General features: G+C 68.3%; 51 protein-coding genes (2 of these 51 only partly in view). 25 read left to right on the plus strand and 26 right to left on the minus strand.

What is annotated here, in order from left to right; translation table 11 throughout:
* The 4 genes from AC07OC_RS22890 to apaG form a co-directional block, all read right to left on the minus strand.
* Nucleotides 1-914 carry the 5' portion of a YbdK family carboxylate-amine ligase gene (locus tag AC07OC_RS22890; protein WP_218341212.1) on the minus strand. Its footprint begins 211 nt before the window's first position, so 914 of the gene's 1,125 nt are visible here — the first part of the coding sequence; its start codon is at nucleotides 912-914; its stop codon lies off the left edge, out of view.
* Entirely contained in the window at nucleotides 911-2,167 is a 1,257-nt protein-coding gene (locus AC07OC_RS22895) for a cation:proton antiporter (protein ID WP_218296779.1), read from the minus strand. The genes AC07OC_RS22890 and AC07OC_RS22895 overlap by 4 nt, the downstream gene beginning before the upstream one ends.
* Nucleotides 2,168-2,333: 166 nt before the next feature.
* Entirely contained in the window at nucleotides 2,334-4,331 is a 1,998-nt protein-coding gene (gene tlpB / locus AC07OC_RS22900; protein WP_218341213.1) for a transporter-like protein TlpB, read from the minus strand.
* A complete protein-coding gene (gene apaG / locus AC07OC_RS22905) occupies nucleotides 4,328-4,735 on the minus strand; it encodes a Co2+/Mg2+ efflux facilitator ApaG/CorD (protein ID WP_218296781.1) in 408 nt (135 codons plus the stop codon). The genes tlpB and apaG overlap by 4 nt, the downstream gene beginning before the upstream one ends.
* A 147-nt stretch (nucleotides 4,736-4,882) precedes the next feature.
* Here apaG and rpe point away from each other — a divergent pair, with 147 nt between their 5' ends.
* Nucleotides 4,883-5,563: a ribulose-phosphate 3-epimerase gene (gene rpe, locus AC07OC_RS22910; protein ID WP_218341214.1), complete on the plus strand. Its 681-nt coding sequence runs from the start codon at nucleotides 4,883-4,885 to the stop codon at nucleotides 5,561-5,563.
* A gap of 74 nt (nucleotides 5,564-5,637) precedes the next feature.
* On the opposite strand, the gene AC07OC_RS22915 is transcribed toward rpe, so the two are convergent.
* The 7 genes from AC07OC_RS22915 to AC07OC_RS22945 all read right to left on the minus strand — a co-directional run bounded on the left by AC07OC_RS22915 (nucleotide 5,638) and on the right by AC07OC_RS22945 (nucleotide 12,442).
* A complete protein-coding gene (locus AC07OC_RS22915) occupies nucleotides 5,638-6,021 on the minus strand; it encodes a hypothetical protein (protein WP_218341215.1) in 384 nt (127 codons plus the stop codon).
* Between the two features lie 261 nt (nucleotides 6,022-6,282).
* Entirely contained in the window at nucleotides 6,283-9,288 is a 3,006-nt protein-coding gene (locus AC07OC_RS22920) for a pilus assembly protein (RefSeq protein WP_369643594.1), read from the minus strand.
* 16 nt (nucleotides 9,289-9,304) lie between these two features.
* On the minus strand, nucleotides 9,305-9,883 hold the full coding sequence (locus tag AC07OC_RS22925; RefSeq protein WP_218341217.1) for a pilus assembly PilX family protein: 579 nt from the start codon (nucleotides 9,881-9,883) through the stop codon (nucleotides 9,305-9,307).
* Nucleotides 9,880-10,986, minus strand: a complete 1,107-nt coding sequence (locus AC07OC_RS22930) for a PilW family protein (RefSeq protein ID WP_494602326.1) — start codon at nucleotides 10,984-10,986, stop codon at nucleotides 9,880-9,882. The genes AC07OC_RS22925 and AC07OC_RS22930 overlap by 4 nt, the downstream gene beginning before the upstream one ends.
* 7 nt (nucleotides 10,987-10,993) lie before the next feature.
* Nucleotides 10,994-11,536 (minus strand): type IV pilus modification protein PilV, encoded by a 543-nt coding sequence (pilV, locus tag AC07OC_RS22935; RefSeq protein ID WP_494602426.1) that lies wholly within the window; start codon nucleotides 11,534-11,536, stop codon nucleotides 10,994-10,996.
* Entirely contained in the window at nucleotides 11,533-12,021 is a 489-nt protein-coding gene (locus AC07OC_RS22940; protein WP_218341220.1) for a GspH/FimT family pseudopilin, read from the minus strand. The genes pilV and AC07OC_RS22940 overlap by 4 nt, the downstream gene beginning before the upstream one ends.
* Nucleotides 12,022-12,034: 13 nt before the next feature.
* Nucleotides 12,035-12,442 (minus strand): type IV pilin protein, encoded by a 408-nt coding sequence (locus AC07OC_RS22945; RefSeq protein ID WP_218341221.1) that lies wholly within the window; start codon nucleotides 12,440-12,442, stop codon nucleotides 12,035-12,037.
* Between the two features lie 216 nt (nucleotides 12,443-12,658).
* Here AC07OC_RS22945 and AC07OC_RS22950 point away from each other — a divergent pair, with 216 nt between their 5' ends.
* Together AC07OC_RS22950 and AC07OC_RS22955 are read left to right on the plus strand one after the other, a co-directional pair.
* Nucleotides 12,659-13,531, plus strand: a complete 873-nt coding sequence (locus AC07OC_RS22950; RefSeq protein WP_255591589.1) for a DUF6502 family protein — start codon at nucleotides 12,659-12,661, stop codon at nucleotides 13,529-13,531.
* Nucleotides 13,532-13,845: 314 nt separating this feature from the next.
* The gene (locus AC07OC_RS22955; RefSeq protein WP_218296784.1) at nucleotides 13,846-14,913 is read left to right on the plus strand and encodes a DUF5666 domain-containing protein; all 1,068 of its coding nucleotides are present in this window, start codon (nucleotides 13,846-13,848) and stop codon (nucleotides 14,911-14,913) included.
* 128 nt (nucleotides 14,914-15,041) lie between these two features.
* On the opposite strand, the gene AC07OC_RS22960 is transcribed toward AC07OC_RS22955, so the two are convergent.
* Nucleotides 15,042-17,183, minus strand: coding sequence for a sensor histidine kinase (locus tag AC07OC_RS22960; RefSeq protein ID WP_494602330.1), 2,142 nt, complete (start codon nucleotides 17,181-17,183; stop codon nucleotides 15,042-15,044).
* A gap of 168 nt (nucleotides 17,184-17,351) precedes the next feature.
* Nucleotides 17,352-18,053 (minus strand): response regulator transcription factor, encoded by a 702-nt coding sequence (locus AC07OC_RS22965; RefSeq protein ID WP_218296786.1) that lies wholly within the window; start codon nucleotides 18,051-18,053, stop codon nucleotides 17,352-17,354.
* A gap of 229 nt (nucleotides 18,054-18,282) precedes the next feature.
* On the opposite strand from AC07OC_RS22965, the gene AC07OC_RS22970 reads away from it, so the two are divergent.
* From AC07OC_RS22970 to gph, 3 genes are all read left to right on the plus strand, one after another.
* Nucleotides 18,283-19,635 carry an SPFH domain-containing protein gene (locus tag AC07OC_RS22970; protein WP_218296787.1) on the plus strand — a complete coding sequence of 451 codons (1,353 nt, stop codon included), beginning with the start codon at nucleotides 18,283-18,285 and terminating at the stop codon, nucleotides 19,633-19,635.
* A 53-nt stretch (nucleotides 19,636-19,688) separates the two neighbouring features.
* Nucleotides 19,689-21,155 (plus strand): hypothetical protein, encoded by a 1,467-nt coding sequence (locus AC07OC_RS22975; protein WP_218296991.1) that lies wholly within the window; start codon nucleotides 19,689-19,691, stop codon nucleotides 21,153-21,155.
* 241 nt (nucleotides 21,156-21,396) lie between these two features.
* Nucleotides 21,397-22,104 carry a phosphoglycolate phosphatase gene (gene gph / locus AC07OC_RS22980; protein ID WP_218296788.1) on the plus strand — a complete coding sequence of 236 codons (708 nt, stop codon included), beginning with the start codon at nucleotides 21,397-21,399 and terminating at the stop codon, nucleotides 22,102-22,104.
* Here the strand turns inward: gph and AC07OC_RS22985 are convergent, their stop codons facing one another.
* Both AC07OC_RS22985 and AC07OC_RS22990 read right to left on the minus strand, forming a co-directional pair.
* Nucleotides 22,105-23,757: a methyl-accepting chemotaxis protein gene (locus AC07OC_RS22985; RefSeq protein WP_218341222.1), complete on the minus strand. Its 1,653-nt coding sequence runs from the start codon at nucleotides 23,755-23,757 to the stop codon at nucleotides 22,105-22,107.
* 299 nt (nucleotides 23,758-24,056) lie between these two features.
* A complete protein-coding gene (locus AC07OC_RS22990; protein WP_218341223.1) occupies nucleotides 24,057-24,644 on the minus strand; it encodes a chalcone isomerase family protein in 588 nt (195 codons plus the stop codon).
* Between the two features lie 352 nt (nucleotides 24,645-24,996).
* Between AC07OC_RS22990 and trpE the strand changes: the two genes are divergently transcribed.
* From trpE to AC07OC_RS23030, 8 genes are all read left to right on the plus strand, one after another.
* Entirely contained in the window at nucleotides 24,997-26,496 is a 1,500-nt protein-coding gene (gene trpE / locus AC07OC_RS22995) for an anthranilate synthase component I (RefSeq protein ID WP_218296791.1), read from the plus strand.
* A complete protein-coding gene (locus tag AC07OC_RS23000) occupies nucleotides 26,493-26,828 on the plus strand; it encodes a chorismate mutase (RefSeq protein ID WP_218341224.1) in 336 nt (111 codons plus the stop codon). The genes trpE and AC07OC_RS23000 overlap by 4 nt, the downstream gene beginning before the upstream one ends.
* Nucleotides 26,825-27,397, plus strand: a complete 573-nt coding sequence (locus AC07OC_RS23005; RefSeq protein ID WP_218296793.1) for an aminodeoxychorismate/anthranilate synthase component II — start codon at nucleotides 26,825-26,827, stop codon at nucleotides 27,395-27,397. Before AC07OC_RS23000 ends, AC07OC_RS23005 begins: the two co-directional genes overlap by 4 nt.
* On the plus strand, nucleotides 27,394-27,927 hold the full coding sequence (locus tag AC07OC_RS23010; RefSeq protein WP_218341225.1) for a DinB family protein: 534 nt from the start codon (nucleotides 27,394-27,396) through the stop codon (nucleotides 27,925-27,927). Before AC07OC_RS23005 ends, AC07OC_RS23010 begins: the two co-directional genes overlap by 4 nt.
* A gap of 4 nt (nucleotides 27,928-27,931) precedes the next feature.
* A complete protein-coding gene (locus AC07OC_RS23015) occupies nucleotides 27,932-28,603 on the plus strand; it encodes a LysE family translocator (RefSeq protein ID WP_218341226.1) in 672 nt (223 codons plus the stop codon).
* Between the two features lie 37 nt (nucleotides 28,604-28,640).
* The gene (trpD, locus tag AC07OC_RS23020; RefSeq protein ID WP_218296796.1) at nucleotides 28,641-29,672 is read left to right on the plus strand and encodes an anthranilate phosphoribosyltransferase; all 1,032 of its coding nucleotides are present in this window, start codon (nucleotides 28,641-28,643) and stop codon (nucleotides 29,670-29,672) included.
* A 181-nt stretch (nucleotides 29,673-29,853) separates the two neighbouring features.
* Nucleotides 29,854-30,654, plus strand: a complete 801-nt coding sequence (gene trpC, locus AC07OC_RS23025) for an indole-3-glycerol phosphate synthase TrpC (protein WP_218341227.1) — start codon at nucleotides 29,854-29,856, stop codon at nucleotides 30,652-30,654.
* Between the two features lie 68 nt (nucleotides 30,655-30,722).
* Nucleotides 30,723-31,439, plus strand: coding sequence for a uracil-DNA glycosylase (locus AC07OC_RS23030; protein WP_218341228.1), 717 nt, complete (start codon nucleotides 30,723-30,725; stop codon nucleotides 31,437-31,439).
* 33 nt (nucleotides 31,440-31,472) lie between these two features.
* On the opposite strand, the gene AC07OC_RS23035 is transcribed toward AC07OC_RS23030, so the two are convergent.
* A complete protein-coding gene (locus AC07OC_RS23035) occupies nucleotides 31,473-32,384 on the minus strand; it encodes a LysR family transcriptional regulator (protein ID WP_218341229.1) in 912 nt (303 codons plus the stop codon).
* A gap of 229 nt (nucleotides 32,385-32,613) precedes the next feature.
* Between AC07OC_RS23035 and AC07OC_RS23040 the strand changes: the two genes are divergently transcribed.
* Nucleotides 32,614-33,597 carry a Bug family tripartite tricarboxylate transporter substrate binding protein gene (locus tag AC07OC_RS23040; RefSeq protein WP_218296800.1) on the plus strand — a complete coding sequence of 328 codons (984 nt, stop codon included), beginning with the start codon at nucleotides 32,614-32,616 and terminating at the stop codon, nucleotides 33,595-33,597.
* Nucleotides 33,598-33,739: 142 nt separating this feature from the next.
* Nucleotides 33,740-35,341: a gamma-glutamyltransferase family protein gene (locus AC07OC_RS23045; protein WP_218341230.1), complete on the plus strand. Its 1,602-nt coding sequence runs from the start codon at nucleotides 33,740-33,742 to the stop codon at nucleotides 35,339-35,341.
* Here AC07OC_RS23045 and AC07OC_RS23050 read toward each other — a convergent pair.
* Entirely contained in the window at nucleotides 35,290-35,991 is a 702-nt protein-coding gene (locus tag AC07OC_RS23050; protein ID WP_494602336.1) for a hypothetical protein, read from the minus strand. The two genes, AC07OC_RS23045 and AC07OC_RS23050, sit on opposite strands and share 52 nt — an antisense overlap.
* A 179-nt stretch (nucleotides 35,992-36,170) precedes the next feature.
* On the opposite strand from AC07OC_RS23050, the gene AC07OC_RS23055 reads away from it, so the two are divergent.
* The 3 genes from AC07OC_RS23055 to AC07OC_RS23065 are packed head-to-tail and all read left to right on the plus strand — an operon-like array spanning nucleotide 36,171 to nucleotide 37,807.
* On the plus strand, nucleotides 36,171-36,770 hold the full coding sequence (locus tag AC07OC_RS23055) for a DUF2975 domain-containing protein (protein WP_255591593.1): 600 nt from the start codon (nucleotides 36,171-36,173) through the stop codon (nucleotides 36,768-36,770).
* A 29-nt stretch (nucleotides 36,771-36,799) separates the two neighbouring features.
* Nucleotides 36,800-37,048 (plus strand): helix-turn-helix domain-containing protein, encoded by a 249-nt coding sequence (locus AC07OC_RS23060; RefSeq protein WP_218341232.1) that lies wholly within the window; start codon nucleotides 36,800-36,802, stop codon nucleotides 37,046-37,048.
* A gap of 48 nt (nucleotides 37,049-37,096) precedes the next feature.
* Nucleotides 37,097-37,807 (plus strand): hypothetical protein, encoded by a 711-nt coding sequence (locus AC07OC_RS23065; protein WP_218341233.1) that lies wholly within the window; start codon nucleotides 37,097-37,099, stop codon nucleotides 37,805-37,807.
* 40 nt (nucleotides 37,808-37,847) lie between these two features.
* Here the strand turns inward: AC07OC_RS23065 and queA are convergent, their stop codons facing one another.
* Nucleotides 37,848-38,972, minus strand: a complete 1,125-nt coding sequence (gene queA / locus AC07OC_RS23070) for a tRNA preQ1(34) S-adenosylmethionine ribosyltransferase-isomerase QueA (protein ID WP_218341234.1) — start codon at nucleotides 38,970-38,972, stop codon at nucleotides 37,848-37,850.
* 82 nt (nucleotides 38,973-39,054) lie between these two features.
* A complete protein-coding gene (locus AC07OC_RS23075; protein WP_218296806.1) occupies nucleotides 39,055-40,335 on the minus strand; it encodes a cyclic di-GMP phosphodiesterase in 1,281 nt (426 codons plus the stop codon).
* A gap of 145 nt (nucleotides 40,336-40,480) precedes the next feature.
* On the opposite strand from AC07OC_RS23075, the gene recG reads away from it, so the two are divergent.
* The 5 genes from recG to AC07OC_RS23100 all read left to right on the plus strand — a co-directional run bounded on the left by recG (nucleotide 40,481) and on the right by AC07OC_RS23100 (nucleotide 46,800).
* Entirely contained in the window at nucleotides 40,481-42,709 is a 2,229-nt protein-coding gene (recG, locus tag AC07OC_RS23080; protein WP_218341235.1) for an ATP-dependent DNA helicase RecG, read from the plus strand.
* Nucleotides 42,710-42,797: 88 nt separating this feature from the next.
* Entirely contained in the window at nucleotides 42,798-43,763 is a 966-nt protein-coding gene (locus tag AC07OC_RS23085) for a LysR substrate-binding domain-containing protein (RefSeq protein ID WP_218296808.1), read from the plus strand.
* 131 nt (nucleotides 43,764-43,894) lie between these two features.
* Nucleotides 43,895-45,634: a dipeptidase gene (locus AC07OC_RS23090; protein WP_218341236.1), complete on the plus strand. Its 1,740-nt coding sequence runs from the start codon at nucleotides 43,895-43,897 to the stop codon at nucleotides 45,632-45,634.
* Nucleotides 45,635-45,756: 122 nt separating this feature from the next.
* The gene (locus tag AC07OC_RS23095) at nucleotides 45,757-46,260 is read left to right on the plus strand and encodes a Dps family protein (protein ID WP_218296810.1); all 504 of its coding nucleotides are present in this window, start codon (nucleotides 45,757-45,759) and stop codon (nucleotides 46,258-46,260) included.
* 171 nt (nucleotides 46,261-46,431) lie between these two features.
* Complete coding sequence (locus tag AC07OC_RS23100; RefSeq protein ID WP_218296811.1) at nucleotides 46,432-46,800, plus strand: response regulator; 369 nt, start codon at nucleotides 46,432-46,434, stop codon at nucleotides 46,798-46,800.
* A 20-nt stretch (nucleotides 46,801-46,820) separates the two neighbouring features.
* Here the strand turns inward: AC07OC_RS23100 and AC07OC_RS23105 are convergent, their stop codons facing one another.
* From AC07OC_RS23105 to AC07OC_RS23120, 4 genes are read right to left on the minus strand one after another with little or no spacing between them, the layout of a single operon-like run.
* On the minus strand, nucleotides 46,821-47,957 hold the full coding sequence (locus AC07OC_RS23105) for a hybrid sensor histidine kinase/response regulator (protein WP_494602428.1): 1,137 nt from the start codon (nucleotides 47,955-47,957) through the stop codon (nucleotides 46,821-46,823).
* A 56-nt stretch (nucleotides 47,958-48,013) separates the two neighbouring features.
* Nucleotides 48,014-48,625 carry a chemotaxis protein CheB gene (locus AC07OC_RS23110; protein ID WP_494602339.1) on the minus strand — a complete coding sequence of 204 codons (612 nt, stop codon included), beginning with the start codon at nucleotides 48,623-48,625 and terminating at the stop codon, nucleotides 48,014-48,016.
* On the minus strand, nucleotides 48,622-49,461 hold the full coding sequence (locus AC07OC_RS23115) for a CheR family methyltransferase (protein WP_494602341.1): 840 nt from the start codon (nucleotides 49,459-49,461) through the stop codon (nucleotides 48,622-48,624). The genes AC07OC_RS23110 and AC07OC_RS23115 overlap by 4 nt, the downstream gene beginning before the upstream one ends.
* Before the next feature lie 14 nt (nucleotides 49,462-49,475).
* Nucleotides 49,476-52,928, minus strand: a complete 3,453-nt coding sequence (locus tag AC07OC_RS23120; protein WP_494602343.1) for a response regulator — start codon at nucleotides 52,926-52,928, stop codon at nucleotides 49,476-49,478.
* A gap of 129 nt (nucleotides 52,929-53,057) precedes the next feature.
* Between AC07OC_RS23120 and ubiA the strand changes: the two genes are divergently transcribed.
* Nucleotides 53,058-53,945, plus strand: coding sequence for a 4-hydroxybenzoate octaprenyltransferase (ubiA, locus tag AC07OC_RS23125; RefSeq protein ID WP_492245053.1), 888 nt, complete (start codon nucleotides 53,058-53,060; stop codon nucleotides 53,943-53,945).
* Between the two features lie 94 nt (nucleotides 53,946-54,039).
* Here the strand turns inward: ubiA and proC are convergent, their stop codons facing one another.
* The 3 genes in view from proC to AC07OC_RS23140 are tightly spaced (at most 34 nt apart) and all read right to left on the minus strand, a layout consistent with a single transcriptional unit that may run on beyond the window.
* Nucleotides 54,040-54,876: a pyrroline-5-carboxylate reductase gene (gene proC, locus AC07OC_RS23130; protein ID WP_218341239.1), complete on the minus strand. Its 837-nt coding sequence runs from the start codon at nucleotides 54,874-54,876 to the stop codon at nucleotides 54,040-54,042.
* Between the two features lie 34 nt (nucleotides 54,877-54,910).
* Nucleotides 54,911-55,735, minus strand: a complete 825-nt coding sequence (locus AC07OC_RS23135) for a VOC family protein (protein WP_494602345.1) — start codon at nucleotides 55,733-55,735, stop codon at nucleotides 54,911-54,913.
* A 17-nt stretch (nucleotides 55,736-55,752) separates the two neighbouring features.
* Nucleotides 55,753-56,125, minus strand: the end of a protein-coding gene (locus tag AC07OC_RS23140; RefSeq protein ID WP_492807920.1) for a tripartite tricarboxylate transporter substrate binding protein. It continues 605 nt past the right edge of the window; 373 of the gene's 978 nt are visible here — the last part of the coding sequence; its start codon lies beyond the right edge, outside the window; the stop codon is at nucleotides 55,753-55,755.

A 56,125-nucleotide genomic window follows, 5' to 3' on the forward strand; every position in this document is an offset into this window, starting at 1 on the left:
ATGTGGTCGCCCGTGGCCGGGTCCACGTACACCGCGTCCATGCCGAAGCGGCAGGCCTGGAAGCGGTTGTAGGTGTAGACCAGGTAGTCGTCCTCGTTGGGCATGAAGGGCTGCTCGGCCAGAAACCAGGCGCCCAGCGACTGCACGTAGCCCGCCAGCGCGGCGGCGCGCTCGATGGTGAGCGGGGTGTCGAACACGCGGATCTCGATGGTGCCGAACTCGGGCTTGGGGCGGATGTCCCAGTAGAAGTCCTTCATGCTCTTGACCACGCCGGTGCGCGTCATCTTGTCGAAGTAGGCGGTGAAGTCCTCCCACGTGAGCGCCAGCGGGGCGCGGCCCGAGAGCGGAAACGCGAACACCGAGTTCAGGCGCGCCGAGTCGAACGCCGTGTCCTGTCCCTGCACGTAGGGGCTCGATGCCGACAGCGCGATGAAGTGCGGGATGTAGCGCGACATGCGGTGCAGCATGAGCAGCGCGGCGTTGGCATCGGGGCAGCCGATGTGCACGTGCTGGCCGAAGATGGTGAACTGCTTGGACAGGTAGCCGTACAGCTCCGACAGCTCGCGAAAGCGCGGCTTGTCGTAGATGCGCCGCTCGTGCCATTGCTGGAACGGGTGCGTGCCGCCGCCCACCACGGCGATGTTGAGCTTGTCGGCGCTCTTGACCAGCGCGTCGCGGATGGGCGTGAGCTGGCCCAGCACCTCGCTGCTGGAATGGCAGATGCCCGTGGAGATCTCGATCATGCTGTTCGTCATCTCGGGCACCACGCTGCCGGGCAGCGGGGTTTTCTTCATGAGGCGCAGCATGTCCTCGGCATAGGGGGCCAGGTCGTAGTCGTTGGTGTTGACGAGCTGCAGCTCCAGCTCGACGCCCAGCGTCAGCGGTTCGGAATGGTTGAAGGCTTCAAGACTCACGATGGGGTGTCTCCGTTGTGGCCACGGGTCGTCAGTGGCGCCCAGGGTTTAGAGCTCTCGCCCGCGCGGTAGATGGCCACGGTGGCGATCACGGCGCCCAGCACTTCCATGAGCAGGATGGCGGGCAGCGCCACGCCGGCGATCACGTGGCCCGTGGAGGGCGAGGCGAGCACGAACTGCGAGGCAATCAGCAGCGCGATGGACGACATCGGCGTCATGGCGCAGCCCACCCACAGGGCCTGCTTCCAGCTGGCGCCGCTGCCCACGTTGCCCAGGGCGACACCCGTGGCCTTGGCCAGCAGGCGCACGGCGATCAGTGCCAGCACGACGCCCGCCACCGGCGCGCTCCAGTCCGCCTGGGCGGCCACGGTGGACACCAGCACGAACATCAGCATGGTCAGCAGCGAGGACGCATTGCCCAGCTGGCGCGGCCACGCCCAGGGGCGCGGGTTGAGCTGCTTGAGCAGCATGCCACCCAGCAGCGCCGCCAGCGGCGCCGAACCGCCCATGTGCGCCGCCACGGCGGTGCCCGCCGCCACCAGTGCGAGGAACAGCATCGAGGTGTTCTCGCTCGTGGGGCTCATGAAGCGCAGCGCCATGCGCAAGACCAGCGCCAGCACGGCCGCCACCACGATGGAAACGCCCAGCACCACGATCACCGGGTACACGGTTTCCACCACGGTGAGGCTCTGGCGGTTGATCAGCTCGGCCTTCGCGCTGCCCAGCGTCAGCGCATACAGGGTGGACAGGGTGGTGAGAACGATGGCGCGCTCCGTCACCGGGCCGGCCGCGCGGGTGTCCGCCACCACGCGCGTGAGCACGGCGGGCGATGCCGCCAGGGCCACCAGCGCCAGCGGGCCGGCCACCTGCGGGGGCAGGTTCAGCCACACCAGCACCCAGTACACGGCAAAGTAGGTCAGCACGGATTCAGCAATGCTCTGCACCAGCACCATGGGGTTGTGGCGGAACCAGCGCAGCGGGATGCGGCCACCGCATTCAAAGAGCACCAGGGCGATCCCCAGCTCCAGCAGGAACAGGCCGATACCCTGCAGCGGCCACACGGCGCCGCTGAAGCCTGCGAGCCCGGCGGCGGTGCCCACCAGCGAGTAGCCCAGCACCTTGGGCAGGCCGGTGTGGCGCTGCGTGAGATAGCCCACCATGGCCGCCACCGCGAGCAGCAGCGACCATTGCACCGTGGGCAACCCGGCCGAGGGGCGCAGCCATTGCGCCCAGAAGCTCAGGATTTCATTCATGTTTCGGGACCTCTGCGTCAGACGGGCTGGCCCGTCGGTGTGAAGGAGCGGGCGCACACCGCCTCCGCGGGGGAAGGGGTGCGCCTGGCGTGGCCTGAATTTACAGGCGGAAACAAAACGTCTCTGTAGGACAGGGGCGGCGCTTGGTTCCACCCGCCGCTGCGCCTCAGGGCGCGGTGCGGCGTTCGGGCATGAAAAAACTCAGGGGCGCCGAACGCATGCGCGCGCGGATCGCCGCGTAGATGCGCGACCGGTCCACGCCGCTCACGTTCTGCGCGCGCAGCGCGAGGCTGAAGGCCAGGTAGAAACTGACGGTGACATTCAGCGCGCCCAGCAAGGGAAGCGACGCCACGGCCCACCAGAAGGCGGGCAGGTGCAGCACTCCCAGGCCCAGCGCGGCGCTGGCCGCGCCCACCTGGCCCGTGGACAGTGTGACATGGCGCACATCCAGGGCCAGTCCGAAAAACCCTGCAAAGGCCGGGACGAGCCCCAGCATGAAGCCCAGCGAGATGTTGGCCGCGAAGCCCGAGAGGTTCTCGCGCAGGAAACGCGCCCAGCGGGCGGCCCGCTCCGTGCCCAGCATGCGGGTGATGCGCGGGTTGTAGTGCATGGCCGAGTCCAGGCGGTTGAGCACGAACCAGTTCTCGGTCCAGCCCGCGATGATGCTGGAGGCGAACAGCAGCACCCCGGTGAATGCCGCGAAGAGCAGCGACGGGCCCAGCAGGTGCAGGGACTCGAACACGTGCGCTGCCTCGCGCTCGCTGATGGCCGGGCTGCCGGTGGCCAGCGCGATCAGCATGGCCAGCCCGAGCACCGCCGGGAACACCACGAACACATTGCCCAGCACGGCGGCCACCTGGGAGCGCACCAGGTGCGTGATCTCGTCCACGAACGACTCGATGGCGTCGCTGGCGCCCAGCTCCTTGAGCTTTGCGGCCATGGCGGGCGCCGTCATCGCGGGCTGCTTGGTCGCCACGGTCAGGTGCAGCAGCTGGATCAGCACGAACGTGACGGCGTAGTTCACGCCCGCCCAGAAGCCGCCCCAGAAGGCCGACAGCGCCAGTGCATAGAGGCCGAACTTGGCCAGCGTGGTGAAGGCCATGACCGCGCCGCCCCCTGCCGCCTTGCGGACCATGGCCCGGTACTCGGCCGCGGTGCGCGTGATGTAGTGTTCGCCGGTTTCCGCGCTGCGCTCGACCACCTTGGCCGCCAGCAGCGAGGAGTTGGACGCCAGCAGGGCGCGCAGGCTGCGCCGTTCCTGGCCCACCATCACCAGGCGCGCCATGAGCCGGGCGGCGGTGACGGACGGCTTGGGCGACAGCAGGCAGTCCAGCAGCTCGCGCACGCGCAGGATGCGCTCGCGCAGTTGCCGCAGGCGGAAGACCAGGCCCACGGAGATGCCGTTGTCCTCGAAATGGGTGTAGACCGTGGCGGCCGCGGCGCGGCAGGCCTCCAGCCGCTCGCGCAGGCGCTGCGCGGCCTCGTTGAGCCGGTCTGGAGTGCGCAGCGCATGCAGCACCTCCACGCGCAGGCTTTCCACGTCGCGGATCAGGGCATGAAAGGGCTGGGCTTCGCGGGCGGATTCGCTCATGCGCAGGCGCAGCTCGGGTGCGAAGCCCGTGGAGAGAATCTGTCCGGCGCAGTAGGTGATGGCATCCAGCAGGGCCCGTTGCCAGCGCGAGGGGCCTGGGTTGCCTTCGGTGCTGGGGGGCGCCAGCAGCGCCACAAGGCGGGTGAGCTGTGTCTCTTCCAGGGCCGACAGCCATTGCGCGTCGAACTCCCCGGGCAGGGCCAGCATGAACAGCTCGGACGCGTCGATGGTTTCAGGGCTGCCCGGCAGCAGCTTGGTGCGCAGGCGTTCGGCCAGCTCGCTGACCAGCGCGGTGCGGGGCGCGAAGCCGAAATCCGCCAGCAGGGTGGTGATGTCCACCTGGTCGACCAGCGTGGCCCACCACGCTTGAAGCCGCAGCTGGATGTCGGGCCGTGCCTGCACCGCATCCAGGAAGAGCTGCACGCGGCCCACGGCGGAGGCCACGGAGTCGCGCTCGCCCCGCACCCAGTCCAGCAGGTGGATGAGCCACAGGTGGCGGTGCGCGAGGTCGGCTGCCGGATCCAGCGCCGACAGCAGGCTGGCCAGGTCCGGGGTGGTCTTGCCACGCTTCAATGCAGCACCCGACCGCTCAGCGGCTCACCCGACGGGCCGTGGTTGATCGCTTCCAGCACGAAGAGCGGCACGGGCGTGTTGAAAGGCTCCCCGTCCTCCGCCACGCAGTGGAACGTCCCGTGCATGGTGCCGCTGGCGGTGCGCAGCCGGCATCCGCTAGTGTACTGAAACGATTCACCGGGCTTGAGCAGCGGCTGGTGGCCCACCACGCCCAGGCCCTTGACCTCCTCGGTGTGGCCGCGGGAATCGCTGATGATCCAGTGGCGCGAAATCAGCTGTGCTGGCGCTTCCCCCGCATTGGTGATGGTGATCGTGTAGGCGAAGCTGAACACGCCGGTGTCCGGGGCGGACTGCTCGGGCAGGTATTCGGGGCGCACCTCCACGGCGAACTGGTACTTTGGCATGGGGCGAATGGTAAGCCAATGGTGCAAAAACCCCGCGTGCCCGGGGCCTGAGTGCGCGGCGGCGCCCGGGCGGAGGCACGTCGCGTGCACGCAGCGCAATAGGCGAGGCTTGCCCTGTGGAACCGCTGAACTGCGACAATTGCCCCCATGAGCCGTTCTTTCCGCATCGCCCCCTCCATCCTCTCCGCCGACTTCGCCCGCCTGGGTGAAGAGGTGCGCAATGTCATCGCCGCTGGCGCGGACTGGATTCACTTCGACGTGATGGACAACCATTACGTACCCAACCTGACCTTCGGCCCCATGGTCTGCCAGGCACTCAAGCCGCATGCCCGGACCGCCGCCGGCGTGCCCGTTCCGGTGGACGTGCACCTGATGATCGAGCCCGTGGATGCGTTGGCCGCCGCGTTCGCCGACGCCGGGGCCGACTACATCAGCTTCCATCCGGACGCTTCGGCCCATGTGCACCGCAGCATCCAGGCCATCCGCGCCAAGGGCGTGAAGCCCGGGCTGGTGTTCAACCCGGCCGCGCCGCTGGATGTGCTCGACTGGGTGATCGACGACATCGATCTGATCCTCATCATGAGCGTGAACCCAGGGTTTGGTGGCCAGAGCTTCATCGACTCGGCGCTGCGCAAGATCGAGGAGGTGCGCCGCCGCATCGATGCCACGGGCAAGGACATCCGCCTCGAGGTGGACGGCGGCATCAAGACGGACAACATCCGCCGTGTGGCGGATGCGGGCGCCGATACGTTCGTGGCGGGCAGCGCCATCTTCGGCAAGCCAGACTACCAGGGCGTTATCGACGCCATGCGCGTGCAGCTGGCCTGACGTCCACGGCGGCTGGCCAGGCCGCGCCGCTGCGGCCTGCTGCGGCACGATTACCAATACGGGGCTGCCACTGCCTATTGCGGCACGACGGTGGTCGTGGTGGATTCACGCAGCACCCCGCCACCGGGCACCGAGCCGCTGGCCGGGCTGTTCTGGATGCGGCGCACGCATTCCGTCTGCTCCGCCGCCGTCGGGAACGCCGCGCAGCGCTGCGTGGCGTTGTCCGTGGCGGCGGCGCCCGGGTTGCTCAGCTGCCCCTTGCGGGACGCGTCCAGCGCGTTGTTCGCCTCGCGCAGGCAGGTCGCGAGGCTGTCCTGGGTGTTGTTGGTCATGCACTTCTCGCGCTCCTGCTCGTAGCGCGCACGGGCATCCGGGGGCGGCGTCTGGGCGAGGGCGCCTGCGCAGGCTGCGAACAGGGTCGCAGTGAGGACGGGGGCAAAAAATGCGGTGCGGGTCATGTAAGGGCTCCTGGCAATCTCGGTAATCACAAACGGGCTGGCTTCAGCGTAGCCCCGAGCGCCTTGCGACCCTGTCAGACACCGCCTCCCCCCTCCGTGCGCCCTCGCGCCTTCCTTCTTTCATGGAGCATGCTGCCGCTTCGTTCGTGCGGAGCGTTCACGTGTCCGCGCGAATGCCTTGGCGCGCCCGGCGGATGGGCACGGCGCCAAACCAAAAAAGGCCGACTTCATGTCAGCCTTTTTGGCCTGGAGCACCGTGGCTCAACGTGCGTTCTCTTGGTACCAGAAGCGGCGCTTGCGAGGAATGCCCAAGGTGGCCGTGGATTTCCCTGCTTCAATCCCTGATTCCTTGGGGTTCGGTGCCCCGATCACGAATTCCTTCTGCTTGGTCACTTCCGACGTTGTGCCATCTGCGTTGGTCTGGGTGTAGGTGATGGTCACGAATCCCGCCACGGGGCTGGGGGGCAGGCCGCCGCCATTGAGCTTCTGGCTTGCCGGAGCTCGGCAAAAGAGCGGCGCAGCGTAGGTGCGTGCCTCTCCCAGGTTGGCCGAGCATGTATTGCCCGGCGGTGTCGGCTTGTTGGTGCCGAAGTAAGTCTGGCCACGGAAGGTCGTCGCCGCATTCACCACCTTTTCGCCCGCCGTCATGGGAAAGTAGCAGCCATTGGTCATGTTGTCGGTGGTGCTGCCGGACAAACCGAGAGAGCCCGGCAAGATCGGGGTGAAGGATGTCGCCGTACCCTTGGCGGTCCGGTCATCAAACACGGTGAAAAAGCGGTCGGTGCCGGCTGTTGTGCCCTTCAAAGGCTTTTCCCGGTCGCCAGATCCCACTTGCACAGCGGTAAATGTTTTTGTCGGTACCACGTCAGGCGCGTAGAAGAACTTTCGGGTGTCCGTTCCTGCCAGCGCCGCCAGCTTGTAGATGCCCCAATCCGAGACGGCCGAGGAGGAGGGGGTCTCCAGATCGATGCGGTAGATGTTGCCACCGGTGTCCACCGCGTAGGCGCGGTCGGTGTAGCCGTCATAGTCTGAGTCGACAAGGGTGACGTCCGCGGGGACGCTGCGCGCGGTGTCAAACCTCTTGAGAACCGATCCCGTGAATGCGTCGAGCACGTAGACCGCATTGCCCATCGTGGTGCTACCGGGTGTGGCCGCGTCTTCCGCAGCGGCATCGTAGCCCCCGCCCATCACCAGCACGGGGTCGGCATGCCCCTTGATCTTTGCCACTCTGGGTTCGGACCACGTCTGCCCCAGCACGCTCAAGCGAGAGTCCGTGTCGGTATTGGATTTTCTCCAGAGGAACTTCGGTTGTGTTGGGTCCGTGACGTCCAGCGCATAGATGAAGCGTCCGCCACGACGCATGCCCACATACAGGTACACCTTGGCATTGGAGCCGTCCGCGTTCACTTTTTGATAGACGCTGATCGGCCCATCAACGAAGTAGTCGCGGGGCTGGGGCTTGCTGGCGGAGGTCTCGTCAATCACGAGCGTCGTGGACAAGCGGATATCCGGCGTGTTGTCGTGCAGCCGTTGGAGCTTGCCGAAATGCTCTTGCGGGATGAATCCCCAGAGTTCCGCGCCTGCATCATTGCCGCTCTGGTTGCCGTTGATGGCTCGCAGCATGCCGTCGTTCGAGCCATAGAACACCACGACACCCGTATTCCCTCCATAGTTCACAACGGCTGGACGTGAATGCAGGATATCGCCGTGCACGCTCGGTCGGATCGTCGTTGCCGGCGTGGTGGTGGGGCCCACTTCCGCCGCGTTGTTGGTGCCACGCACCCAGTTGATGGTGCTGGTGTCCAGTGTGGAAGTGAGTGACGAGTTGGAAGTGCTGAACCGGGCGGAAGTGCTGGTTGCAAGGTTGGTTCCTGTGGCACATCCGATACAGGTATACAGGTTCCGTGTAGCCTGGTTGGTGGCATAGGCGCTCCGGATCAGTTGTGCGACGCCGCCTTTTTCGACAACCTCTCCATCCGGTGAGTCCGATGCGCTGGGAGGCGTGCCCATGGGATCCTTGGCCCAGAAAGTGCTGGGTGATGTCCAGAAGGAAATCGCTGTGGGCGAGATGAAGCCGGACGCACCGCTGACCGCCGCCTTTCCATCCGCCCCCGCCAGGAAGAGGGTGTCCGTGGGCACGTCGTATCCGAACTGGTACTGCTTGAGGTTGCCGCGCCAGCGGGGACGAGAGTCAGGGTCAGGTCGGAACATGCCCATGAACACCTGGTTCTGGTAGGTGCCTCGGGCATTCACGCTGACGGGCAGGCTGGCGGACGAAAACACGCTGTCACTCGCCTGGAGCTGGTTGAATATGGATACCAGCTTCTCAGCGATATCAGTACCCGCGGAGCTGACGGCGAAGTATTCCCCACCGCTGTTGACCGCCATGCTTCCAAGCAAGGCGCTCCATCCCGGGCCCTGGCCGGTCGTGACACGGTCCACATCCATGGTGTAGGTTGTGATGTTGCTGGGCGACTTCTTCATGAAGCGCGCCCACTCATCGGCAAAATTGCTTTGTGAACCGTTCGGCGACAGGTCCGTGATATCGGCTGGACGGGCAAGGCCGGCTGCTGCGTAGGCTGCAGACAGGCGGGTGGATGCATCGGTGTTGTCGCTGTTGTTGTCTTGCGCTGCGCCGTTGCTGATGTAGATGATGTAGTTGCGCGCGCAGGCGTCAACGAGCGGGCTGCGATAGGGGGATCCCGCGAAAGACGGCAGGGCATTGTTGGGCTGTGCGTAGATGGCATTGGAAAATGCCGTGCCTGAAGCATTGCCTGCGTAGTCCGCCTTGACCTTGTTGTTCCCAGAGTTGGGCGCAGCACCCGTGAAGTAGTAGTAGGCCTCGGCCATCGTCTTGCCGGCCTTCCCGCCATTGGATTTGTCCCCCAGCTTGTCCAGGCTGCCGAGCATGTTGGTGAACGTGGTCTTGTAGGCAGCGTCCAATGGCCTGATGGCCGCGCGCAGATAGCCGCCATCGACGTTGTTGTTGGGGTTGCCGGTTTCCGTGAACAGCATCAGGCCTACGCGAAACTTGCCAGCCGGCAAGGCATTGATGGTGCTCACCATGGCGGCAATTTCGTTGGTAAACGCATTGTTCCAGTTGGCCGTGTTGTCCAGCAGGATGAGTACGTTGGGGGGATCCGAGGTGGATGTGCCGCTGTAGATATCGATGTCGCTGGTGTACTGAGCGAGGCAGGGCAGGGTGGCTGCCAGCCCCATCGCCAGGACGGTCCACCGGCGCAGTTGACGGGTTGTGAAGCCTTGCATGGTGAAACTCCTGTGGCTACTTGCAGAAACTGGATACTTCGTTGCCGAAGACCACGACGGCGACGCCCTGGTTGACGGCGACCTTGGTTTGGGTCTGTGGATCGCTGACTTGCGCCCTGACATTCCACTCGCTGTTGGCGCAGCTTTCAGGGTCTGCGCCGGCGATCGGTGTTTCCAGGTCCACGAACGTTCCCCCCTGCTTGGGAGCGGCACGGCAGGGCGCGTAGACATCGATGGTGGTTGGCGTCTTCGGCGCCGGGGGAAGGTCGCCGGCAAGGATGGGTTTGGCGCGCGTGCACTGGGGTCTTGGCGAAAGCACCGCGGAGTAGTCCGTTGTCCCGTTGCCATCCATGTCGACCAGAACCGGCGAGGCAGCCACCCCGTCGGGGTTGGTATGGAAGGTGGACGCGCTGATGGTTTTCTCCACCGCCAGCTGTGCCGCGGAAAGCCCTTCCTGGCGCGCCTGCGTATTGCCGATGATGCGCAAATTTCCGGACGAACTGTTGAACGCGCTGATGGCAAACAGGCTCATCAGCACCAGGAAGATCAGGGCGACCACCAAGGTGGCGCCACGCTGGGTGGTATGGGTGTTCATGGTGATGACGCTGGCGTGGCGGGGGGAGAAACCTCGCGCAGACCTGCCACGTTGGTAAGGCGCACCGTGGTGGTGTACACGCGGCGCTTGAAGCCGCTGCCGTCTCCGGAGATGCTGGAGGGGCCCATGACATAGGTCTTGCCGCTGTCGCTGTAGCCCGGAGACTTTTCCGTGGTCCTGGAGAGCAGATGAAGACGCACGGCAACGACGTTGGCCCAGTCGTTGTCGCGGGCGCCCACGACCCCGCTCAGCCCGGGGCGAAACACATCAGGGCCGCCTTTGCTGGCATCGGTTGCGGGGTCCGCATCGGCGGGATCGGTGGTGTCGAAACCATACTCGAGGACGAGATTCTCGATCCCCTCGGCCAGCGGCACGGTCACCATCTGGGTCCCACGCAGCTCCGCCATCTTGAGTGTGGGCGTCGTGTCGCTACCGCACTCGTTGCAGTCGGCGATGTAGTAGATGCGGGAAACGTATTGCCGGACCGGGTTGATGCCATTGCACTGCAAGTTCCTGAGGGTGAAATCCCCCGAGGTTGCGGACACGAGGAAGGGGTCGGCCACAGGATCGGTGACACATCGGGATGTCTGCACGTAGGGCGCATTGGCAACCTTGGCTGCGGGCGCCACGAGATCGGCCCCCAGCCGATGGATTGCAAACGCGATGGTTCCAGCCTTGTGGTTTGTGATGCATGTCGCCGGCAAGGCTTGAGCCTGTGCCGCTGTCAGGCCCATGAGGGGCAGCGGTACCTTGGGGTCTGATGGAACGGTTTTGTCCCAGCCCAGGTCGGGCAGCGCAGTCGCGCAGACGTCGGGGGTGGTATAGCCCAGGAAGTCCGCCGGCACCTCGCCGTAGAAGCCCGCAAGGGCGAGATCGTCGTGCAGCAGCTCCTCCGCATAGCGGCCGTTTTCAATCTGCCGGATGCTTTTTTCGAGTTCGTTCCCCGACTGGCTGCTGTTGGCGAACAGCAGAGCCAGCCCCGCGACCAGCACCAAGCCGATGGCAAGGCCCACCATCAGCTCCACGAGCGAAAATCCGCGCTGGCGCTGGCGCTGGCGCTGGCGTGCAGACGGCGTGTGCGAGGCTGCGAATGTAGGTTTCATGGGCGGTTCAGGGTGCGGGATCCGTGAGCTGGGCCACCTGCATCACGACGGAAACGACGCGGCGGGCGTCCTCGCTGCTGTACGCGTTCTGGCCACAGGCGTTTGCGGGAGACCCGCTGGGCTGCAGGCCTTGCCATGCCACGGAGATCAAGTACTGGTTGGTTGCCGGATTGGTGATGCAGCCGCGTGCGTTCAGCATGGCGCCCACCTTGGTGCCGCCCTGCACCTCCCCTGCCCCTTGGATGGTCGTGGCCCATTCACACATATCCCGCTGCGCGGTCGTGAGGGCCGCATTGGTGCAATCGCCTGGCGCCGCCGTGCCGATGCTGCTGCCTACATAGGCCACCGCATCACCACGGTTCAATTTCATGCGCTCGGCCATGTCATTGACCAGGATGAGTGCCTGTGATCGCTGATATCCCTCGAGATTGGCCACGGTGGTGCGGGCCTGCAGGCCAACAAAACCCAGTACGCCAAATGCAACGATCAGCATGGCAATCAGCGCCTCGATCAACGCGACACCTTGCTGGGGAGAGGAAGAGGACTTCATGGCGGGCAAGCGGTGGTGGCGCTCTTGGGGCGACCCGAGGGATCGAGTGAAATGCAGCGGCTGCGATTGGCATCGCTGTTCATCAGGGCGAAACGGGCCACGGTGGTGGAACTGGAGACGCGACCGTTGCGATCGAATGTGACAAGCGCTGGTCCGGTGAAAGTCACGCCGTTGCCGACGGGGTTTTTGCGGCTCACGACCTCTGTGCCCACCATCACGCTCCAGCCGGACTCCCAGTGGGAGGCATCGCCTGAAGTGGGGCGAAGCGTGACCGGGGTGGCAAGCTGGCCGCGCTTGAGGGCTTCGTTGCGGGCCAGTGTCAGGTCCGCCATGAGGTCGAAGGCCGCGGCACGCATGCGCTGCATTTCCAGCAAGTTGCGAAAGGAAGGGGCCGCCAAGGACACCACCACCGCCAGCAGGGCTACGGTGACCATCAGCTCAATGAGCGTGAACCCGGCGGCCGGGCGGTGTCTGAGGGTATGCATGGCGCGTCTTCCCCTACCAGCAGCCCGTCTGGGCGTTTCCGTTTTTCACGGCGGTCTTTGTTCCCGTGTGGTCCACGCCCAGGGTGCCGCACTTGTCGTTCAATTGGCTGCCCTGGGGTGTCGCTGTGGCGGTGAAGGAAGGAGGGGTGCTGGCCGGTGCACTGACAGTGATGGTGTAGTTGGCGGTGACCTGAGGAGGAACCGCGACGTTTAGGGCGGCCGCCGTCGCCGCGTAACTGCGCGTGTCCAGGAGCATTTGTTGCTGCCGGGTGCCGATGTTCATGAGTACCGATTGCGCTTCTGCACGGCGTGATTTGCGCACGTGCTCCTGGTAAGAGGGATAGGCGACGGCAGCCAGGATGCTGATCACAGCCACTGTGATCATCAGCTCTATCAGGGTAAACCCCTTGTTCCGATCCATGTCGGTTCTCCTCTGCCAAGCTGCGGTGTTGCGATGAAATGTGAAATTATCACATTTATTCTATTGCAAAATGTTGCACGGAGGTGGGCTGGAGGCGGTGTCGTGGTCGATGGAGCGACAGCAGACAACCGCGTTGGAAGGTGAGTCCGTGGCGCCTTGGGCAGCATGGCAAATGCCGCGAAATTCGCGGAAAATCGCGGGTTATTCCGAACATTCATGCAAGATCGAATTTCCTGGACCCAAGCCGCCCTGGCACGCATCCTGCGGCCAGCGGTGCGTCTGGCCCTGGCGATGGGTCTGAAGCATCCGCAGCTCGAAGAGGTGCTGCGCGACCTCTTGGTCGACGAGGCCAGGAATCTATGGCTCGCGAAGGATGGGGCGAAACCCAATCTCAGCCAGTTGGCCACCACGACTGGGCTCAATCGCAAGGACGTGACAGCCCGGGTGCGCGACACGCGCTCCGTGTTGCCTGCCACCGAGGGTTCTGCGGCGGCGAAGGCCTACACGGCCTGGCTCCAGGTGGTCTCGGAAGACGAATCGCAGCGCACATTGCCCTTGGCGGATTCTGGGAAGGGCCATTCCTTCGAACTGCTGTCCCGGTTCGCTACCCGTGGCAATGTCCACCACCGCACCGTGCTGGAAGAGTTGCTGAGGCTGAACCTGGTCGCTCTGTCGGACGGTGAGGTCCACTTGCTGGGGGACAGCTTTTTGCCCACCGCCAGCGTGCGCGACATGCTCGCCTTCCTGGGAGACAACGTGCGAGACCATCTGCAGGCCGCGGTATCCAACACGCTGGGCCAGCAGCCCCGCATGCTGGAGCGCGCGGTCTATGCCTCCGGCTTGACACTGGAGGACTGCGAGCGCATACATCAGGTCGCACGCCAGCACTGGGAGGCGACCCACCATCTGCTCGTGCGGGAGATGACGGACGCCGTGGAACAGAGCGACGGGCAGGGGGCGGGGCGCATGCGTGTCGGGATCTACGCCTACTACGAGGACGAACGGGATCGGCCCCACGGCATCGAGGCGCCCGTGGTGCCTCTCCAAGGGGCCGGCCAGCCGAGAGCATCTGATCCGTTGAAAGAATAACAGTGAGATATCCCATGAATGTGTTGATTCGGTCAGTCTTGCTGACTCTGTGGCTCGCCTTGGCAGCTTGTGGCGGTGGGTCGCAGGAGGGCACTGCGCCCGCAGGAGTGGGAGGCGGTGGAGTCTCGGGCCCAGGCACTGATGCCGGCACAGGTTCGGGTTCGGGTTCGGGTTCGGGCACTGATGCCGGCACGGGCACAGGCACAGGCACAGGCACAGGCACAGGCACAGGCACAGGCACAGGCGATGGGGTGGGAGATGGTGTTGCTGCCGCCCCAGGGGACGCGGGCGGCGTGGGCTCCGGAGGCACGGGGGTGACGGCTTCCGCCGTGGGCATCGGCGTTGCGGACGGTTTTGGCAGCGTGATTGTCAATGGCGTGCGATTTGCCACCGACACTGCGCAGATCACGACAGAGGATTCGGACGCGTTGCGCCTGGGGATGACCGCGTTGATCAGCGGCTCCATTCTGCCAGACCTGGCGACGGGGGTCGCGACCAGCGTGCTTTCGGTCCCCGAGTTCCGGGGGCCGGTCACGGCACTGAACGTGGCCGCGGGCGAATTCGAAATCTGGGGGAACCGGATTGCGGTGGATACAACCACGGTGTACGACGGCCTGGCGGGACTGTCCTCGGTGGCGGTGGGCACCACCTTGCAGATCTATGCGCTGCCAGTGGGGGATGGCCGGTGGCGTGCGAGCCGGGTCGAACGCAAGGACCCGGGCATGCCGTTGATCATGGCGGGTGCCATTGAACAGCTTGATGGTGCTTCCAGGACCTTCCGGCTGGGCGGCCATCTGGTGAGCTACGCGGCCGCGTCTTTCAAGGGCACGTTGCTCGGCACTTCATTGGCCAATGGCATGGTGGTGTACGTGCGGGCCATGGCGCCGCCCGTTGATGGCGTGCTGAACGCTCAACAGATCCGGCGAGGCCACACCTTGCCCACGGCGGGGAGCTTCGCGGCCAACCTGCTGGGCATCGTGTCGAACTTCAGTCATCTGAATGCCGAGTTCTCGCTGTACGGAACGCGGGTGAATGCCGCGTCCGCGCTCATCACGGGCGGGCCCGCCACGGCCATTGGAAATGGCGTCAAGCTCGAAGTCGCCGGAACGATGTCCGGCGGTGTGCTGGTGGCCCAGCGGGCGCGCATTCGCCATGTGCCGGGGACGGGCGGGCCTGCCACCTTTGAGCTGATCGGTGCCATTGGGCAGTATCGGTCCATCCACGACTTCCGTGTGAACGGACAGCCCGTGAATGCCTCCGGTGAGGGCGTGGTGTTCGCCAACGGGACGGCGAAGGGTTTGCGCAATGGCGTTCGCGTGACGGTGCGAGGCCGCCAGGTGGTTTCCGGGGTACTTCAGGCCACCGAAGTTCAATTCGAGTGATGCCCTGGGAGCACCCGGACCGGGTGCTGCGCAGGCATCTCGCAACGCGCTGTGGCGCAGCCGCGGGAACCTGATGCGCGGTGGCCGGTGCAACCCCGCTGCCCCCCGTTGCGCGTGGGGCGAAGGCGTCAGCCCAGGCGCTGAAAGGTCAGGACGAAGGCCACGCCATCGGTCGTATTGCGCGCGTTGACGGTGCCGCCCATCTTGGCCATGTAGGTCTTGGCCACGAACAGGCCCTGGCCCCGGTGCCCGGTCTCGCCCTCGGGCATGGGCAGGCTGGGGTCGGAGACGCCCAGCTCGAAAATGCGCCCCAGCAGATCCTCGTCGATGGTGGCGCCCTGGTTGTGCAGCGTGGCGCTGGCGGTGGATTCGGAGGCCACCAGCGTCAGCGTGATCGCCGTGCCCGCCGGGCGGTAGCGGTCGGCGTTGCGCAGGATGTGGGTCACCACGTCCTCCAGCGCAAACTCGTCCGCACGCACGATGACAGGCCCCGCGCCGCCTTCATAGACCACCTGGTCGATGCCGGCAAAGTGCGCGTTGCCGGCCACATGGCGCAGGAAGGCGTCCAGGTCCAGCCGCCCCTGCGGCACGACCGCCGCCTGCAAGGCCTCCGCCGGGGATGCAGTGCCATAGAGCACGTGCACCGCCTGCTGCATGCGCTGGATGTAGCGGTGGCCCGGGTCGCTTGCGCCGCCGTGCAGCACCATGAGCGATTGCAAGGGGGACATGATCTCGTGCCCCACGGCATGCCACATGTCGCGCTCCTGCTGGGCGCGCAACTGTTCGCGCTGGATATCGTCCTTCACACGCTGGAGCAGGTCGGCCAGGCCGCCAGCCAGAATGCCCAGTTCGTCCGATCCGCGCAGGTCCGACACGTCCAGGTCGCCCAGGCGCGGGCCGATGTGCCCGTCCTGCACGTTGTACGAAACCGCTGCCGCGCGGCGGGTGAGGGCGGTCACGCGGCGGATGAGGCCCACCTCCACCACCAGCCAGGCCAGCGCGATGGCCGCGAGCATGGCGCCCAGGTACCACGACATGCGGGTGGCCACGGCGGCAAGGCCCTGCTCCACGCCGCGCAGGTTGCCGGTAAAGGTGACGGCATAGTTGCCCGCCGGGGTGTCCAGAATGTCGAGGCCGGCCGGTACCGGCTGCGCCTGATGATCGCCAGCGGCCTGCCACTCCAGCGGCAGCCAGCTGATGAGGCGCAGCAGCCAGGGCGCCGACGGATCTGCCTGCACCTCGGAGCCCTTGAGCGTGATCGCTTCGCTGTCGCTCGTGCCCAGCTTGCGGATCTGTACCTGTTCGCCAGGCAGCAGGGTGCGCGCCACGTCCGCCAGCGATGCGGCGGCCTGGGCTCCGGGGGCGTTGCTGTCGAACAGGGGCGCAGCCGCACCGGGCGCCAGCATTTCCACGCGCACGCGCATGCTGCCCAGATCCTGTGGCGGCCAGACCAGGCGCTGCTTGTCAAACAGCGCTTCGCGGAACAGCTCCACGGGAAGGCGGATGGAGTAGAAGGTGCGGCGCAGGCAATCGGGCGCGGCGCCCGCGAGGTCCCGGCACTGGCCGTTCTGCCAGAGCCAGCCGCGAAAATCCCGCACCGGCCGGGCGCGGGCGTCCAGGGATTCCTCGCCACCGTCCACGAAACCCGTCAGGCGGCCCCGGGTGCTGATCGTGCCCTGGGGGGGCAGTGCTTCAAAGGGCGCGACCCAGCGGGATGTGGCGCCGCGCATGTCCAGCGTGACGCGGGCGCGGTGCACCGCCTGCAGGTCCAGGGCACCACGTTCGCGCGGCACCAGCGCGCCCGCGTAGAAGCTGCCCACCAGATAGATGAAGCCCCCGGCATACGGGTTGTTGCCGATGGCCGCGCAGACCGACGCGCCGTCGGGGTACTGCACCGCGCAGCCCGCCATTTCCACGGCCTGCTGGGCCTTGTTCTGGTCGTCGAAGTCCAGCGCCGCATAGGGCAGCAGCAAGGGTGCGAGCGGTGCCGGGGCCGAACCCCGGCTGCCCGCGTTGAGCAGGGCCAGTTGCCCCGAGGGGTGGCGCAGGCGGGCCATGACCTCGGACTGGCTGCGCGCGAAGCCGTGCCGGTAGCTTTGCCAGCCACGCTCCTTTTCTTCCTTGAGCAGCACCACGCTCAGCGCGACGGTGGCCAGCGCCAGCAGCACAAACACACCGCGCACCAGAATCCGCAGCCGGAAGGCGGGCAGGCCCAGGCGGGGCATTTCCAGCTTGGGGATGTCGAGCGTGGGGCGCAGCAGGCGTTTCATTTCAGGTCCCCCTGCGTGAAAGCACTGCACACGGCGTCTGAACCCGGCGCGGCCCAGGCCAGGGCCGCCGTGCAAGGGCCGCCCCGCCGCACTGGCGGCGTCCCCCTTCCTGAATGGCGCAGCCGTTCGAGAGAAGGGGGAAGCGGCGAAGCCGCTCAGGGGGATGCCTCACTTGCCTACCCAGCGAAAGCCCCGCATGGGCACGTTTTCAATGCCTTCGAAGGCGGGGTCCACCTCGCGCAGGGCTTCGCGGATGGTGCTCACATGCTTGCGCACGTTGTCCCGGTTGCGCCCGCTCTTGACCACCTCGAACAGCTCGTCGTACGACACGACCTCGCCGCTGCGCTGGTGCAGCGTGGCCAGGATGCGCTGGGCCGTCAGCGGCAGGTTGATGCGCTCGCCGCGCCAGGTGGGGGTGCGCTGCCACAGCGGGTCCAGCACCAGCGCATCCGGCGCCGGCGCGGACAAGGACGTGGCGGCGTTCGCCGGGGCCTGCGTGGTGCGCAGGATGTCGAGGAAGGTCTCGATGAAGTCGGCCTCCTCGAACGTGGTCTTTTGCAGGTAGTCCCACGCGTCCAGCGCCTTCATGATGCTGCGGTAGATGGCGGCGGGCATGGCCGACACCACCAGTACCGGCGTGCCCTGGCGGCGCTTGTTGATGGCGTTGATGAGCGCCACGCCCGCATGGCGCTCGCGGCCCAGTTCGATGTCGAGCACCACGGCGTCGTAGTGCTCGCGCGCCAGGGCGGCTTCGGCGTCGTCGCGCGTGAACCACTGGTCGATCACGATGCCGTTTTTCGCACTGGCAATCCAGCCCGCCAGCTGGTTGCTGGTGGGCAGGTCGTCTTCGATCACGGCGATGCGGGTCATGGTGGGCGCGGAGTGGGTGGGGGTGCGTGGATTATCCGGGGCGCCTGGCTTGCCCGGTGTGAAGGTTTCTTCCGGGCCCGGAGGGTTTGCGCGGCGGGCGTGAGGGCTTTGGGGGCTGCGCTGCATTGTTGCTTCCGGGGTGAATCCGAAGAATCAGTCCCCAATGAGCAGACCGGTTGGGCCGCTCAGAAGCAGACAACAAATTCACCACCCAAGAGAGAGAAACACCATGAGAACCGCCTGGAACCGCATCGTGCAAGCCCTGCGTGGCCGCAACGCCGCCGCCCACCCGCTGGACGCCCGTGCCGAAGGGCCGCAAGCTGCGGCACCTGTGGAAGCCGACGCCCCCACGCCAGCACCCGCGGCCGAAGGGCGCATCCACTGGGCCTACCTGCTGCCCACGGCCAGCACGGCGCGCTGGATGGCAGCCGCAGCCGTGGTGGTGGCCGCCGGTGCCCTGGTGGTGCGCCACCCACCGGTGCAGCAACTGGGTCAGGGCGAGCTGGCGGTCCGCATGAACCAGTTCACCGGTTCGGTGAGCCAGTGGCGCGACGGCAGCATGTGGGTGGTGCCGGGCCTGCACAGTGTGCGCATCTTCTCCTTGCGGGACCAGAGCTATCGCCCTGAAGCGATGCGCCAGGCCAACGGCAGCGCACCCCTGCAATCGGTGGAAGGCCTGTCGTTCGGGCTCGACCTGAGCGTGCGCTACGCGCTCGATCCGGCCTCCGACGCCGTCCGGGCCGGCCGCCTGCCCGATGACGTGGACGCCGACATCGTGGCGCCTGCCGTGCAGGGCTTGGTCTACAGGGTGTTTGCCCGCTACACGGTGCGCGAGATTTTCTCGTCCAAGCGCGCCGAAATCGCGCAGACCATTGAAACCGAACTGCGCACCCGCCTGGCCGCCGAAGGCGTGCTGCTGCGCCATGTGCAGATCGGCAAGGTGGACCTGCCCGCCGAATACCGCCGTGGCATGGACAGCCTGCTGGCCGAGGAGCTGGCGTCCGAGAAGATGCGCTACACGCTGGAGCTCAAGGACAAGCGCGTGAAGGAGACCGAGCTCGACGCCAGCGCCGACAAGGTGCGCCGCGAGGTGGCTGCCGAAGCCGCCGCCCGCGAGCAGGTGATCGCCGCCCGCGCCCAGGAAGAGGCCATGAAGCACGTGCTGCCCTTCAAGCAGCGCCAGATCGAGCAGCGCCAGCTGGAGGCCGAGGCCGAGAAGGTCTCGCGCATCAAGGCCGCGGAGGGCAGCGCCCAGGCGCGCCGCATCGAAGCCAATGGCGAGGCCGATGCGCGCCAGAAGCTGGCCGAGGCCGAGGCCTACCGCATGGACCGCATCGGCAAGGTCAACGCCGAGCAGATGGCGCGCGAAGGCGCCCTGGTCACGCGCCACCCGTTGCTGATCCAGAAGACGCTGGCCGACAAGCTGTCGGACAAGATCCAGGTCATCATCGCGCCCCCGCCGACCAATGGCGATTTCATCGGTGCGGCGCTGCTGGGCGGCAACCGCAATGCCCAGGCCGTGGCCGCGCAGGCTGCCGCCGGTGCCGACGACACCGCCACGACCCCCGCCACGGAGCAATGAACATGGACCGCACCACCCTCACGCTCGTCGCGGCCATCGCCTCTGCCGCCGCCATGGTCGCCACCGCCGCCGTGCCCCCCGCGCCCACCAGCACATTCGGCAGCGCCATCGTCGTGCAGGACCAGGCCAGCCTGCGCGCCGCCCCGCGCGACTCGGCCCAGCAGCAGTCCGCCCTGTGGCAGGGCGAGGTGCTTGAAGTGCGCGGCGAGCGCCTCGACTACCTGCAGGTCTGGGACCACAAGCGCGAACGCGGCGGCTTCATCCGCGCCAGCGACGTGCGCCGCGTGGCGCTCGATGAGGCCCAGGGCCCGGCCCTGCTGTCGGTGCTGCGCTTCGTGCGCGACAGCCCGGGCGCCGAGGCGCTGGGCATCGGCATCACGGCCGCCTACCTGCAGGCCGCGCCCGCCAGTGCGCTGGCCGGTGAGCAGGGCGCCCAGGCCTTCGACGCACTGGGCACGCTGGCCGACCGGCTGGCGCGCCGCGCCTCGGCCGCCGTGCCGGGCAAGGCCTCGGGCGCCACGCTGTCGGCCCACCTGGACGTGGCCAACGGCTACGGCGTGCGCTTCACGACCTACGAGGTCGAAGGCCGCATGCAGGTCTGCTACGACGGCGAGGCCTTTCGCCGCGTGCTGGCCATGCCCGTGGCCGATGCCGAGCAGCGCGCCCGCGCCGCCCTGGCCCTCACCCGCCCCGAGTGCGTGAACCCCGACCTGCCGCCGCACGAACGGGCCCGTGTGCAGGCGTGGCAGTCCGAGGTGCTCGAACGCGTGGACGTGGCCGGCCTGCCCTCCTATGTGCGCAACCGCATCCAGATGCGCCGCGCCAGTGTGTGGAGTGCCCTGGCTTTCCAGCAGGCGCGCAAGGATGCCATCGGCCCGGCCGTGGCCGCTGCTGCGGCCCGCGCCCTGGCCGAGTTCTCCGGTGTGAGCAGGAACGACCTGCCCGACGAGGACCAGCCGGCCTACAACGATGCCGCCATGCGCGTGGGCGCCGTGCGCTGGGCCCTGGTGCCCGCCAGCCTGCCGGTGGCCCAGGGCAGCCGCCCGGGCATCGTGACCGAGCCCGGTGCGCCCGGCGAGACCTGCGTGCTGCTGGTCGATGCCCACAGGGGCGTGAAGACCCCGCTGCTGCGCCGCTGCACCTACGGCGTGGTCTGGGCTGCCTCGGCCAGCGTGAACCGCGAGGGCACGGCCGTGGCCCTGGCCGTGCAGCCGCTGGAAGGCTGGCGCGAGCTGTGGGTGATGCGCAAGACCGCCGAGGGCTGGCTGGTCGACGTGCTGCCCCCCGCCGCCACGGCGCCCGAAACCGGCGTGGCCGAGTGGGCTGGCTGGGTGCCCGGCGGCCAGCAGATGCTGGTGGCGCGCGAGGCCCGGGGCCAGGGCCGCTACCGCAAGAGCTTCGAGATCGTGCGCCTGGAAGGCCTGGCCACCGAGCGCGTGACGGGTGACGTGGCCGCGCTGCCCCTGTTCCAGCGCTGGCAGGACCCGGCCTGGAAGCGCCAGACACTGAGCTTGAGATGAGCGCCCCTGAGTCGCTTCGCGCCTTCCCCCTCTCTCAGATTGCTTCGCAATCTGAGCGGGGACGCTCCCAGCGCGGCGGGGCGGCCCTTGCGCGGGAGCACTGGTTTTGGCCGCGCCAGTTTCACGGGGCAATGGCCATGCATGGCGGTCGCGATGTGAGACGAAGATGGGCCCTTTAAAATCCAGGCAGGCCGGGCAAGGTGCCCGGCCTTTCCTCGTCTGCACTGCAAGGTTTTTTCGCATGTCCACATCCTCGCCCCTGTCCGCCCTGTTGTCCCGCGTGGACGCCGCCATCGTGGACCTGGACGGCACCATGGTGGACACGCTCGGGGACTTTGCCGAGGCGCTCAACCGCATGCTGCGCGAACTGGCGCTGCCACCCATCGAGGCACCCTCCATCGAGCGCATGGTGGGCAAAGGCTCGGAGCACCTGCTGCGTTCGGTGCTGGCCCATGTGCTGGCATCCGAGGGCCAGCCGGCCGATGCAGCGCAGGTCGAATCGCTGTACCCCGCGGCCTGGGCCAGCTACCAGAAGCACTACCTGGCCATCAACGGCCAGTATGCGCAGGTGTACCCCGGCGTGGTGGCCGGCCTGCAGGCGCTGCAGGCCGCGGGCCTGCGCCTGGCCTGCCTGACCAACAAGCCCCTGGATTTCGCCGTGCCCTTGCTGAAGGCCAAGGGGCTCGACGGCTACTTTTCGCAGGTGTTCGGTGGCGACAGCTTCGCGCGCAAGAAGCCCGATCCGCTGCCCCTCGTCAAGACCTGCGAGGCCCTGGGCACCGCGCCCGCGCGCACGCTGATGGTCGGCGATTCCAGCAACGATGCGCAGGCCGCGCGCGCCGCCGGCTGCCCCGTGGTGCTGGTGACCTACGGCTACAACCACGGCCAGCCCGCGCGGGCGGTGGATGCCGATGGTTTCGCGGATGCGCTGAGCGCGTTCGCGGGCTGATCAGGCCGCGATACGGCGCTGCGCAGCCGTTGGCAGCACCCGTGCGCTGCCGGCTGTACGGGCCGGTGGTGCCGTGGTGACGAGTGCCGCATGCGCTGGCGCGCCAGCGTCGCTGCCCAGCCGGAACACGGCCACGGCATCGACCAGCTGGCCTGCCTGGGTCTTGAGGCTGTCGGCCGCTGCGGCGCTTTGCTCCACCAGCGCCGCGTTCTGCTGCGTGGCCTGGTCCATCTGCGTGATCGCATCACCCACCTGGGATACGCCCTGGCTCTGCTCGCTGCTGGCCGCGCTGATTTCGCCCATGATGTCCGTCACGCGGCGGATGGCCCCGACCACCTCGGTCATCGTGGCGCCCGCCTTGTCCACCAGCGCGGTGCCCTGTTCCACGCGCTCCACGCTGGTGCCGATCAGGGCCTTGATTTCCTTGGCGGCCTGCGCCGAGCGCCCGGCCAGGCTGCGCACCTCGCCGGCCACCACCGCGAAGCCCCGGCCCTGCTCGCCCGCGCGGGCGGCTTCCACCGCAGCATTCAGCGCCAGGATGTTGGTCTGGAACGCGATGCCGTCGATCACGCTGATGATGTCGGCGATCTTGCGGCTGCTGTCGTTGATGCCCTTCATGGTGTCCACCACCTCGGCCACCACGTCGCCGCCCTGCTGGGCGACGGTGGAGGCGCTCATCGCCAGCTGGTTGGCCTGGCGCGCGTTGTCCGCGTTCTGGCGCACCGTGGAGCCCAGCTCTTCCATCGAGGCGGCCGTCTGCTGCAGCGCCGAGGCCTGCTGCTCGGTGCGGGCCGACAGGTCGTTGTTGCCCGAGGCGATTTCGGCACTGGCGGTGGCCACGCCTTCGGCGCTGTGGCGCACATTGCCCACGATGGTGGCCAGGCGCGATTGCATGGTGGACAGCGCCTGGAGCAGCTGGCCTGTCTCGTCGCCGCCATGGGCTTCGATGGCGTGCGTGAGGTCGCCGCTGGCAATGCTCTCCGCCGCCTGCTTGCCCCGCTGCACGGGCCGGACGATCGAGCGCGTGACCGTCCAGGCCAGCAGGGCCCCCAGCGCCACCGCCACCAGGGTGCCCACGCCCAGAAGTGCCTGGCTGGCCTTGGCAAGGGTACCGGTGTCGGCCTGGCTTTCAGCCAGTTGCGTGGCCATGGCCGTGCGCAGGTCGTCCAGTGACTTCAGGTATTTGTCGGCCAGCGGGCGAAGGTCCTTGTCCACGAGGGCGGGCACGTTCGGCTCGCCGCCCCGGTGCAGTTCGCGGATCTCGGCCTGCTTGTCGTTGTAGGCCGCGCGCGCCGTGGCAATGGCGGCCAGCAGTGCGCGGCCAGGCTCGCCCTGCACCAGCGCCTCGATGCGCTGGACCTTGGCATCCATGCCCTTGGCCGTGGCCTGGGTGTCCGCGGCGAGCTTGTCCATGTAGTCGCGGTCGATGGCCTTGAGGAATGCCTCCGTGCGGACCCAGTTCAGGCGGATGTCGGAGGCCCAGTCTTCCACCAGCATCTGTTGCTCGATCTCCTGCGTGGCGACACGCTCGCTGGCGTTCTGCAGGCTGGCGATGCGCCATATGCCGGTGGCTGCGATGAGGGCGGTGATGAGCAGGATGGCCCCAAAGGAAGCGCCCAGGCGCAGGCCGACGGAAAGGTTGCTGAATTTCATGGTGATGGCGGGCGCAAAAAAGGTGTCTGGGGGCGGGGCTGGGGCTCTGGGGTGGCAAGGGCCGTGGCGCATGCGGGTGGCGCAGGGCGCCCGGGCCGGGCTGTGCGTGGCATCACATGGCGCGGGTGGCGCCGCAGGGGCATGCGGTGCAGGTTGCGTCGAAGGCCCTGAATTCCCTGGATCAAAGGTTACGCCCCGGTGTGGCCCGCCGCTGTCGGGCGGGTGACAGCCGCAGGCATGGTTTCATGGGGGTTTGCCCGTAGCGGCGGTGTCCCGGGACGCGCAACCGGCGCGGGCGGCTATGCGGGCTTGCCGAGCAAGGCATCCTTGAGCTTCCAGTCGGCCGGTGTGTTGCCCAGCCAGATGCCCAGCAGCGCGTTGAAGAATTCCGGCTCCTTGAAAGGCTCGCCCTGCGGCTTGCCCTTGACCGTGATCACCGTGCCGGTGCCGGGTATCCAGTCGATCATGAACTGGTCGCCTGCCTGCAGCTTCTTGTGGTCCGAGAAGATCTGGCTCATGCGCAGCACGCCGGGAATCAGCTTGGAGAACGCCGCGCGGTCCATGTTGTCCTCCATGCCGCGCGAGAAGAGCTTGCCCAGCTCGGTGGAGTCGATCTCGCGCAGCATGGTGATGCTCATGCGCTTGGGGCCCTTGAGCGCGGCAATGTCCTGCGGCGTGTGGGCTTTCTTTTCGAGATACAGGCCGGCCGTGTAGACCTTGAAGACCGCCTTGTAGCGCACGCCCGCCCCATTGAGCTGCAGGCTGCTGCCGCTCAGGCTGGTGGTTTCTTCGTACTTGACGTCGGCCACGGTGATGGTCTGGGCAATGGCACCGGCCGTCAGCAGGCACAACGCTGCCGCTGCGGCGCATCGCTGGAGGAACTTCATGCGCAACTCCTAAAAAAGAACGGTCGTTCGTTTCAAATTGTTGCTGCACCTGCTTTTTGCCGCAACAGGGTTTTCGAGTGGTTGCGCGGCGCGGCGTTGCGCTGTGTCAAAAGCGGGGCGGCCGGGAACCTTTGCTACACTTTGGGCCATGTTCATTCACCACGTGTTCATCACAGGTTGCAGCGACCGGGGAGCCTGGCCCTGGCGTCAGCCTGTCTCCTTGAACGCCTGATGGCACCTGGGCAATTGCCCCAGCGTGCACCCGTGGCCCTACCGGGGCCGATTGAATGGACCGCAGCGCCCCCTTTTATTGCCCGGGGGACACGCGCTGCCACAGCTGGGAGCTCTCCCCGTGATCACAGAACTTGAATTCAAAAGCCTGGCCGGCGAAGGCTACAACCGCATTCCGCTCATGGCGGAAGCCTTTGCGGACCTGGAAACCCCTCTCTCCCTGTACCTGAAGCTGGCCCACAGCAAGGACGGCGGCAAGCACAGCTTCCTGCTCGAATCCGTGGTGGGCGGCGAGCGCTTCGGGCGCTACAGCTTCATCGGCCTGCCCGCGCGCACGCTGCTGCGCGCCAGCGGTTTTGGCGCCAGCGCCAAGACCGAGGTGGTGACCAACGGCGAGGTGGTGGAGTCCGCAGCGGGCAACCCGCTCGACTTCATCGAGGCGTACCAGAAGCGCTTCAAGGTGGCCTTGCGCCCCGGCCTTCCGCGCTTTTGCGGCGGCCTGGCCGGCTACTTCGGCTACGACGCGGTGCGCTACATCGAAAAGAAGCTCGAAGACACCTGCCCGCCCGACACGCTGGGCTGCCCCGACATCCTGCTGCTGCAGTGCGAGGAACTCGCCGTCATCGACAACCTGTCGGGCAAGCTCTACCTCATCGTCTACGCCGACCCGGCCCAGCCCGAGGCCTACGCCAAGGCCAAGAAGCGCCTGCGCGACCTGAAGGACCAGCTCAAGTATTCGGTGAGCGCGCCCATCGTCAAGCCCACCGAGAGCCACCCCGCGCAGCGCGACTTCTCCAAGGCCGACTACCTCGCCGCCGTGGACCGCGCCAAGGAACTGATCGCCGCCGGTGATTTCATGCAGGTGCAGGTGGGCCAGCGCATCCACAAGCGCTACACCGAAAGCCCCCTGTCGCTGTACCGCGCGCTGCGCTCGCTGAACCCGTCGCCGTACATGTACTTCTACGACTTCGGCGACTTCCACGTGGTGGGCGCGAGCCCCGAGATCCTGGTGCGCCAGGAGAACACGCCCGACGGCCAGAAGGTCACCATCCGCCCCCTGGCCGGCACGCGCCCCCGTGGCGCCACGCTGGAGAAGGACAAGGCCGCCGAGGTCGAGCTCATCAACGACCCCAAGGAGCGCGCCGAGCATGTGATGCTGATCGACCTGGCGCGCAACGACATCGGCCGCATCGCCAAGACCGGCACGGTGAAGGTCACCGAGGCCTTCGCCATCGAGCGCTACAGCCACGTGATGCACATCGTGAGCAACGTGGAAGGCATCCTCAACGACGGCATGACGGCCATCGACGTGCTCAAGGCCACCTTCCCCGCCGGCACGCTCACCGGCGCGCCCAAGGTGCATGCGATGGAAATCATCGACCAGCTCGAACCCACCAAGCGCGGCCTGTACGGCGGCGCCTGCGGCTACCTGAGCTACGCCGGCGACATGGACGTGGCCATCGCCATCCGCACCGGCATCGTGAAGAACGGCACGCTCTACGTGCAGGCGGCCGCCGGCGTGGTGGCCGACTCGGTGCCCGAGCTGGAATGGAAGGAAACCGAGCACAAGGCCCGCGCCCTGCTGCGCGCGGCGGAACTGGTCGAGGAGGGCCTCGAATGACCCGCGCCATCGACAAAGTCAAATCCTGCGCCGCCATGCCGGACGTGCGCCGCGAGGTGAACAGGCTGGACGACGTGCTGGTGCCCCTGCTGGTGGAGCGCGTGGGCTACATGACGCAGGCCGCACGCATCAAGCAAGACGCCACGCAGGTGCGCGATGAGGCGCGCATACAGGCCATCGTGGACCGCGTGCGCGAGCAGGCGCTGGCCGAAGGCGGCGATGCCGACGTGATGGAAGCCATCTACCTCAGCCTCATGGAAGCCTGCATTGCCTATGAACACCGCGAGTTCGCCCGCCTGCGCGAATCCGCCTCTGCCGGGAGCGCCGCATGAAACTCTTGATGGTCGACAACTACGACAGCTTCACCTACAACATCGTGCAGTACTTCGGCGAGCTGGGTGCCGAGGTCGAGGTGTTCCGCAACGATGAAATCACGCTTGAAGGCATTGCGGCGCGCGCGCCCGACCGCCTGGTGATCTCGCCCGGCCCGTGCTCGCCCGCCGAGGCCGGCATCTCGGTGGCGGCGATCCAGCACTTCGCGGGCAAGCTGCCCATCCTGGGCGTGTGCCTGGGCCACCAGAGCATCGGCGCGGCCTTCGGCGGCACCATCGTCCGCGCGCAGGAGCTGATGCACGGCAAGACCAGCGTCATCACCACCACACAGCAGGGCGTGTTCGCGGGCCTGCCCGAAAAATTCACCGTGAACCGCTACCACTCGCTGGCCATCGATCGCGCCGCGTGCCCCGACGTACTGCAGGTCACGGCCTGGACGGATGACGGCGAGATCATGGGCGTGCGCCACAAGGAGCTGGCCATCCAGGGCGTGCAGTTCCACCCCGAAAGCATCCTCACCGAACACGGTCACGCGATGCTGAAGAACTTTCTGGAGCAGCGCGCATGACGGCGCCGGCCGATGCTGCAGCAGCTTCCTCGGGCTCGCTCGCCCAGCTGTTCCAGTACAAGCGCTGGGCCAATGAAGAGTTGCTCGCGCTGGGCGAGGCGTCACAGGCGGTATTGCCCGAAGGCGACCGCCGGCTCTTCGTGCGCATCCTGAACCACACCTACGTGGTGGACCGCATCTTCGCGAGCCACCTGCAGGGCCTGCCGCAGACCGCCTACGTGGCCACCAACACCGAAGAGACGCCCGCACTGCCAGCCCTGCGCGAGGCCGTGCGCGCGTCGGACGACTGGTACCTGCAGTACGCCGGCGGCCTCACCGCAGACCAGCTGGCCGAGCCCGTGCAGTTCCGCTTCACCGACGGCGACACCGGCACCATGACGCGGGCCGAGATACTGAACCACGTGGTGGTCCACGGCACCTACCACCGGGGCGCGGCCGGCCGCATCCTGGCGGTGCACTCCGTACCGCTGCCGCGCGACTCGCTCACCACCTTCCTGCACCGCCTGCAACCGGAGCGACGCTGGTCGTAACACCATGCCCGACAGCCACCAACTGCTCATGTTCATCGCGGCCGGCTGGCTGCTGAACCTCACGCCCGGCCCGGACGTGCTCTACATCGTGTCCAACGCCCTCAAGTCCGGTACCCGCGCGGGCATCGTGGCGGGCCTGGGCATCACGGCCGGGTGCTTCGTGCACATTTTCGCGGCCGCCGTGGGCGTGGGCGCGCTGCTGGCCACCTCGGCCACGGCGTTCACCGTGCTCAAGTGGGTGGGCGCGGCCTACCTGATGTGGATGGGCGTGCGCATGCTGCTGTCCAAGCCCTCGGGCGATGGCGGCAGCGCGGCGGCCATCGCGGCGGCGCAGGCGGGGGCATCGTCCGGTGCTGCCACGCCGCTGTCCAAGATCTTCCTGGGCGGCTTCTGGACCAACGTGCTCAACCCCAAGGTCGCGATCTTCTTCCTGGCCTTCGTGCCGCAGTTCATTGCGCCCGGCACGGAGAACAAGGCGCTGGCCTTCGTGCTGCTGGGCGTGCTGTTCAACGTGAACGCGATTCCCGTCAACACGGGCTGGGCGCTGGCTGCAGGCTGGATGGCGCGCCGCATGGGCGCGGTGCAGCGCGGCATGCACTGGCTGGACCGCATCGCAGGCGCGATGTTCATCGGCTTTGGCCTCAAGCTCGCCTTCACCGACCAACCGTCGAATTGAACTAGATAGACACCGTCGCAAAGACACTGGAGACACCATGTCCATCACCCCCCAGGAAGCGCTACAGCGCACCATCGAGCACCGCGAAATCTTCCACGACGAGATGCTGCACCTGATGCGCATGATCATGAGCGGCGAGCTCTCGCCCGTCATGACGGCGGCCATCGTCACCGGCCTGCGCGTGAAGAAGGAAACCATCGGCGAGATCACGGCCGCCGCGCAGGTGATGCGCGAGTTCTCCACCAAGGTCCATGTGCCCGATAGCAAGCACTTGGTGGACATCGTGGGCACGGGCGGCGACGGCGCCAACACCTTCAACATCTCCACCTGCTCCATGTTCGTGGCCGCAGCGGCGGGCGCCAAGGTCAGCAAGCACGGCGGGCGCGGCGTGTCCAGCAAGAGCGGCAGCGCGGATGTGATGGAGGCCCTGGGCATCCACATCAACCTCAAGCCCGAGCAGATCGCGCAGTGCATTGCAGAGGTCGGCATCGGATTCATGTTCGCGCCCAACCACCACCCGGCCATGAAGAACGTGGCCCCGGTGCGCAAGGAGCTGGGCGTGCGCACCATCTTCAACATCCTGGGACCGCTGACCAACCCGGCCGGCGCGCCCAACATCCTGATGGGCGTGTTCCACCCTGACCTCGTCGGCATCCAGGTGCGCGCACTGCAGCGCCTGGGCGCCGAACACGCCATGGTGGTCTACGGCCGCGACGGCATGGACGAAGTCAGCCTGGGCGCGGCCACGCTGGTGGGCGAGCTGAAGAACGGGCAGATCACCGAGTACGAAATCCACCCCGAGGACTTCGGCATGTCCATGTCCAGCAACCGCGCCTTGAAGGTCGAATCCCCCGAGCAGTCGCGCGAAATGCTGATCGGCGTGCTCAAGGGCGAGCCGGGCGCCGCGCAGGACATCGTCTGCCTGAACGCGGGTGTGGCACTGTATGCGGCCAATGTGGTCGACTCGGTGCCCGCAGGTCTTGCCAAAGCGCGGGCTGCGGTCGCCTCCGGCGCAGCGCTGGCCAAGCTCGATCAGATGGTCACGCGCACGCATGCGCTGGCTGCATGAAAATCAACCCCCTGAGCAGTTGCGCCGCTTCCCCCTTCTCCTGCGGGAAGGGGGACGACACCCGCAGCCTGGCAAAGCCAGCTCTGCGGTGTCCTCCGCTTTGGGCCGCGCGGGCGTTGCGCTCGCGCCATGTTTCAACGTTCAATCGCGACCCCGCCGGGGTTGAAAAGGCAGGTTTCCCATGAGCGACATCCTCAACAAGATCGTGGCCGTCAAGCACGAAGAAGTGGCCGCTGCGAAGAAGCGCATGCCCCTCGACGCCATCCGCGCCGATGCCGAGAGCCGTGTGCTCACGCGCGACTTCGAAGGAGCCCTGCGCGCCAAGATCGCCAAGGGCCAGGCGGCGGTGATCGCCGAGGTCAAGAAGGCCAGCCCCAGCAAGGGCGTGCTGCGCGCCGACTTCATCCCTGCCGACATCGCACAGAGCTATGCCGATGGCGACGGCAAGGTGAGCGCGGCCTGCCTGTCGGTGCTGACGGACAAGCAGTTCTTCCAGGGCAGCGTGGACTACCTCAAGCAGGCGCGTGCCAGCTGCCAGCTGCCGGTGCTGCGCAAGGACTTCATGGTCGATGCGTACCAGATCTACGAGTCCCGGGCGATGGGCGCCGATGCCATCTTGCTGATCGCAGCCAGCCTGGACGACGCCCAGATGGCAGACTTCGAGGCCATTGCGCGCAGCCTGGACATGGCGGTGCTGGTGGAGGTGCACGACGGCGCCGAGCTGGAGCGCGCGCTCAGGCTCAAGACGCCGCTGGTGGGCATCAACAACCGCAACCTGCGCACCTTCGAGGTCACGCTGGACACCACCCTGGGCCTGCTCAAGGATGTGCCGGCCGACCAGCTGCTGGTCACCGAGTCGGGCATCCTGAAGCCTGACGACGTGAAGCGCATGCGCGATGCCGGCGTGCACGCGTTTTTGGTGGGCGAGGCGTTCATGCGCGCGCCGGAGCCGGGCGAAGCGCTGGCGAAGCTGTTCGCCTGATTGCTTGTTTGCTCCTTATTTGATAGCTGATTGCGCTTGTCCATCAAGCGGTAGAGGCCTTTTTGACCATGAATGACGCCGCTGCAAACTCCACCCAGCTGCAAAGCGCTGACCCCGCGGACTGGCCGGTGGCTCCCGGCTGGCAGCCGCTGGTCGATGACTTCTTTGCCGGTGTGCGCGGCCAGTCGCTGCTTGCCTTTCTGCAGTCGCGGCTCGATGCGGGCGCGGTGATCTTCCCGCCCCGCCCGCTGCGGGCGCTGGAACTCACGCCGCCGGACGAGGTGCGCGTGGTCATCCTGGGCCAGGACCCCTACCACGGGCGCGGCCAGGCCGAAGGGCTGGCGTTCTCGGTGGCGCCGGGCGTGCGCCTGCCGCCCTCGCTGCAGAACATCTTCAAGGAAATGCAGCGCGACCTGGGCGTGGCTTTCCCGCCGTTTCCGAACCCGGGGGGCAGCCTGGTCAAGTGGGCGAAGAACGGCGTGCTGTTGCTCAACACCGGCCTCACGGTGGAAGAGGGCCAGCCCGCCAGCCATGCCGGCAAGGGCTGGGAGGCCCTGACCGACGCGGTCATCCGCCATGTGGCCGAGGGCGAGCGGCCCGTGGTGTTCATGCTCTGGGGCTCGCACGCGCAATCCAAGCGCGCGCTGATCCCCCAGGACCGAGGCCACTTGCTGCTCCTGTCCAACCACCCTTCGCCGCTGTCCGCCCTGCGCCCGCCCGTGCCGTTCATCGGCAACGGGCATTTCGGCAAGGCGCGCGCGTTCCGGGCGCAGCACGGGTATTGAGGCGCCAGCGCGGCGGCGCTGCGCCTCCGCAGTCTACCAGCGCCCCGGCAGCCGCTCCTTGAGCAGGTCGAGAAAGGCCTGCGCCGCCACGGGCAGGCTGCGGCCCGCCAGGGTCTGCACCTCCAGGTCGCGCAGGTCCATGCCAGGGTCGCTGATGGGCACGGCCACCACGGCGCCCGCCGCCACCAGGTGGCGTGCCGCGATCTCGCTGGCCACCGACAGCCCCCCGCCATGCGCCACGAAGTTGAGCACCGTCTTGGCATGGTTGCTGATGAGCACCGCCTCCAACTGCAGGCCCTGGCGGCTGCACACGATGTCGATCATCTGGCGCACCGTGGTCTCGGCGGGCGGCAGGGCCAGGGGGTAGGCGGCCATCTGCGCGAGCGTGACGCTGGCCGATTCCGCCAGCGCATGGCCGGGCGGGATGAGTGCCAGCACCGGAGCGCCTTGCCGGTAGGCGACCTCGATGTCCTTGTGCGGCGCACGGCTGAAGCACAGGCCGATGTCGGCCGCGCCGCTGCGCACCGCGTCGGGCACCTGGGCGGTGGGCAGCGAGATCACGCTGAACTGGATGCCCGTGTGCGTGCGCTGGAATTCCACGCACAGGCGCGGCACCAACTCGTTGGCAAATGCGTCCGACGTGGCCAGACGCACCTGCCCCGCGCGCAGGCCCTGCAGCGCGCCGATCTCGCCCAGCGCGCGTTCGGCGTCCAGCACCGTGCGCCGGGCGTGCACGGCCAGGATCTCTCCGGCCGCGGTGAGCACCATGCCGCGCGGGTGGCGGTCGAACAGCGGCGTGCCCAGCTGCGCCTCCAGCCCGGCGATCTGGCGGCTGAGCGCCGAAGCGGCTACGTGCAGCCGTGCCGAGGCTTCGGTGAGCGAACCGCTGTGCGCCACCTCCAGGAAGTAGCGCAGGGCGGTGTCTTGCAGGAGCTGGGGGCGCATGGGCAGGGCAGGGGGGCTGGAGTGGGGCGTATTGCCGGGTGGTGGCCCAAAGTATGAAGTGGTTTGCTGCTACGGCAAAGCTGCTTGCCTATTTGGCGTTGGTCTTCCGGGGGCTGGCTTCCTAAGATGGCTGTCTGGTTGCCCCCGGGCGGGGCCCTGCGGCTCCCCCTGTCCCTGTCTGCGTGCGCGGTCCGGCATCGCGCGTTTCCCCTTCTTCTGGAGTACCTGTATGCGTCTTTTTCCCTGGGGCCGTGGCGTCGTGTGCCTGGCCTGGTTGATGGTGTGGGGCGCCAGCGCACAGGCGCAGGCCGCGTGGCCCGACCGGCCCGTACGGGTCATCGTGCCGTTTCCGGCCAGCGGCGCCACCGACCTGGTGGCCCGGGTGGTCACACAGCGCGTGGCGGCCGACCTGGGCCAGCAGCTGGTCGTGGACAACAAGCCCGGCGCCGGCGGCACCCTGGGCACGGCCGAGGCGGCCAAGGCCGCACCCGATGGCTACACTCTGCTGCTGACCACCAGCAGCACGCATGCCATCTCGCCCCATCTGATGCCCAAGCTGGCCTACGACCCGCGCAAGGACTTTGTGCCCGTGGTCCACGTGGCTGACGCACCCAGCGTGCTGCTGGTCACCAACTCGCTGCCGGTCAAGACCGTGGGCGAACTCATCGCCTACGCCAAGGCCCATCCAGGCAAGCTCAACTACGCCACCAGCGGCAACGGCACCATCGTGCACCTGAACACGGCAGCCTTCAGCGCGCAGGCCGGCGTGGAGATGACGCACATCCCCTACAAGGGCACGGCGCTGGCCATTCCGGACCTGATCGCCGGGCAGACCCACGTGCTGTTCGATTCGCTGCCCACGGGCATGCCGCACGCCAAGGCCGGCCGCCTGCGGGCCCTGGCCGTGACCAGCGAGAAGCGCAGCACGCTGGCGCCCGAGCTGCCCACGCTGGCCGAGTCCGGCCTGCCCGGTTATTCGTCGGTGACCTGGTTCGGCGTGTACCTGCCCGCGGGCGCACCGCCCGCGCTGGTCGACAAGGTGCACAAGGCCTTTGCCAAGGCAGTGCAGGCGCCCGAAGTGGCCGAGAGCCTGGCCAAGCTGGGCGTGGAGCCTGCCGCGCCGCGCACGCCCGCGCAGTTTGGTGCCATGGTGCAGGCCGACAGCAACCGCTGGGCGACGGTGATCCGGCAGCACAAAATCGCGGTGGAGTAGCCCCCCCTGAGTCGCCTTCGGCGCCTTCCCCCGAGGGGGACGACACCCTCGGTGCGGGGCAGCCCTTCCTTGGCGTCTCTCGCTTTGCGCCGCGCCAGTTTCCACGCACCGCAACCCTTGCGAGCCACGGAGTCAGAACGCTATGAATAACCCAACCCTCGACTGGTCCCTTCCCTACGCCTCCCACCGCAGCGCGGTCATGGGGCGCAATGTGGTCTCCACCTCGCAGCCACTGGCCGCGCAGGCGGGGCTGCGCATGCTGCTGGCGGGCGGCAACGCGGTGGATGCCGCCATCGCCGCCGCCATGGCGCTCACCGTGGTCGAGCCCACGGGCTGCGGCATCGGCAGCGACGGCTTTGCCATCGTGTGGGACGGCAAGGAACTGCACGGTCTCAATGCCTCGGGCCGCTCACCGGCCGCGTGGTCGCCGGAGTATTTCAAGAAGCTGGGCGGCATACCCGAGACGGGGTGGAACGCGGTGACCGTGCCGGGCGCCGTCTCGGCGTGGGTGGCGCTGTCCAGGCGCCTGGGCAAGCTGCCCTTCGCACAGCTGGCGCAACCCGCCATCGACTATGCGCGCAATGGTTTTCCGGTGTCGCCCACCATCGCCCGCCTGTGGGCGCTGGGTGGCGCCAAGCTGGGCGCGCAGCCCGGTTTTGCCGAGTGCTTCCTGCCCGGTGGCCGCGCACCGCGGGCGGGCGAGATCTTCCGCAGCGAGGCCCATGCGCGCACGCTGGAACTGATCGCCGAAACGCAGGGAGAGGCGTTCTACCGGGGCGTGATCGCCGAGCGCATGGTGGCCCATGCACAGGCCCACGGCGGCGCGATGACGCTCGAAGACCTCGCCTCGCACCAGGCCGACTGGGTGGGCACCATCGAGCAGCGCTTCGGCGACTCGGTGATCCACGAGATCCCGCCCAACGGCCAGGGCATTGCCGCGCTGATGGCGCTGGGCATGCTGGACGCGCACGGCATCGGCGCGCACCCGCTCGACAGCGTGGAGACGGTGCACGCGAGCATCGAGGCCATGAAGCTCGCGCTGGCCGACCTGGACCAGTACAACGCCGACATCGGTGCGATGCGTGTCGCGCCGAAGGAGCTGCTGGAGGCGGACTATCTGCGCGGCCGCGCGGCGCTCATCGACCCCGAGCGCGCGGGCGACCCGGGCCACGGCGCGCCGCGCCCGGGCGGCACGGTGTACCTGGCGGCGGCAGATAGCCAGGGCATGATGGTCTCGTTCATCCAGTCCAACTACATGGGCTTCGGCTCGGGCGTGGTGGTGCCGGGCACGGGCATCAGCCTGCAGAACCGGGGCCACGGCTTCAACCTCAAGCCAGGCCACGCCAACGAAGTGGGCCCGCGCAAGCGCCCCTCGCACACCATCATCCCGGCGTTCGCGATGCACTCGGACGGCACGCCGCAGATGGCCTTCGGCGTGATGGGCGGCCCCATGCAGAGCCAGGGCCACACCCAGATGGCGCTGCGCGTGCTGCGCTACGGCCAGAACCCGCAGGCCGCCGCCGACGCGCCCCGCTGGCGCGTGACGGGCGGCAAGGGCGTGGCCGTGGAGCCCGCGTTTGATCCCGCCGTGGTGGCGGCGCTGCGTGCGCGCGGCCACGAGGTCACGGTGGAGGAGGGCAACGGCGTGTTCGCCTTTGGCGGGGCCCAGCTGGTCCTGCGCGACGGCGGGCACTACATCGCCGGGTCGGACCCACGCAAGGACGGGCACGCGGTCGCGTTCTGACCACCGGGCCCGGCGCGCTGGCGGCGGGTGCGCAGGCTGCCCACGGCCGCTGCGCGCGGGTCAACCGGGCGCGCAGTCCGGAAACCGCTTTTGCAGCTCCGCCGCGGCATGGTCTCGGCCACGTCGATGTTGCGCACGAGAGGGATGTACTCGCCCGGGTCGGTGAAGCGCAGCAGGGTGCTCACCACCTGGTTCCTCGGGCTGTTCTTCATCTGGCAGCCGGCCAGCTCCAGCCCCAGGCTCAGTTCCCGCGGCCCGTCGTCGGCGGCCTTCCAGGCCAGGGCCTTGTCGCGCAGCGCCTGCAGGCGCCGCAGGTCGGCGGGCTCGATGCGCCAGACCTGCACCACGGTGTGGCTGGACTCGTACGGCGCCAGCGGGCTGCGTTCCGCGGTGCTGCGCAGCTCCTGCAGCGGCAGCTTTTCTTCCAGGCGTTCCACCGTGTCGCGGTCGCCGGGCAGGCGCACCTTGCGCGACACGCCCACCGACAGCACCAGCGACTGACCGTGCAACTGCAGGCTCGGGCTGTGCACCACGGCTGCGCGCAGCGCCGCCGGATCCAGCGTCTCGATCTGCAGCTTGCGCAGCTTCCAGAGCGACGACACCGGCACGCTGCCGCACGCGGCGAGCAGCACCGCGGCGCACACAGCCAACAGCAGGGGTCGACCCCACGGTGCCCGGCGACTGCAGCAAAGAGCGGAGGCGGTAGCGCGCAGCAGTGCGGGTGCGGGCTTGGGGTTGCTCGGGGAAGAAAGGGAGCTGGGTTGCATGGGGCAATAATTACTGTAAAACGGCATGTTATTATTGTTTTGCAGAAAACTCAGGTGCCCAAATGCCTCATTCCCTTGATTTGCAGCGCTCATCGGTCCACAGCACCGCCTTTCGGCGGTTGGCCTGGGGTCTGCTCGTGGCCAGTTGGGCCTGTGCGCTGGTGTCCATCGGGCTGTCGTTGGCGCGCTGGGCCGCCATCGGGCATGCGATGGATTGGGGGCGCTGGCTGCCCGTGACGGTGGTGCCTGCGCAGGCCATGGTGGCTGGCGTGGTCGCGCCGGCAACGATGGACGCCGCCTGGCGCTGGCTCGGCGTGGCGCTGGAGTGCATACCCGGCCTGGCCCTGCTGTACACCGTGCTGTGCGTGCACCGCATCTGCCGCGCCTTCTTGCGCGGCGAGGTGTTCGGGCCGGAGGTCGTGCGCGGGTTTCGGGGCGTGGGCTGGGGCTTTCTGGCGATGTTCGTGGCGTCGCTGGTCTACCAGGTCGGCGTCTCGGCGATGCTGTCGTGGCTCGCGTCGGGGCAAAAGGGCGGTATGGTCGTGCTGAGCGTGAGCTCGTTCGAGATGAGTGTGCTGGTGGTCGGGCTGATGATGCTGCTGCTGGCCCACGTGCTCGCCGAGGGCAGCCGCCTGAAGGCCGAATCCGATGCGTTTGTCTGAAAACAGGTTCCGAGAGCGACTGCCACACCATGACGATTGTTGTCACCCTGGATGAGATGCTGGTGCGCCGCAAGGTCAAGTCGCGCGATCTGGCGGCCCATGTGGGCATCACCGAGGCCAACCTGTCCTTGCTCAAGAGCGGCAAGGTCAAGGGCGTGCGCTTCGAGACGCTCTCGGCCATCTGCGAGTACCTGCAGTGCCAGCCCGGCGACCTGCTGGCGTGGGTGGACAGCGGCGGTGATGGCGCGGACGACGGCGCGGCGCAAGAAGGCGTGTAAGTGCGCTGGTGGGGCTGGGGTGCCGTTCCCGTCAGCCGGCGCAGGCGCGTGGCAGTGGCCGTGGTGGCCTCGGTGCTGCTGCACGGTGTCATCCTGACCGCGTGGAATCTGTCGACCAGCCGCGTCTCGCCATCGCTATCGGCACCACCGCAACCATTCACATCACCGCGACAAGCGATGGAGGTGCAGTGGATCACGCACGCCGAGGTGCTGCAGCCCGCCATGGCGGTGCTCGGCCCGGGGCGTGCGCAGGCTCTCCCCAAGGGTCCCGTTTCCGCGCCCGCATCTGCATCGCGCCCGGTGCGTGCGGCAGAGCGCCACCGCAGCGCCGACGCGCCCACCGATGCAGTGACCGGCACGGTCATCGGCACCCCGGCACGCGCCGTGCAGCAGCCCCCTCCGCAGGCCGCGACTGCCGCTGCGCCCGCGCCCGAGCTGCCTGCGTCCGACAGCCGGATGGCCGATGCACCTCTGCGCTGGAGCCCCGACGCCGTGGGCCGTGCCGACCGCCAAGAGCGCGAATGGCAGCGCCGCCACGGTGCCGTACCGGCGGCGCAACTGGCAGTGGGAGACGGCGCGCCAGCGGCCAGGCCCTTGGGTGCTGCGATTTCGACCCGCGAGTGGCGCGGTGGCGATGGCTCCCGGGTCACGCAGGTGGAGAGCCCGTCGGGCACCTACTGCGTGCGGCTGCCCTCGGCCAATCGCCTGCCCGATGTGGGCGCCGCACCGCGCGTGGCGCCCGTCAGCAACTGCCCTTGACCCCGCCGATTGCCGTGGAGCCGCAGGGCCGCATCGCCGGTCAACGCGCGGGTGGGCGCTCCAGCAGCATCGCATCCCCGTAGCTGAAGAACCGGTACCCCTGCGCGATGGCGTGCCGGTACAGGCCCATGGTGTGCGCATAGCCCGCGAACGCGCTCACCAGCATCATCAGCGTGCTCTTGGGCAGGTGGAAGTTGGTGACCAGCACATCCACCACCTGGAAAGCAAAGCCCGGCGTGATGAAGATGCTGGTGTCGCCCGTGGCCAGACCGGTCTTCGCCCACGATTCGAGCGTGCGCACCGTGGTCGTGCCCACGGCCACCACGCGGCCACCGCGCTGGCGGCAGCGCTCCAGGGCGGCCAGCGTGGCCAGCGGCACCTCGTACCACTCGCTGTGCATCTGGTGCTCGGCCAGGTTTTCGGTCTTGCAGGGCTGGAAGGTGCCCGCGCCCACGTGCAGCGTGACGCTGGCGCGCTCGATGCCGCGCGCGGCCAGGCCGGCCAGCACGCCCTCGTCGAAGTGCAGCGCGGCGGTGGGCGCGGCCACGGCGCCGGGGGCGCGCGCAAACACCGTTTGGTAGCGCTGGCTGTCCTCGGCTTCGTCGGGGTCGTGGCCGGTGTTCTGCTGGCGCTCGATGTAGGGCGGCAGCGGCAGGTGGCCGTGGCGGTCCATCAGCTCCCACGGCGACTCGCCTGCGGGGCCGTGCAGCGCAAAGCGGAACAGCGGGCCGTCGTCATGGGGCCAGCGGCCCAGCAGCGTGGCGTCGAAACCACCGCCGTGGCGGCCGCCCGCCATGTGCACGGTGCTGCCGGGCAGCGGCTTCTTGCTGACCTTCATGTGGGCCACGACTTCGTTGCCCGTGCCGCCGGCTTCGGCGGGCAGCACGCGCTCGATCAAGAGCTCCAGCTTGCCGCCGCTGGCCTTCTCGCCAAAGATGCGCGCCTTGACCACCCGGGTGTCGTTGAACACCAGCAGGTCGCCTTCGCGCAGCAGGCCGGGCAGCTCGCGGAAGATGCGGTCCACGGGCTCGATGGCGCGTCCGTCCAGCAGGCGCGAGGCGCTGCGTTCGGCGGCGGGGTGCTGGGCAATGAGTTCGGGAGGCAGCGAGAAGTCGAAGTCGCTGAGCGTGTAGGTGCGCGGGGCAGGCGGGCTGGATGCGGTCATGGGGCTTGAGGGCCGGACAGGCCCGTGCCAAGAAAAAAGCGGGGAGGACGCCATTTTCCCACGGCGGGGCCGGGGGCCGGGCCTACCAGGTCTTTTCGGGAAAGCCCGACCACAGCTCGTTCAGGTCCGGAAAGCGCCACTTGTCCGGGTCTTCGCGGGCGACGATCTTCTCGTGGCACCCCGGGGCGGAGAGATCCACCGTCTCGGGCGGGACGCGCAGGCCGGAATTGGTGGAGAAGAACACCTTGACGTGGGGCGTGGTGAGCGCCGCGGCCGATTGCTCGGTCACCACGCCGATGCGCCCCGAGGTCAGCCGCACGAGCGAGCCCACGGGATAGATGCCGATGCTCTTGACGAACGCCTGGAACAGCCGCGCGTCGAAGTGGTCCTGGGTCCATTCGGCCATGCGGCGCAGCGATTCGGCGGGGTCCCAGCCGCGCTTGTAGGGGCGGTCGGAGGTGATGGCGTCGTACACGTCGCAGATCGCCGTCATGCGCGCGATCACGCTGATGCCGTCGCCCTGCAGCTTGTCCGGGTAGCCGGAGCCGTCCACCTTCTCGTGGTGGTGCAGGCACGCGTCCAGCACCGCGTCGGGCATGTTGCCGCCTTCCTTGAGCATGTGAAAGCCCTGCACCGGATGGCTGCGCACCACGGTGAACTCCTGGTCGGTGAGCTTGCCGGGCTTGTTGAGCACCGCGAGCGGTACCGCGGCCTTGCCCAGGTCGTGCAGCAGGCCCGCCATGCCGGCCAGCCGCTGCTGGTCGTCCTTGAGCCTGAGCTGTTTGGCCAGCGCCACCATGAGCGCGCACACGGCCACCGAATGCATGTAGGTGTAGTCGTCCGCCGTCTTCAGGCGCGCCAGGCTGATGAGCGCGCCCGGGTTGCGGGTGACGGAGTCCGAGATTTCCTCCACCAGGCTCTGCGCGCTGGCGGAGTCCACCGCGCGCCCCAGGCGTGCCTCGTTGAACATCGAAATCACCGCCTCCCTGGATTTCACGCAGAGGGCGGCGGCGGCCTTGAGCTCGCTCTTCATGTCGGCGGGCTTGCGGTCGCGCCTGGGCGGCGGGGGTGGGGAGGGCAGCGTGACCTTGATGGGCGGCAGGTCCTCCAGCCGGCTGAAGTCCGTCTCGATCTGGGCGTCCACCTCCTCGCGGGACACCGAGGCGGTGCCGGGGGCCACGTCCCGGCCCCGGGAGGTGTCGATCCAGCATTCATGGATCGCGGTGGCCTGGATGCGGGCGAGGTCCTTGGGGTCGCTCAGCAGGAACTTGGCCCGCCAGAAGGGGTGCTCCATCCACGAGCCGCAGAACTCGTGCAGATACATGCCCAGGGTAAGGTGCTGAATTTGGATGCGCTTGAGCATGGCAAGACCCCTGGACTCGGAAAAGGCGCCTGCCTTGACGCGCTGGCAGTGGTAACCATGGTAGCCTTTTTGCCCATTCGTGTCGTTCGTAAAACCCGCTACATGCCCGCCGCCGTATCCAGAGTTTCCCCTAGGGGACATGTGAATGCCGATTCGCCCTAGCCCCCCGGCGGCGGCGGCGGCGCCTGCCGTGTCCAAGGGCGGTGCATCGGTGGCCCAGAAGGCGCTGCAGAAGCTGGGCCTCAAGCGCGACATCGACCTGGCCCTGCACCTGCCCCTGCGCTACGAGGACGAAACCCGCATCACCCCGCTGGCCAGCGCGCGCGACGGGCAGATGGTCCAGATCGAAGCCACCGTGACCGCCAGCGAGGTGCAGCTGCGCCCGCGCCGCCAGCTGGTGGTGCAGGTGGAGGACGGCTCCGGCACGTGCGAGCTGCGCTTCTTCAGCTTCTACCCCTCGCACCAGAAGATTCTGTCCGTGGGCGCTCGCCTGCGCATCCGGGGCGAGGTCAAGGGCGGGTTCTGGGGCCGGCAGATGCTGCACCCCGCATTCCGCCTCGCGGGCGGCGAGCTGCCCGCCGCGCTCACGCCCGTCTACCCCACCACGGCCGGCTTGCCGCAGCCCTACCTGCGCCGCGCGGTGGTTGGCGCGCTGGCCCGGGTGGACCTGTCGGACACGCTGCCACCCGGCACCGAGCCGCCGTATGCGCGTTTTACAAGCCAGAATGGCCTCCCGCGCTTGTTCAGCCTGCGCGAGGCGCTCACTTTTTTGCACCACCCCACGCCGGATGTGGCGCTGTCCACGCTGGAAGACCACAGCCACCCCGCGTGGCAGCGCCTGAAGGTGGAGGAGCTGCTGGCCCAGCAGCTGTCGCAGCAGCAATCACGCCGCGCGCGGGACATGCTGCGTGCGCCGGTGCTGAAGGTGCGTCGGCCCACCGATGGTGCGCTGCCGCTGCACGAGCAACTGATGGCCGTGCTGCCCTTCAGCCTGACCGCCGCGCAGCGCCGCGTGGGCGAGGAGATCGCGGCCGACCTGGCGCGCCAGGTACCCATGCACCGGCTGCTGCAGGGCGACGTGGGATCGGGCAAGACCGTGGTGTCGGCCCTGGCCGCGTGCCTGGCCATGGACGCGGGCTGGCAGTGCGCGCTGATGGCGCCCACCGAGATCCTGGCCGAGCAGCACTTCGCCAAGATGATCGGCTGGCTCGAACCCCTCCTGGCCGCGCGCGGCCGCAGGGTGGCCTGGCTGGTGGGCGGGCAAAAGAAGAAGGACCGCACCGCCATGCTCGCGCTGGTCGAGAGCGGCGAGGCGGCGCTGGTGGTGGGCACCCACGCCGTGATCCAGGAGCAGGTGCGGTTCAAGAACCTGGCGCTGGCCATCATCGACGAGCAGCACCGCTTTGGCGTGGCGCAGCGGCTGGCGCTGCGGCAAAAGCTGGCGGAGGGCGTCGCGGCCGGGCCGCCCCAAGGCGACGCGGCCCCCTCGGGGGGCAGCGACCCGCGCAGCGGCGGAGCGTGGGGGCGCAAGGTTCCCATGGAGCCGCACATGCTGATGATGAGCGCGACCCCGATTCCGCGCACGCTGGCCATGAGCTACTACGCCGACCTCGACGTCTCGGTGATCGACGAGTTGCCCCCCGGCCGCACGCCCATCGTCACCAAGCTGATCGCCGACAGCCGCAAGGACGAAGTCATCGAGCGCATCGGCGCCCAGGTGGAGGCCGGGCGGCAGGTGTACTGGGTGTGCCCGCTGATCGAAGAGAGCGAGGCGCTGGACCTGACCAATGCCACCGCGACGCATGCCGATCTGAGCGAAGCGCTTCCCGGCGTCATGGTCGGGCTGCTGCACTCGCGCATGCCCAGCGCCGAGAAGAAGGCGGTGATGGCGCTGTTCACCAGCGGCCAGATGGGCGTGCTGGTCAGCACCACCGTGATCGAGGTGGGCGTGGACGTGCCCAACGCCTCGCTCATGGTCATCGAGCATGCCGAGCGCTTTGGCCTGTCGCAGCTGCACCAGCTGCGCGGCCGCGTGGGGCGCGGCGCGGCGGCGTCCGCCTGCGTGCTGCTGTATGCCACCAACGACAGCGGCCGCGTGGGCGAGACCGCCAAGGAGCGCCTGCGTGCCATGGCCGAGACCAACGACGGCTTCGAGATCGCCCGGCGCGACCTGGAGATCCGGGGCCCCGGCGAGTTCCTGGGCGCGCGCCAGTCGGGCGACGCGCTGCTGCGTTTTGCCGACCTGGCCACCGACACCGTGCTGCTCGACTGGGCCCGCGAACTGGCGCCGGTGATGCTGGACCGCCACCCGGACCTGGCGGCGCAACACGTGGCGCGCTGGTTGGGTGGAAAATCGGACTATCTGAAGGCATGAAGATGACATTCCCCCCAAGCCGCCGCGCGCTGCCGCGCGCGCAGCATGGGCAGGGGACTGCCATTCACCCCCAGCCCAGGAACAGACCATGACCCTGACCGAACTCAAGTACATCGTCGCCGTGGCGCGCGAGAAGCACTTTGGCCATGCGGCCGATGCCTGCTATGTCTCGCAGCCCACGCTGTCGGTCGCGATCAAGAAGCTGGAGGAAGAGCTCGACGTGAAGCTCTTCGAGCGCAGCGCGGGCGAGGTCTCGGTCACGCCGCTGGGCGAGGAGATCGTGCGCCAGGCCCAGAGCGTGCTGGAGCAGGCGGCGGCCATCAAGGAAATCGCCAAGCGCGGCAAGGACCCGCTGGCCGGCCCGCTGACCCTGGGCGTGATCTACACCATCGGGCCCTATCTGCTGCCCGACCTGGTGCGCCAGGCCATCGGCCGCTCGCCGCAAATGCCGCTCATGCTGCAGGAGAATTTCACGGTGAAGCTGCTGGAAATGCTGCGCACGGGCGAGATCGACTGCGCCATCCTGGCCGAGCCGTTTCCGGACACGGGCCTGGCCATGGCGCCGCTGTACGACGAGCCCTTCATGGCGGCGGTGCCCAGTTCGCACCCGCTGGCGGCCAAGAAATCCGTGACGGCCGCCGAACTCAAGAGTGAAACCATGCTGCTGCTGGGGGCGGGCCACTGCTTTCGCGACCACGTGCTGGAGGTCTGCCCCGAGTTCGCGCGCTTTGCGAGCAATGCCGAGGGCATCCGCAAGTCCTTCGAGGGCTCGTCGCTGGAGACCATCAAGCACATGGTGGCCGCGGGCATGGGCGTGACCCTGGTGCCGCGCCTGTCGGTGCCGCGCGACGCCCTGCTGACCGTGTCACGCCGCCGCAAGAGCGACGAGACCTACATCCGCTACCTGCCCATCCGTGAAGAGGACGGGGGGCCGCCGCCCATGCGCCGCGTGGTGCTGGCATGGCGGCGCAGCTTCACGCGCTACGAAGCCATCGCGGCACTGCGCAACGCCGTGTATGCCTGCGAGCTGCCCGGCGTCAAGCGCCTGTCCTGACCCCGCCTGCGCGGGACTACACTCTCGCCCCGCATGGCGTGCGGCTGCTTTCGGGCCGCCCGCACCGCGGGGCTGCGCCACATGCGCACCGCGGGCGCCCTGCGCACTCCACAACCCAAGGAAAGCAATAGATGAAAAAAATCCTGATGGCCGCCGGCCTGGCCCTGGGCCTGGCCGCGTGCACCAGCATGCCCACCAACGCACCCTCGGCGGGCACGGTCAAGAAGGCCGACATGGACCGCCTGGTGGCTTCGCTGCCCGCTGCGGCACAAGGCAGCTTCGGCGAGTTCCTGACCCAGGCCGCCCGCGAGAACCCGATGCTGCGCGCCAGCGTCGCGGCCTATGCGGCCAAGCAGCCGCTGGCGGGGGATGACCTGGTCAACATCGGCCGCCTGCTCGGCCTGTACAACCGCCTGCACAACCAATCCGCGGTGATCGACGCCACGGCGAAGATGGTGGCGCTCCCCACCTTCCGGTCCGAGAAAGTGCCGCCGCACGAGGACAAGTCCATCATCGCCTTCGGCGCGCTGGTGGAACGCATGGCCCGCGATTTTGGCCTGCAGTACCGCAATGTGGACAACCGCATCTTTGAAGTGAAGCTGCCCGGCACGGGCAAGGAGGAGTTCGGCATCCTCACGCACGCCGACGTGGTGCCCGTGGTGGCCGACGAATGGGTGCTGGACGACGGCACGCGCCTCGATCCCTTCAAACTCACGCGCGTGGGCGGCAACCTGTACGGCCGCGGCTCCATCGACGACAAGGGCTCGATCGCCGCCGTGCTGTATGCGATGAAGACGGTCAAGGACAGCGGCCTGCCGCTGTCGCGCACCATCCGCCTCATGATCGAGACGACGGAAGAGACCGGTGGCGACGCGATGAAGTACTACCGCGCCAGGACCGAACTGCCCGAGTACAACATCGTGCTCGACAGCAAGTACCCCGCCGTGGTGGCCGAGAAGGGCTCCGGCGCGCTGCGCGCCTCGTTCGCGCTGGGATCGATGGCTAGCGTCAGCGCCACCGCCATCACCGCCATGGCCGGCGCCGCATCGGCCAACGCCGTGCCGCAGACCGCCACGGCCAGGCTGCAGGGCGGCAACGCGGCCGATGTGGCTGCGCGCCTGAATGCTGCCAAGGCGGCATTCGTCGAGAAGTACAAGCCGCAGGGCGGGCCCTTCAGCATCGATGTGGCCCTGGACGGCGCGGCCGTGCAGGTCAAGGTCACCGGCGCATCGGCCCACGGCTCGCGCCCTGAAGAAGGCGTGAACCCGCTGCCGCGCCTGGCGCTGTTCCTGAAGGAATCCGGCGTGGTGCTCGCCCCCAACGGCTACGCGCAGGCCGTGCGCTACCTCACCGACCTGTACGGCACCGACTACCTGGGCCGCACGCTGGGCCTGGCGTATGCCGACGACTTCATGGGCCCGCTGACCATGTCGCCCAACCTCGTGCGCGAGAAGGACGGCCAGGTCGACGTGCTGGTCAATGTGCGCATGCCCCGCGGCAGCACGCCCGAGGCGCTCTCCCAGGCGACGGCCGCGAAGATCAAGGCCTGGGGCGCCCAGGCCGGCGTGGCGGTGGAGGTGGACCACAGCCAGGGCAACTGGATGGCCCGCGACCCCAAGGGCGCGTGGCTCTCCACGCTGCTCAACACCTTTGGCGACACCACGGGCCTGGAAGCCAAGCCCGTGCCCACGGCCGGCAGCACCACGGCCAAGCTCATGCCCAACGCCATCAACTTCGGCCCCGCCATGCCGGGCAAGAAGTACACGGCCCACAACGCCAAGGAGTTCAAGGAAGTGGTGGACCTGGACGCGGACATGCAGATGTTCACCGAGATGCTCGTGCGCATCGGGAATTTGAGCCAGATGCAGTGATGGCTTTGGCGCCTGCGCTACAGTGACCACCAGCCGCCGCGCGCCGTGGCCCGGAGCCTTCCGGGCTGCGATGGCGCGGCGGATTCCATCGATTGACCCCCATTCCAACGAAGGAGCTTCCCATGGCCAAGGCCCCCAAGACCACCGCAGCCCCCAGCATCAACATCGGCATCAGCGACAAGGACCGCGCCGCGATCGCGCAAGGCCTCTCGCGCCTGCTGGCCGACACCTACACGCTGTACCTGACCACGCACAACTTCCACTGGAACGTGACGGGCCCCATGTTCAACACGCTGCACACCATGTTCATGGCGCAGTACACCGAACTGTGGAACGCGGTGGACCCGATCGCCGAGCGCATCCGCTCGCTGGGCCATGTGGCGCCCGGCTCGTACGCCGAGTTCGGCAAGCTCGCCACGGTGCCCGACGCGCCCGCCAAGCCGCCCAAGGCGCTCGATATGGTGCGTGTGCTGGTCGAAGGCCACGAGGCCGTGGCCCGCACCGCCCGCAGCCTGTTCCCGCTGGCGGACAAGGCCAGCGACGAGCCCACGGCGGACCTGCTGACGCAGCGCCTGACGGTGCACGAGCAGACGGCGTGGATGTTGCGCTCGCTGCTGGAGGAGTAGCCGCACCGCAGCCCTGGACGCGGGGTGGCGCCCGCGTGCGCCCCAGGGGACGGAAGTGCGTGTTGTCCTACAGGGGGCCGCCTGGCTTGTGTGGATGATCCGGGCTTGGGCATGCCGCCTGCTGCCGTGGGGCGACGTCAGGGGCATGGAGGACAAGAAAATCTGTGATGTATGCGAATCCTCTACGTGGAAGACAACGCCGAACTGCGCGAGACCATTGGCATGCTGATGGAGGGCGAAGGCCAGACGGTGACTTCGTGCGCCACGGCCGAAGAAGCCCTGGAGCTTGATGCCCTGCAGTCCTACGACCTGCTGGTCTCGGACGTGAGCCTGCCCGGCATTTCGGGGACGGATCTCGCGCGCCGGCTGCTGGCCCAGGACCCGCAACGCTGGGTGGTCCTGTGCTCGGGCTATGAACTGGGCCACTATCCCGGCGCCTGGGGCCCCAATGTTCGGACCTTGCTCAAGCCCTTCGACCTGGAGGACCTGGAGCAGCTGCTGAGTTCCATCCGCGAGGCCGTGGCGCGCCCCGTCGCCTGACGCGCCACCGCCGTGCCGGCTCAGGCCGGCGATGCCTTGCGATCGCCGGGCGCAGGCGAGACCCGGGGCAGGGTCACGCGAAAAGAGGTGCTTGCGTCCTGTGAGCACACCTCGATGTTCCCCGAGTGCGCGTGAACGATCTGGTGCGCGATGAACAGTCCCAGCCCCAGCCCCTGGTGGCGTCCCGGCTCTCTTTCCCGTCCGTGGAACGGGTCGAAAAGATGGGGCAGCAGGCCTGGCGGTATCACGCCCCCGTTGGCCACCGAGACCGACACGCTCCCCGCCTGGGTTCCGTCCACCGCGATGCGCACGGGTTGTGCGGGATCGCCGTGGTGGATGGCATTGCCCACCAGGTTGGTCATCACCTGGCACATGCGCTCGGCGTCCCAGACCCCGGCCAGGTCCCCCGCCAGCGTGGACTCGATGCGGTGGGCCGGGAACCCGGTCTGCACCTCGTCCAGCGCGCGCTGCACCACGGCCTGCATGCCGACGGGGCCCAGCTGCAGGGCCAGCCCGCCCGCGTGGCGTATGCGGGTGACGTCCAGCAGGTCTTCGATCATCCGGCCCATGCGCTGGCTGCTGCTGAGCACCCGGTCGGCCATCGCGCCCACCTTCTCGGCATCGGGCTGGCGCTTGAGCACCGTGGCGGCCGCCGTGATCGACATCAGGGGCGTGCGCAGGTCGTGGCTCAGCACCGCCATGAACATCTCGTTGATGCGCAGCGCCGCCGTGCGCTCCTTCAGTTCGTGGGCCAGGGCCTGCTTGCGCCGGTGCAGCTCGAAGAACACGTTGGCCTTGCTGGTGAGCACGTGCGGTTCGATGGGCTTGTACAGAAAGTCCACCGCACCGCTTTCGTAGCCCCGGAACTGCCAGTTCTGCTCGCGGGATCCGGCGGTCATGAAGATCAGCGGAATATGGCGCGTGCGCTCGCTGCCGCGGATCAGTTCGGCCAGCTCGAAGCCATTCATCTCCGGCATCTGCACATCGAGCAGGGCCAGCGCCACGTCCCCGTGGGCGAGCAGCAGCTCCAGTGCCTGCGGGCCGGACTGGGCCTTCAGGATGTCGAGGCCGTCGCGCTGGAGCAGCGCTTCCAGCGCGATCAGGTTTTCAGGAATGTCATCGACGAGCAGGCATTTGATGCGGTCGGTGTGTGGCATGGTCTTCGCGTGCGGGGAGAGGATGTGGGCGTCGGGGTGGGTAAGGGCGCGGTGCATCACAGCAGGCGCTGGCGGTGCAGGTCTGCGATCAGATCGGCAATGCCTTTGGGGGGCAGGACGTGGTGGGCCTCGGTGCAGGCCAGCGCGGCCTGCGGCATGGTGGGCATGGCCGCGCTGGCGGGTTCCTGGACGATGGCCAGCCCGCCCGCGGCGCGGATGGACCGCAGGCCGTGGGCCCCGTCCTCGTTGGCGCCCGAGAGCAGGATGCCCACCAGGCGGCCGCCATACTGGTCGGCCGCGGATTCGAAGAGCACGTCGATCGAGGGGCGCGAGAAATGCACGGGCGCGTCCACGGACAGCGCGATGCCCGGCCCCGCATCCACCAGCAGGTGGTAGTCCGGCGGCGCGAAGTACACCGCGCCCGGGGCGATGGACTGCTTGTCCTGCGCTTCGTGCAGGGGGAGCGCGCAGCGTTGCCGGAAGATCTCCGCCAGCAGGCTGCGCCGGTCGCGGGGCAGGTGCAGCACGATCAGCACCGCGGCGCGCAGGCTGGCGGGCAGCGCGGGCAGCACCTGCATGAGCGCATCGATGCCGCCGGAGGACCCGCCCACCACGATGGCGTCGTAGCCCTCCAGGTGCTCGGCTGGCGGGTGTCGTGGCCGCGTCACAGGCCCGCCTTCTTGCGGTAGATGCGGTCCTCGGGCACGAGGTCGTCAAAGGCATCCGCCTGGCCGGAGAACCGCAGCGACTCCTTGGAGCCCAGGCCCAGGAAGCCCCGGTGGCACAGCGCATCGCGGAACAGCCCCAGCGCCCGGTTCTGCAGTTCGCGCTCGAAGTAGATGAGCACGTTGCGGCAGGAGACCAGGTGCATCTCGGCGAACACGCTGTCGGTGGCCAGGCTGTGGTCCGAGAACACCATGTGCTCCTTGAGCGACTTGTCGAACACCGCCCGCCCGTAGTGGGCCGAGTAGTAGTCCGACAGGGAGCTGCGCGCGCCCGAGCGGGCATGGTTCTCGGTGAAGGACGCGACACGGGCCACGTCGAACACGCCGGCCTCGGCGGCATGCAGCGCATGGGGGTTGATGTCGGTGGCGTAGATCAGCGTGCGCTCGAGCAGGCCTTCCTCGTGCAGCAGGATGGCCAGCGAATACACCTCCTCGCCCGCGCTGCAGCCCGCCACCCAGACCTTGAGCGACGGGTAGGTGCGCAGCAGGGGCACCACCTCGTTGCGCAGCGACAGGAAGTAGCTTGGGTCGCGGAACATGTCGCTGACCTGCACCGTGAGGTACTCGAGCAGTGCCGGGAACACCGCGGGCTCGTGCAGCACGCGGTCCTGCAGCTGCGACAGCGTCTGGCACTGGAACTGCAGCAGGGCCGTGTTCAATCGCCGCTTGAGGGACGCCTGCGCATAGCCCCTGAAATCGTAGTGGTAGCGGTGGTAGATCGCATCGATCAGCAGGCGCTGCTCGATGTCCGCCGTGCGTGCCTTCTTGCGGTGGGGCATGGTGCGCTGCCGGGTTACTTGGGCATCCAGACCCGCACCAGCGACAGCAGCTTTTCCACGTCGAGCGGCTTGGCGATGTAGTCGTTGGCTCCGGCCGCCAGGCATTTTTCCTGGTCGTCCTTCATGGCCTTGGCGGTGAGCGCGATGATGGGCAGGCGCCGCCATTCCGGGCGGGCGCGAATCTCGCGCATGGCGGTGTAGCCGTCCATCTCCGGCATCATGATGTCCATGAGCACGAGGTCGATGGCATGGGCGCTTGCGCCGCTGTCGGCGCGGGCCAGGGCGTCCAGCGCCTCGCGGCCGTTGCGGGCGATCTCCACGCGGATGCCCGAGGGCTCGAGGATGCTGGAGAGCGCGAACACGTTGCGCACGTCGTCCTCCACCACGAGCACGGTGCGCCCTTCCAGGGCCGTGTCCCGGTTGCGGGCCACCTGCAGCATCTGGCGGTGTTCGGCGGACAGCTCGGACTCCACCTGGTGCAGGAACAGCGTGACTTCGTCCAGCAGTCGCTCGGGCGAGCGGGCGTCCTTGATGATGATGGACTTGGAGAAGCGCCGCAGCAGCTGTTCCTCGTCGCGCGACAGCGCCCTGCCGGTGTACACGATGACGGGCGGGAACGACACGCCGTCCTGCTCGGTCATCTGCTGCAGCAGCTCGTAGCCGTTCAGGTCGGGCAGGTTCAGGTCCATCACCATGCAGTCGAAGGTCGCGCCGCGCAGGTGTTCGAGGGCGGCGGCGGCGGTGCCGGCGCAGACGATCTCCACGCCATCGCGGCTGAGCAGGTGGCGCACGCTTTCCCGCTGGCGCTCGTCGTCTTCGACCACCAGCACGCGGTGCATGTTCTGGGTGAACTTGGCCTCCAGGCGCTCCAGCGCATGCACCAGTTCCTCGCGCTTGACCGGCTTGAGCGCGTAGCCCACGGCGCCCCGGCCCATGGCTTCCTGCGAATAGTCGGCCACCGACACCACGTGCACGGGAATGTGGCGCGTGGCCGGGTTGCGCTTGAGCTGGTCGAGCACGCCCAGTCCCGAGAAGTCCGGCAGGTTCACGTCCAGCACGATGGCGCTGGGCAGGCTCTGCGTGGCAGCCAGCATGCCGTCGGCGGCGTTCAGGGCCACGGCGCACTCGAAGCCCATTTCCTGGGCCAGGTCGCGCAGGATGTGCGCAAAGCGTTCGTCGTCCTCGATGATGAGAATGCTGCGCGCACCGGCGCGCGGCAGTGGCGCCGGGCCCGCGCGGGTGCCCGGAGGGGGCGGGGCGTCCTGCGGCGCCGCGACGGGCAGCCGCGCGGGCGCATCGGCGGGCGGGGCGGACTCCGCGCGCACGCTCGCGGGCAGGAGGGGCGCCACCGGCATGGCCGCTTCCAGCTGCAGGGGAAGGACCAGCGTGAACACGCTGCCCTGGCCGGGCGTGCTTTCCACGGTGATGTGCCCGCCCAGCAGCTGCGCCAGGTCGCGTGAGATCGACAGGCCCAGGCCCGTGCCGCCGTACTTGCGGTGGGTGCTGCCATCGGCCTGGCGGAAGGCTTCGAAGATCAGTTCCTGCTGGTGCGCGGGAATGCCGATGCCGGTGTCCTTGACCACGAACGACAGCGTGTCGCCGGGGTTGCGGGACACGTGCAGCGCCACCGAGCCCTGCTCGGTGAACTTGATCGCATTCGACAGCAGGTTCTTGAGCACCTGTCCCAGGCGCAGGGGGTCGGTGTCCATGGTCGCGGGCACGTCCGGGGCCACGGTGGCGTTGAGCGCCAGGCCCCTTTCCTGGGCCAGCGGGCGCAGCGGGTCCACCAGTGCCTGCACGGCCCGTGCGATGGAAACCGGCTCCACGGTCACGGTGGCCTGGCCCGCCTCGATCTTGGACAGATCCAGGATGTCATTGATGAGCGCCAGCAGGTCGTTGCCGGCCGCGTAGATGGTCTGCGCGTACTTCACCTGGTCGCCGCTGAGGTTGCCGGGCTTGTTGTCCGACAGCAGCTTGGCCAGGATCAGCGTGGAGTTGAGGGGCGTGCGCAGCTCATGGCTCATGTTGGCCAGGAATTCGCTCTTGTACTGGCTCGACAGTTCCAGCTCGCGGGCCTTGTCGGTCAGCGCGCTCTGGGCGCGCAGGAGCTGTTCGCGCTGGTGCTCGAGCTGCTGGGTCTGCTCTTCCAGGTGCGCGTTGGTCTGCTCCAGCTCGGTCTGCTGCACTTCCATCTGCGCCTGCGATTCCTGCAGCACGCGGCTTTGCTGCTCCAGCTCCTCGTTGTTGACCCGCAGCTCTTCCTGCTGCATCTGCAGCTCCTCGGACTGGCGCTGGGTTTCTTCCAGCAGGGATTCAAGGCGCGTGCGGTCGATGCCCGAGCGGATGGCCACGGCCAGCATCTCCGAGGCGCGCTCCATCAGGTCGCGCTCGGCCTCGCCCACCGGCCGGTAGAAGCCCAGCTCGATCACGGCGAAGACTTCGCCGTTTTCCACTGCGGGCGCCACCAGCAGCTCGGCCGGGCCGGACTGCCCGGTGCCCGAGGCGACCTGCAGGTGGCCCGGCGGCACATCGCGCACATGCAGCAGCTGGCGCGAGCGCACGGCCTGCCCGACGAGGCCCTCGCCCGCGAGGAGCTTCTGCTCCAGGCGTTCGCGCGGCAGGGCATAGCCGCCAAACAGCGCGAAGCTGCCGTGGCCATTGGCCGCATAGCCCGCGCCGACGGAGGCCTTGAGGTAGGTGGCCAGGTATTCCAGGGCCAGCTCGCCGATGTCCTCGAGCCGGTGGTCGCCCTGGATGCGCTGGCCCAGGCCGGTGAGGCCCGCCGCCACCCAGGACTGCAGGGCCTTGGCGCGGTATTCGCGCGCGGTCAGCGCGGCGGAGACACAGATCAGCACCAGCAGCACCAGCGAGCCGCCCCACGAGTAGTAGGCGGAGGCCGTGGCGGCATCCACCCACTGCTGGCGGCGGGCTTCCAGCTGCTGGCTTTGCAGCGTGAACAGGTCGGCGGCCAGGTCGCGCACGCGGTCCATGAGGTTCTTGCCGGCATCGGTGCGCACGAGCGCCATCGCGCCGTCGGCATTGCCGGCCTTGCGCAGCTCGATGGTTTCGTTCAGCTCGCGCAGCTTTTGCTGGGCCAGGTCATCGATCTGCACCACCAGCCGCCGCTGCACGGGGTTGTCCGCCGTGCTGGCCTTCAGGGCGGACATCTGCCGCTCCACCGCGGTGAGCGCGAGCTGGTAGGGCTGCAGGTAGGGGGCTTCGCCCGTCAGCAGGTAGCCCCGCTGGCCCGTCTCCGCGTCCTTGAGGGCCGAACTCAGCAGATTGAGCTGGCGCATCGCCAGGGTGGTCCGGTCCATCGCATCGACCGCGTCGGCGCGCAGTTCGGAGGCGCGGAAATTGACCAGAGCGATGACCAGCGTGGCCAGGGCCGCCACCACGAAACCCGCCAGCAGCGTGCGGGGGATGGCAAAGCGCGTGGCGGCCTGGGGGCTCGATGATCGGGGCATGCGGGCTGGTCCGTAGTGGAAGGGAACGGGAGACTTTACCGGTTCTTCGGGCTGCCCGTACCCTCCCTGCTACATTCGGTGCGCCCGCGTGTCCGGCGGGTTTCCACCGTCCTTTTCCGCTCAGCCCGCATGCCGTCCGTATCTTTGCGCAGCCGCTTCGCCCTGTACCTTGACCTCATCCGCTGGGACCGCCCCGCCGGCTGGCTGGTATGCCTGTGGCCCACGCTCAGCGCGCTGTGGATCGCGGCGGACGGGTTTCCGGGCTGGCACCTGCTGGCGGTGTTCGTGCTGGGCACCATCCTCATGCGCAGCGCGGGCTGCTGCGTGAACGACGTGGCCGACCGCGACTTCGACAGGCATGTCAAGCGCACGGCGCAGCGCCCGGTCACCACGGGCGCCGTGGGCGTGAAGGAAGCCCTGGCCCTGGGCGCGGTGCTGGCGCTGCTGGCGTTCGGCCTGGTGCTCACCACCAACGCCGCGGCCATCGCCTGGTCGGTGCCCGCGCTGCTGGTGGCCATCGCCTACCCGTTCTCCAAGCGCGTGATCTCCATGCCGCAGGCGGTGCTGGGCATCGCGTTCAATTTCGGCATCGTGATCGCGTTCGCCGCGGTGCAGGGCGCGGTGCCTGCCGTGGCCTGGTGGATGTGGCTGGGCAACCTGTTCTGGGTGCTGGCCTACGACACCGAATACGCCATGGTGGACCGCGACGACGACCTGCGGATCGGCATCAAGACCTCGGCCATCACGCTGGGCCGCCTGGACGTGGCGGCCATCGTGGCGTTCTATCTGCTCTTCCTGTCCATTTGGGCTGTAGCGCTTGATCGGTATGCGCTAGGTGCTATGTTTTGCATAGCAATAGCCGGTGCGCTCGTGCAGGTGCTGTGGCATTGGCGCCTGATCCGCCACCGCACCCGCGAGGGGTGCTTCAAGGCCTTCCGGGTCAACCACTGGCTCGGCGCCACGGTGTTCGCGGGGATCGCCGGCAGCTATCTGCTGCGCCAGCTGGCGGCCCATTGACCCGTTTGCAGACGGTGTCTCCGCCTGTCACGGGGCTGCGCGGTACCCGCTGGCCGCGGACGGCATGGCCCCGGCCAGGGCAGCGCCTCGGGGCTTAGCCGCCGAATTCATCGCCCAGTTCAAGCGCCCGCTGCTCGGCGGCGCGCATGGCGGCCTCGAAGCTCGCGCCCATGCCCGCGGCCTCCATGGACTGCAGCGCCGCGTAGGTGGTGCCGCCTTTGGAGGTGACGCGCTGGCGCAGCACGGCGGGCGGCTCGTCGGAGCGGCGCGCCAGCTCCGATGCGCCCACGAACGTGCCCACGGCCAGCTGGTGCGCCTGCTGCTGCGACAGCCCCATGCCGACGCCCGCGCGGGTCATGGCTTCCAGGAAGTAAAAGACATACGCCGGGCCCGAACCCGACAGCGCCGTGACCGCGTCGAGCTGCTTTTCGCTTTCCACCCACAGGAATTCCCCGGTGGACGCCATGATGGACTCGACCTGCACGCGGGCGGCCGCGTCCACGGCGGGGCGGGCATACAGCGCGCTCATGCCCTTGCCCACCAGCGCCGGCGTGTTGGGCATGGTGCGCACGATGCGTTCGGTGCCCAGCCATTGGGCGATGCTGTCCGAGCGGATGCCGGCGGCCACGCTCAGGTGCAGCGCGTCCTGCGTGTGGGCCCGGGCCTGGGCGGCCGCGTCCTTGAAGGTCTGGGGCTTGACGGCCCAGACCACGATGCGGGCGCGCTGCAGGGCGGGGCCGGCTTCGGGCTGGGCCTCGATCCCGTAGTTCTTGCGCAGCGCCTCGCGCGCTTCGGGCCAGGGCTCGACCACTTCGATGTCGCGGGCGGGGTGGCCCTGGTGGATCAGCCCGCCAATGATGGCGCTGGCCATGTTGCCACCGCCGATGAAGGCGATGATGGGCAGGGAGGTGGGAGCGGCGGTGGTGTTCATGTCGGGCAGGCGGAGGGAATCAAAAGCTGGCAGTTTAGGGAATCTCGGCGGCCAGCCATTGGAGCGCGACGCCGTGGGTGGCCGCGGTGCCGGGCGGGAGCGTGCCAGCGCGGCGGCGAAGGACCAGCGCGCAGGGCCCTTCGCCGCGCGAGGCCAGCCGCTCGCGCAGCGCCTGGGCGGCGGGCGGTTCTGCCGCGCCGGGGGCGCTGGCCGCGCGCTCGGGGCTCTGCAGCCACAGCAGCGTGCTGCCCAGCGGGAGCCGCGCGGTGCGGATTCCGCCTGCGCTGGCCAGGGTGGCGGCCTGCGCCTGCGCGCCCAGCAGGGCCTGGTAGCGCGCCAGGGTGGCATCCAGGTCGTGCACGGCCACCGTCAGCGCCGCAGCGCCCTCTGCGCCGTTGGGGTGGACGCGGGCGGCGCCTTCGGGCACGCGCAGGGCCCGGGGGGTGATGTCGCCGCACAGGAAGGGAACGTCCGGCGTGGCGTGGCGCGCGGTCTGCCAGCGAAGCTGCGCGCCGTCGGGCCGCAGCCGGCCGCCGTCGACCGGGCCGGTCAGGGTGCCGAGCCCGCGCGCGCGTGCGTCCGCCAGCGCCTGCACGGTGTCCGGCGCACGCAGCGCGAAGTCCACCAGGCCTTCGCCATGGTCGCGCAGCGTGCGGTACCAGCGCTCTTCGGGGGCCGGGGCCCGCCATGCGATGAGTTCCAGGTAGGCGCCGTCCGCAAACACCACCAGGGCGTTGTGCGAGGTGCGCCCCGGGTGCTGCCCGCCGGGAAGCACCTGCAGGCCCAGGGCGCGATAGTCGGCGATGGCGGCTTGCAGGTCGGCCACGGCGATGACGATGTGGTCCAGGGCGAAGGGCATGGCGTGGGGCTCCATGGTCATTCGTCCAGCTTCAACCGGGTTTCGCGCACGAATTTGCCCCAGCGCTCATATTCCTCGCGCACGTGGCGCTCCAGGCCCGGCCCGTCGCTGGCGACGACTTCAAAGCCCGCCTGCGTGAGCCTGGCCTTGATGTCGGGCGTCTGCAGGGTGGCCTGGAAGTCCTCGGTCAGCTGGTGCACCGTGGCGGCCGGTGTCGCGGCGGGCACGAACAGCCCGATCCAGGAATAGGCCTCGAAGCCGGGGAATCCCGATTCGGCCACGGTGGGCACGTCGGGCAGTTCGGGCAGGCGCCGGGCGCCCGTCACGGCCAGCGGCTTGATCTTGCCCGCGGCGATCTGGCCGCGCAGCGCCGCATAGCTGAGCAAGGTC

It is taken from the genome of Acidovorax sp. GW821-FHT10E04, from assembly GCF_059415185.1.

Bases quoted from the DNA above. Each gene is read 5' to 3' on its own strand.
- AC07OC_RS23100 (WP_218296811.1), top strand. From the start codon at position 46,432: ATGCGAATCCTCTACGTGGAAGACAACGCCGAACTGCGCGAGACCATT.
- trpD (WP_218296796.1), top strand. From the start codon at position 28,641: ATGTCCATCACCCCCCAGGAAGCGCTACAGCGCACCATCGAGCACCGC.
- AC07OC_RS22945 (WP_218341221.1), bottom strand. From the start codon at position 12,442: ATGGATCGGAACAAGGGGTTTACCCTGATAGAGCTGATGATCACAGTG.
- AC07OC_RS23095 (WP_218296810.1), top strand. From the start codon at position 45,757: ATGGCCAAGGCCCCCAAGACCACCGCAGCCCCCAGCATCAACATCGGC.
- AC07OC_RS23120 (WP_494602343.1), bottom strand. From the start codon at position 52,928: ATGCCCCGATCATCGAGCCCCCAGGCCGCCACGCGCTTTGCCATCCCC.
- AC07OC_RS23040 (WP_218296800.1), top strand. From the start codon at position 32,614: ATGCGTCTTTTTCCCTGGGGCCGTGGCGTCGTGTGCCTGGCCTGGTTG.
- AC07OC_RS22970 (WP_218296787.1), top strand. From the start codon at position 18,283: ATGAGAACCGCCTGGAACCGCATCGTGCAAGCCCTGCGTGGCCGCAAC.
- AC07OC_RS22965 (WP_218296786.1), bottom strand. From the start codon at position 18,053: ATGACCCGCATCGCCGTGATCGAAGACGACCTGCCCACCAGCAACCAG.
- gph (WP_218296788.1), top strand. From the start codon at position 21,397: ATGTCCACATCCTCGCCCCTGTCCGCCCTGTTGTCCCGCGTGGACGCC.
- AC07OC_RS23060 (WP_218341232.1), top strand. From the start codon at position 36,800: ATGACGATTGTTGTCACCCTGGATGAGATGCTGGTGCGCCGCAAGGTC.
- AC07OC_RS22960 (WP_494602330.1), bottom strand. From the start codon at position 17,183: ATGAAACGCCTGCTGCGCCCCACGCTCGACATCCCCAAGCTGGAAATG.
- AC07OC_RS22920 (WP_369643594.1), bottom strand. From the start codon at position 9,288: ATGCAAGGCTTCACAACCCGTCAACTGCGCCGGTGGACCGTCCTGGCG.
- ubiA (WP_492245053.1), top strand. From the start codon at position 53,058: ATGCCGTCCGTATCTTTGCGCAGCCGCTTCGCCCTGTACCTTGACCTC.
- rpe (WP_218341214.1), top strand. From the start codon at position 4,883: ATGAGCCGTTCTTTCCGCATCGCCCCCTCCATCCTCTCCGCCGACTTC.
- AC07OC_RS22925 (WP_218341217.1), bottom strand. From the start codon at position 9,883: ATGAACACCCATACCACCCAGCGTGGCGCCACCTTGGTGGTCGCCCTG.
- AC07OC_RS23085 (WP_218296808.1), top strand. From the start codon at position 42,798: ATGACCCTGACCGAACTCAAGTACATCGTCGCCGTGGCGCGCGAGAAG.
- AC07OC_RS22975 (WP_218296991.1), top strand. From the start codon at position 19,689: ATGGTCGCCACCGCCGCCGTGCCCCCCGCGCCCACCAGCACATTCGGC.
- AC07OC_RS23075 (WP_218296806.1), bottom strand. From the start codon at position 40,335: ATGCTCAAGCGCATCCAAATTCAGCACCTTACCCTGGGCATGTATCTG.
- AC07OC_RS22985 (WP_218341222.1), bottom strand. From the start codon at position 23,757: ATGAAATTCAGCAACCTTTCCGTCGGCCTGCGCCTGGGCGCTTCCTTT.
- AC07OC_RS23000 (WP_218341224.1), top strand. From the start codon at position 26,493: ATGACCCGCGCCATCGACAAAGTCAAATCCTGCGCCGCCATGCCGGAC.
- AC07OC_RS22895 (WP_218296779.1), bottom strand. From the start codon at position 2,167: ATGAATGAAATCCTGAGCTTCTGGGCGCAATGGCTGCGCCCCTCGGCC.
- proC (WP_218341239.1), bottom strand. From the start codon at position 54,876: ATGAACACCACCGCCGCTCCCACCTCCCTGCCCATCATCGCCTTCATC.
- trpC (WP_218341227.1), top strand. From the start codon at position 29,854: ATGAGCGACATCCTCAACAAGATCGTGGCCGTCAAGCACGAAGAAGTG.
- AC07OC_RS22930 (WP_494602326.1), bottom strand. From the start codon at position 10,986: ATGAAACCTACATTCGCAGCCTCGCACACGCCGTCTGCACGCCAGCGC.
- AC07OC_RS23010 (WP_218341225.1), top strand. From the start codon at position 27,394: ATGACGGCGCCGGCCGATGCTGCAGCAGCTTCCTCGGGCTCGCTCGCC.
- AC07OC_RS23045 (WP_218341230.1), top strand. From the start codon at position 33,740: ATGAATAACCCAACCCTCGACTGGTCCCTTCCCTACGCCTCCCACCGC.
- recG (WP_218341235.1), top strand. From the start codon at position 40,481: ATGCCGATTCGCCCTAGCCCCCCGGCGGCGGCGGCGGCGCCTGCCGTG.
- AC07OC_RS23015 (WP_218341226.1), top strand. From the start codon at position 27,932: ATGCCCGACAGCCACCAACTGCTCATGTTCATCGCGGCCGGCTGGCTG.
- AC07OC_RS23030 (WP_218341228.1), top strand. From the start codon at position 30,723: ATGAATGACGCCGCTGCAAACTCCACCCAGCTGCAAAGCGCTGACCCC.
- AC07OC_RS23090 (WP_218341236.1), top strand. From the start codon at position 43,895: ATGAAAAAAATCCTGATGGCCGCCGGCCTGGCCCTGGGCCTGGCCGCG.
- AC07OC_RS22940 (WP_218341220.1), bottom strand. From the start codon at position 12,021: ATGCATACCCTCAGACACCGCCCGGCCGCCGGGTTCACGCTCATTGAG.
- AC07OC_RS23105 (WP_494602428.1), bottom strand. From the start codon at position 47,957: ATGCCACACACCGACCGCATCAAATGCCTGCTCGTCGATGACATTCCT.
- AC07OC_RS22990 (WP_218341223.1), bottom strand. From the start codon at position 24,644: ATGAAGTTCCTCCAGCGATGCGCCGCAGCGGCAGCGTTGTGCCTGCTG.
- AC07OC_RS23035 (WP_218341229.1), bottom strand. From the start codon at position 32,384: ATGCGCCCCCAGCTCCTGCAAGACACCGCCCTGCGCTACTTCCTGGAG.
- queA (WP_218341234.1), bottom strand. From the start codon at position 38,972: ATGACCGCATCCAGCCCGCCTGCCCCGCGCACCTACACGCTCAGCGAC.
- AC07OC_RS23005 (WP_218296793.1), top strand. From the start codon at position 26,825: ATGAAACTCTTGATGGTCGACAACTACGACAGCTTCACCTACAACATC.
- AC07OC_RS23055 (WP_255591593.1), top strand. From the start codon at position 36,171: ATGCCTCATTCCCTTGATTTGCAGCGCTCATCGGTCCACAGCACCGCC.
- AC07OC_RS23115 (WP_494602341.1), bottom strand. From the start codon at position 49,461: ATGCCCCACCGCAAGAAGGCACGCACGGCGGACATCGAGCAGCGCCTG.
- AC07OC_RS22950 (WP_255591589.1), top strand. From the start codon at position 12,659: ATGCAAGATCGAATTTCCTGGACCCAAGCCGCCCTGGCACGCATCCTG.
- pilV (WP_494602426.1), bottom strand. From the start codon at position 11,536: ATGAAGTCCTCTTCCTCTCCCCAGCAAGGTGTCGCGTTGATCGAGGCG.
- AC07OC_RS22915 (WP_218341215.1), bottom strand. From the start codon at position 6,021: ATGACCCGCACCGCATTTTTTGCCCCCGTCCTCACTGCGACCCTGTTC.
- apaG (WP_218296781.1), bottom strand. From the start codon at position 4,735: ATGCCAAAGTACCAGTTCGCCGTGGAGGTGCGCCCCGAATACCTGCCC.
- AC07OC_RS23135 (WP_494602345.1), bottom strand. From the start codon at position 55,735: ATGCCCTTCGCCCTGGACCACATCGTCATCGCCGTGGCCGACCTGCAA.